49 protein-coding genes (1 of these 49 only partly in view) are annotated in these 56,859 nt (G+C 60.7%); 27 read left to right on the forward strand and 22 right to left on the reverse strand.

Translation table 11 applies throughout. The features are described 5' to 3' along the window. Positions 1 to 273, forward strand: the 3' portion of a protein-coding gene (locus P2T68_RS09175) for an aspartyl/asparaginyl beta-hydroxylase domain-containing protein (protein WP_168233442.1). Its footprint begins 666 nt before the window's first position; 273 of the gene's 939 nt are visible here — the last part of the coding sequence; its start codon lies beyond the left edge, outside the window; the stop codon is at positions 271 to 273. A gap of 112 nt (positions 274 to 385) precedes the next feature. On the opposite strand, the gene acnA is transcribed toward P2T68_RS09175, so the two are convergent. Then, complete coding sequence (acnA, locus tag P2T68_RS09180) at positions 386 to 3,127, reverse strand: aconitate hydratase AcnA (RefSeq protein WP_024074068.1); 2,742 nt, start codon at positions 3,125 to 3,127, stop codon at positions 386 to 388. Between the two features lie 195 nt (positions 3,128 to 3,322). Between acnA and rlmM the strand changes: the two genes are divergently transcribed. Next, positions 3,323 to 4,399, forward strand: a complete 1,077-nt coding sequence (gene rlmM, locus P2T68_RS09185; RefSeq protein ID WP_024074069.1) for a 23S rRNA (cytidine(2498)-2'-O)-methyltransferase RlmM — start codon at positions 3,323 to 3,325, stop codon at positions 4,397 to 4,399. A gap of 27 nt (positions 4,400 to 4,426) precedes the next feature. After that, on the forward strand, positions 4,427 to 4,678 hold the full coding sequence (gene tusA, locus P2T68_RS09190) for a sulfurtransferase TusA (RefSeq protein WP_024074070.1): 252 nt from the start codon (positions 4,427 to 4,429) through the stop codon (positions 4,676 to 4,678). Here tusA and P2T68_RS09195 read toward each other — a convergent pair. Continuing rightward, on the reverse strand, positions 4,675 to 6,072 hold the full coding sequence (locus tag P2T68_RS09195; RefSeq protein ID WP_277379266.1) for an MATE family efflux transporter: 1,398 nt from the start codon (positions 6,070 to 6,072) through the stop codon (positions 4,675 to 4,677). The genes tusA and P2T68_RS09195 overlap by 4 nt on opposite strands. Positions 6,073 to 6,250: 178 nt before the next feature. Here P2T68_RS09195 and pdxB point away from each other — a divergent pair, with 178 nt between their 5' ends. Further along, positions 6,251 to 7,393, forward strand: a complete 1,143-nt coding sequence (pdxB, locus tag P2T68_RS09200; RefSeq protein ID WP_024074072.1) for a 4-phosphoerythronate dehydrogenase PdxB — start codon at positions 6,251 to 6,253, stop codon at positions 7,391 to 7,393. Positions 7,394 to 7,542: 149 nt separating this feature from the next. Here pdxB and P2T68_RS09205 read toward each other — a convergent pair whose 3' ends face one another. After that, the gene (locus P2T68_RS09205) at positions 7,543 to 7,716 is read right to left on the reverse strand and encodes a PA1571 family protein (protein WP_041160865.1); all 174 of its coding nucleotides are present in this window, start codon (positions 7,714 to 7,716) and stop codon (positions 7,543 to 7,545) included. A 250-nt stretch (positions 7,717 to 7,966) separates the two neighbouring features. Here P2T68_RS09205 and P2T68_RS09210 point away from each other — a divergent pair, with 250 nt between their 5' ends. Continuing rightward, positions 7,967 to 9,754, forward strand: coding sequence for an ABC transporter transmembrane domain-containing protein (locus P2T68_RS09210; protein ID WP_168233444.1), 1,788 nt, complete (start codon positions 7,967 to 7,969; stop codon positions 9,752 to 9,754). Positions 9,755 to 9,987: 233 nt separating this feature from the next. Here the strand turns inward: P2T68_RS09210 and P2T68_RS09215 are convergent, their stop codons facing one another. Then, the gene (locus P2T68_RS09215) at positions 9,988 to 11,916 is read right to left on the reverse strand and encodes a transglycosylase SLT domain-containing protein (RefSeq protein WP_069075501.1); all 1,929 of its coding nucleotides are present in this window, start codon (positions 11,914 to 11,916) and stop codon (positions 9,988 to 9,990) included. A gap of 213 nt (positions 11,917 to 12,129) precedes the next feature. Here P2T68_RS09215 and P2T68_RS09220 point away from each other — a divergent pair, with 213 nt between their 5' ends. After that, positions 12,130 to 14,046 (forward strand): ATP-binding cassette domain-containing protein, encoded by a 1,917-nt coding sequence (locus tag P2T68_RS09220; protein WP_024074076.1) that lies wholly within the window; start codon positions 12,130 to 12,132, stop codon positions 14,044 to 14,046. Between the two features lie 90 nt (positions 14,047 to 14,136). Here P2T68_RS09220 and P2T68_RS09225 read toward each other — a convergent pair whose 3' ends face one another. Beyond that, a complete protein-coding gene (locus tag P2T68_RS09225) occupies positions 14,137 to 14,577 on the reverse strand; it encodes a universal stress protein (protein ID WP_024074077.1) in 441 nt (146 codons plus the stop codon). Positions 14,578 to 14,683: 106 nt separating this feature from the next. Here P2T68_RS09225 and P2T68_RS09230 point away from each other — a divergent pair, with 106 nt between their 5' ends. From P2T68_RS09230 to P2T68_RS09260, 7 genes are all read left to right on the forward strand, one after another. Continuing rightward, positions 14,684 to 15,121, forward strand: a complete 438-nt coding sequence (locus tag P2T68_RS09230) for a hypothetical protein (protein ID WP_024074078.1) — start codon at positions 14,684 to 14,686, stop codon at positions 15,119 to 15,121. Between the two features lie 494 nt (positions 15,122 to 15,615). Beyond that, positions 15,616 to 17,763 (forward strand): fatty acid oxidation complex subunit alpha FadB, encoded by a 2,148-nt coding sequence (gene fadB / locus P2T68_RS09235; RefSeq protein ID WP_069075500.1) that lies wholly within the window; start codon positions 15,616 to 15,618, stop codon positions 17,761 to 17,763. A gap of 29 nt (positions 17,764 to 17,792) precedes the next feature. Next, the gene (gene fadA / locus P2T68_RS09240) at positions 17,793 to 18,968 is read left to right on the forward strand and encodes an acetyl-CoA C-acyltransferase FadA (RefSeq protein ID WP_024074080.1); all 1,176 of its coding nucleotides are present in this window, start codon (positions 17,793 to 17,795) and stop codon (positions 18,966 to 18,968) included. A gap of 97 nt (positions 18,969 to 19,065) precedes the next feature. Then, positions 19,066 to 19,302 (forward strand): DUF1653 domain-containing protein, encoded by a 237-nt coding sequence (locus P2T68_RS09245; protein WP_010212074.1) that lies wholly within the window; start codon positions 19,066 to 19,068, stop codon positions 19,300 to 19,302. Between the two features lie 114 nt (positions 19,303 to 19,416). Then, a complete protein-coding gene (gene topA, locus P2T68_RS09250) occupies positions 19,417 to 22,038 on the forward strand; it encodes a type I DNA topoisomerase (RefSeq protein ID WP_277379268.1) in 2,622 nt (873 codons plus the stop codon). A gap of 205 nt (positions 22,039 to 22,243) precedes the next feature. Then, positions 22,244 to 22,765, forward strand: a complete 522-nt coding sequence (locus P2T68_RS09255) for a DUF6586 family protein (RefSeq protein WP_024074082.1) — start codon at positions 22,244 to 22,246, stop codon at positions 22,763 to 22,765. Between the two features lie 118 nt (positions 22,766 to 22,883). Beyond that, on the forward strand, positions 22,884 to 23,117 hold the full coding sequence (locus P2T68_RS09260) for a hypothetical protein (protein ID WP_010212068.1): 234 nt from the start codon (positions 22,884 to 22,886) through the stop codon (positions 23,115 to 23,117). A gap of 308 nt (positions 23,118 to 23,425) precedes the next feature. Here the strand turns inward: P2T68_RS09260 and sulA are convergent, their stop codons facing one another. Continuing rightward, a complete protein-coding gene (sulA, locus tag P2T68_RS09265; protein ID WP_024074083.1) occupies positions 23,426 to 23,899 on the reverse strand; it encodes an SOS-induced cell division inhibitor SulA in 474 nt (157 codons plus the stop codon). A 10-nt stretch (positions 23,900 to 23,909) separates the two neighbouring features. After that, complete coding sequence (gene lexA, locus P2T68_RS09270; RefSeq protein WP_003172575.1) at positions 23,910 to 24,518, reverse strand: transcriptional repressor LexA; 609 nt, start codon at positions 24,516 to 24,518, stop codon at positions 23,910 to 23,912. A gap of 263 nt (positions 24,519 to 24,781) precedes the next feature. Between lexA and P2T68_RS09275 the strand changes: the two genes are divergently transcribed. Both P2T68_RS09275 and nagZ read left to right on the forward strand, forming a co-directional pair. Continuing rightward, complete coding sequence (locus P2T68_RS09275; protein WP_024074084.1) at positions 24,782 to 25,489, forward strand: TetR/AcrR family transcriptional regulator; 708 nt, start codon at positions 24,782 to 24,784, stop codon at positions 25,487 to 25,489. A gap of 145 nt (positions 25,490 to 25,634) precedes the next feature. Next, the gene (gene nagZ, locus P2T68_RS09280; RefSeq protein WP_069075499.1) at positions 25,635 to 26,645 is read left to right on the forward strand and encodes a beta-N-acetylhexosaminidase; all 1,011 of its coding nucleotides are present in this window, start codon (positions 25,635 to 25,637) and stop codon (positions 26,643 to 26,645) included. A 44-nt stretch (positions 26,646 to 26,689) separates the two neighbouring features. Here the strand turns inward: nagZ and P2T68_RS09285 are convergent, their stop codons facing one another. The 3 genes from P2T68_RS09285 to mfd are packed head-to-tail and all read right to left on the reverse strand — an operon-like array spanning position 26,690 to position 33,420. Continuing rightward, positions 26,690 to 29,383 (reverse strand): DEAD/DEAH box helicase, encoded by a 2,694-nt coding sequence (locus P2T68_RS09285; RefSeq protein ID WP_024074086.1) that lies wholly within the window; start codon positions 29,381 to 29,383, stop codon positions 26,690 to 26,692. A 9-nt stretch (positions 29,384 to 29,392) separates the two neighbouring features. Beyond that, entirely contained in the window at positions 29,393 to 29,959 is a 567-nt protein-coding gene (locus P2T68_RS09290) for a CsiV family protein (protein ID WP_024074087.1), read from the reverse strand. Between the two features lie 11 nt (positions 29,960 to 29,970). After that, a complete protein-coding gene (mfd, locus tag P2T68_RS09295; protein WP_069075498.1) occupies positions 29,971 to 33,420 on the reverse strand; it encodes a transcription-repair coupling factor in 3,450 nt (1,149 codons plus the stop codon). Between the two features lie 340 nt (positions 33,421 to 33,760). Between mfd and P2T68_RS09300 the strand changes: the two genes are divergently transcribed. Next, positions 33,761 to 35,224, forward strand: a complete 1,464-nt coding sequence (locus P2T68_RS09300) for a glyceraldehyde-3-phosphate dehydrogenase (protein ID WP_024074089.1) — start codon at positions 33,761 to 33,763, stop codon at positions 35,222 to 35,224. An 85-nt stretch (positions 35,225 to 35,309) separates the two neighbouring features. Here the strand turns inward: P2T68_RS09300 and P2T68_RS09305 are convergent, their stop codons facing one another. Beyond that, positions 35,310 to 36,608: an MFS transporter gene (locus P2T68_RS09305; protein ID WP_041161119.1), complete on the reverse strand. Its 1,299-nt coding sequence runs from the start codon at positions 36,606 to 36,608 to the stop codon at positions 35,310 to 35,312. Positions 36,609 to 36,780: 172 nt separating this feature from the next. Further along, positions 36,781 to 37,323, reverse strand: coding sequence for a chalcone isomerase family protein (locus P2T68_RS09310; protein WP_024074091.1), 543 nt, complete (start codon positions 37,321 to 37,323; stop codon positions 36,781 to 36,783). Positions 37,324 to 37,387: 64 nt separating this feature from the next. On the opposite strand from P2T68_RS09310, the gene P2T68_RS09315 reads away from it, so the two are divergent. Both P2T68_RS09315 and sthA read left to right on the forward strand, forming a co-directional pair. Beyond that, positions 37,388 to 38,398 carry an FAD:protein FMN transferase gene (locus tag P2T68_RS09315; protein ID WP_277379269.1) on the forward strand — a complete coding sequence of 337 codons (1,011 nt, stop codon included), beginning with the start codon at positions 37,388 to 37,390 and terminating at the stop codon, positions 38,396 to 38,398. Positions 38,399 to 38,586: 188 nt separating this feature from the next. Then, positions 38,587 to 39,981, forward strand: a complete 1,395-nt coding sequence (sthA, locus tag P2T68_RS09320; protein WP_024074093.1) for a Si-specific NAD(P)(+) transhydrogenase — start codon at positions 38,587 to 38,589, stop codon at positions 39,979 to 39,981. Between the two features lie 42 nt (positions 39,982 to 40,023). On the opposite strand, the gene P2T68_RS09325 is transcribed toward sthA, so the two are convergent. Then, positions 40,024 to 40,746 (reverse strand): glycerophosphodiester phosphodiesterase family protein, encoded by a 723-nt coding sequence (locus tag P2T68_RS09325; protein WP_024074094.1) that lies wholly within the window; start codon positions 40,744 to 40,746, stop codon positions 40,024 to 40,026. 43 nt (positions 40,747 to 40,789) lie between these two features. Then, positions 40,790 to 41,374, reverse strand: coding sequence for a PilZ domain-containing protein (locus P2T68_RS09330; RefSeq protein ID WP_024074095.1), 585 nt, complete (start codon positions 41,372 to 41,374; stop codon positions 40,790 to 40,792). A 94-nt stretch (positions 41,375 to 41,468) separates the two neighbouring features. Between P2T68_RS09330 and P2T68_RS09335 the strand changes: the two genes are divergently transcribed. Genes P2T68_RS09335 through P2T68_RS09345 form a run of 3 tightly spaced genes read left to right on the forward strand, consistent with a single transcriptional unit; the run spans position 41,469 to position 44,715 of the window. Further along, entirely contained in the window at positions 41,469 to 42,719 is a 1,251-nt protein-coding gene (locus P2T68_RS09335; RefSeq protein ID WP_024074096.1) for a lipoprotein-releasing ABC transporter permease subunit, read from the forward strand. A gap of 7 nt (positions 42,720 to 42,726) precedes the next feature. Continuing rightward, complete coding sequence (gene lolD, locus P2T68_RS09340) at positions 42,727 to 43,410, forward strand: lipoprotein-releasing ABC transporter ATP-binding protein LolD (protein ID WP_024074097.1); 684 nt, start codon at positions 42,727 to 42,729, stop codon at positions 43,408 to 43,410. A gap of 60 nt (positions 43,411 to 43,470) precedes the next feature. Continuing rightward, entirely contained in the window at positions 43,471 to 44,715 is a 1,245-nt protein-coding gene (locus tag P2T68_RS09345; protein ID WP_024074098.1) for a lipoprotein-releasing ABC transporter permease subunit, read from the forward strand. Between the two features lie 106 nt (positions 44,716 to 44,821). Here P2T68_RS09345 and P2T68_RS09350 read toward each other — a convergent pair whose 3' ends face one another. Both P2T68_RS09350 and P2T68_RS09355 read right to left on the reverse strand, forming a co-directional pair. Beyond that, positions 44,822 to 46,177, reverse strand: coding sequence for a heavy metal sensor histidine kinase (locus P2T68_RS09350; RefSeq protein WP_041161121.1), 1,356 nt, complete (start codon positions 46,175 to 46,177; stop codon positions 44,822 to 44,824). Continuing rightward, on the reverse strand, positions 46,174 to 46,854 hold the full coding sequence (locus P2T68_RS09355) for a heavy metal response regulator transcription factor (protein ID WP_024074100.1): 681 nt from the start codon (positions 46,852 to 46,854) through the stop codon (positions 46,174 to 46,176). The genes P2T68_RS09350 and P2T68_RS09355 overlap by 4 nt, the downstream gene beginning before the upstream one ends. Positions 46,855 to 47,010: 156 nt before the next feature. Here P2T68_RS09355 and P2T68_RS09360 point away from each other — a divergent pair, with 156 nt between their 5' ends. Continuing rightward, positions 47,011 to 47,550 carry a cupredoxin family protein gene (locus P2T68_RS09360; protein ID WP_277379270.1) on the forward strand — a complete coding sequence of 180 codons (540 nt, stop codon included), beginning with the start codon at positions 47,011 to 47,013 and terminating at the stop codon, positions 47,548 to 47,550. Between the two features lie 65 nt (positions 47,551 to 47,615). Continuing rightward, complete coding sequence (queF, locus tag P2T68_RS09365) at positions 47,616 to 48,446, forward strand: NADPH-dependent 7-cyano-7-deazaguanine reductase QueF (protein WP_277379271.1); 831 nt, start codon at positions 47,616 to 47,618, stop codon at positions 48,444 to 48,446. A 62-nt stretch (positions 48,447 to 48,508) separates the two neighbouring features. On the opposite strand, the gene P2T68_RS09370 is transcribed toward queF, so the two are convergent. Both P2T68_RS09370 and P2T68_RS09375 read right to left on the reverse strand, forming a co-directional pair. Then, positions 48,509 to 48,775, reverse strand: a complete 267-nt coding sequence (locus P2T68_RS09370) for a DUF4404 family protein (protein WP_024074103.1) — start codon at positions 48,773 to 48,775, stop codon at positions 48,509 to 48,511. Positions 48,776 to 48,885: 110 nt separating this feature from the next. Continuing rightward, positions 48,886 to 49,494 carry an HAD family phosphatase gene (locus P2T68_RS09375; RefSeq protein ID WP_277379272.1) on the reverse strand — a complete coding sequence of 203 codons (609 nt, stop codon included), beginning with the start codon at positions 49,492 to 49,494 and terminating at the stop codon, positions 48,886 to 48,888. A 196-nt stretch (positions 49,495 to 49,690) separates the two neighbouring features. Here P2T68_RS09375 and P2T68_RS09380 point away from each other — a divergent pair, with 196 nt between their 5' ends. Further along, positions 49,691 to 50,380, forward strand: coding sequence for a VacJ family lipoprotein (locus P2T68_RS09380; protein ID WP_024074105.1), 690 nt, complete (start codon positions 49,691 to 49,693; stop codon positions 50,378 to 50,380). Positions 50,381 to 50,441: 61 nt separating this feature from the next. Here P2T68_RS09380 and P2T68_RS09385 read toward each other — a convergent pair whose 3' ends face one another. Further along, on the reverse strand, positions 50,442 to 50,738 hold the full coding sequence (locus P2T68_RS09385) for a PilZ domain-containing protein (RefSeq protein ID WP_024074106.1): 297 nt from the start codon (positions 50,736 to 50,738) through the stop codon (positions 50,442 to 50,444). A 277-nt stretch (positions 50,739 to 51,015) separates the two neighbouring features. Between P2T68_RS09385 and rssB the strand changes: the two genes are divergently transcribed. Beyond that, entirely contained in the window at positions 51,016 to 52,197 is a 1,182-nt protein-coding gene (gene rssB / locus P2T68_RS09390) for a two-component system response regulator RssB (protein WP_024074107.1), read from the forward strand. Further along, the gene (rssC, locus tag P2T68_RS09395; RefSeq protein ID WP_024074108.1) at positions 52,197 to 52,679 is read left to right on the forward strand and encodes an anti-sigma factor antagonist RssC; all 483 of its coding nucleotides are present in this window, start codon (positions 52,197 to 52,199) and stop codon (positions 52,677 to 52,679) included. The genes rssB and rssC overlap by 1 nt, the downstream gene beginning before the upstream one ends. Before the next feature lie 195 nt (positions 52,680 to 52,874). On the opposite strand, the gene tal is transcribed toward rssC, so the two are convergent. Beyond that, positions 52,875 to 53,801: a transaldolase gene (gene tal / locus P2T68_RS09400; RefSeq protein ID WP_024074109.1), complete on the reverse strand. Its 927-nt coding sequence runs from the start codon at positions 53,799 to 53,801 to the stop codon at positions 52,875 to 52,877. A 311-nt stretch (positions 53,802 to 54,112) separates the two neighbouring features. Further along, on the reverse strand, positions 54,113 to 55,099 hold the full coding sequence (gene dusA, locus P2T68_RS09405) for a tRNA dihydrouridine(20/20a) synthase DusA (RefSeq protein ID WP_277379273.1): 987 nt from the start codon (positions 55,097 to 55,099) through the stop codon (positions 54,113 to 54,115). Between the two features lie 318 nt (positions 55,100 to 55,417). Between dusA and P2T68_RS09410 the strand changes: the two genes are divergently transcribed. Next, positions 55,418 to 55,639 (forward strand): hypothetical protein, encoded by a 222-nt coding sequence (locus P2T68_RS09410; RefSeq protein WP_277379274.1) that lies wholly within the window; start codon positions 55,418 to 55,420, stop codon positions 55,637 to 55,639. 88 nt (positions 55,640 to 55,727) lie between these two features. Here the strand turns inward: P2T68_RS09410 and P2T68_RS09415 are convergent, their stop codons facing one another. Further along, the gene (locus P2T68_RS09415; protein ID WP_277379275.1) at positions 55,728 to 56,378 is read right to left on the reverse strand and encodes a hypothetical protein; all 651 of its coding nucleotides are present in this window, start codon (positions 56,376 to 56,378) and stop codon (positions 55,728 to 55,730) included. Between the last annotated feature and the right edge of the window lie 481 nt (positions 56,379 to 56,859).

Below are 56,859 nucleotides of genomic sequence, written 5' to 3' on the forward strand. Positions count from 1 at the left end.
TGCGATATCGAGCGGCCGTTGAGCAACCGCCTGATGACCCGCATCAACCGTTGGGTCAGCCAGCAACTGGGGCGCGCCACGGCACCCCAGAACCTGGATGATGAACGCGTCGGCGGCATCAACCAGGCCTACGCCTGGAGCAAGACCTTCAGCGACAAGTTCAGCGGTGTGGTCAAGCAGTGGAAGCGCAAGCACCCGAAGGCTTACCGCATTGCGCGGCCGGTGCTGGCGGTGGTCGTCCTGGTACTGCTGTGGAAATGGCTGTTCGGCTGATCTGATGTGGGAGGGGGCTTGCCCCCGATGGCGGTGTGTCAGGCTAAATATTTTTGCCTGATCCACCGCTATCGGGGGCAAGCCCCCTCCCACATTTGACCTCCAGCGATCTTTAGCTGGCGATCAACTGGCGCAGCACATAGTGCAGGATGCCCCCGGCCTTGAAGTATTCCACTTCATTGAGGGTATCGATCCGGCACAACACCTCGACCTTCTCGCTGCTGCCATCCTCCCGGGTAATCACCAGCGTCAGGTTCATCCGCGGCACGATCTCCACGTTTGTGAGCCCCAGGATGTCGATCTTCTCCTTGCCGGTCAGCTTCAGCGCCTTGCGGTTCTGATCCAGCTTGAACTGCAGCGGCAGCACGCCCATGCCCACCAGGTTGGAACGGTGAATCCGTTCGAAACTCTCGGCGATCACCGCCTTGACGCCCAGCAGGTTGGTGCCCTTGGCGGCCCAGTCGCGGCTTGACCCGGTGCCGTATTCCTGGCCGGCGATCACCACCAGTGGCGTGCCGCTGGCCTGGTACTGCATGGCGGCGTCGTAGATCGACATTTTCTCGCCCGTGGGGATATACAGCGTGTTGCCGCCTTCTTCGCCACCGAGCATTTCATTGCGGATACGGATATTGGCGAACGTGCCGCGCATCATCACTTCGTGGTTGCCCCGGCGTGAGCCGTAGGAGTTGAAGTCGCGCGGTTCCACACCCTGTTCACGCAGGTAGCGGCCGGCAGGGCTGTCGGCCTTGATATTGCCGGCCGGGGAGATGTGGTCTGTGGTCACCGAGTCGCCCAGCAGCGCCAGCACGTTGGCGCCCTTGATGTCTTTGATCACCGGCAGTGGCCCGCCAATGTCATCGAAGAACGGTGGGTGCTGGATGTAGGTGGAGTCCTTCTGCCACACGTAGGTCGCGGCTTGCGGCACTTCGATTGCTTGCCACTGCTCATCACCGGCAAACACTTCGGCGTATTCCTTGTGGAACATGACGGTGCTGACCTGGGCCACGGCATCCGCGATTTCCTGGCTGCTCGGCCAGATGTCCTTGAGGTACACCGGATTGCCATCCTGGTCGTTACCCAAAGGCTCGCTGCTGATATCGATGCGTACCGTGCCGGCCAGGGCATAGGCCACCACCAGGGGCGGGGAGGCCAGCCAGTTGGTTTTCACCAGCGGGTGCACGCGGCCTTCGAAGTTACGGTTGCCGGACAGCACCGAAGCGACGGCGAGGTCGGCTTTCTGGATGGCTTTTTCAATCGGCTCGGGCAACGGCCCGGAGTTGCCGATACAGGTGGTGCAACCGTAGCCCACCAGGTCGAAGCCGAGCTTGTCGAGGTATTGGGTAAGACCGGCGGCCTTGTAGTAGTCGGTGACCACCTTGGAACCCGGCGCCAACGAGGTTTTTACCCAGGGCTTGCGGGTGAGACCTTTCTCCACGGCCTTTTTTGCCACCAGCCCGGCAGCCATCATCACGCTGGGGTTGGAGGTGTTGGTGCAAGAGGTGATGGCGGCGATCACCACGGCGCCGTTTTTCAGGCGATAGGTGTGGCCGTCGTCTTCATAGTCGGTTTCGCCGACCAGATCGGCATTGCCCACGGCGACACCACCGCCGCCTTCACTTTCCAGGCGGCCTTCTTCCTTGTTGGTGGGTTTGAATTGCAGGTCGAGGAAGTCACTGAAGGCTTGGCCGACATTGGGCAGCGATACCCGGTCCTGCGGGCGTTTTGGCCCCGCCAGGCTGGCCTCGACGCTGCCCATGTCCAAGGCCAGGCTGTCGGTGAACACTGGCTCCTGGCCGGCGTTGCGCCACAGCCCCTGGGCCTTGGTGTAAGCCTCGACCAATTTGACGGTTTCAGCCGGGCGACCGGATAGACGCAGGTAGTCCAACGTCACGTCGTCCACCGGGAAAAAGCCGCAGGTGGCGCCATATTCCGGGGCCATATTGGCGATGGTCGCGCGGTCCGCCAGGGGCAGGTCGGCCAGGCCGTCGCCGTAGAATTCGACGAATTTGCCCACCACGCCTTTTTTACGCAGCATCTGGGTAACGGTCAGCACCAGGTCGGTGGCGGTAATGCCTTCTTTCAGCTTGCCAGTGAGCTTGAAGCCGATCACTTCCGGGATCAGCATCGATACCGGCTGCCCGAGCATCGCGGCTTCCGCTTCGATACCGCCCACGCCCCAGCCCAATACGCCAAGGCCGTTGATCATGGTGGTGTGGGAGTCAGTCCCGACCAGGGTGTCGGGGAACGCATAGGTACGGCCGTCTTCGTCCTTGGTCCACACAGTGCGGCCAAGGTATTCGAGGTTGACCTGATGGCAGATGCCGGTGCCCGGCGGCACCACGCTGAAGTTGTCGAAGGCGCTCTGGCCCCAGCGCAGGAAGGCATAGCGTTCGCCGTTGCGCTGCATTTCGATGTCGACGTTCTGTTCGAAGGCACGGGTAGTGCCAAACTTGTCGACCATCACCGAGTGGTCGATGACCAGGTCCACGGGGGAGAGCGGGTTGATACGTTGCGGGTCGCCACCGGCCTTGGCCACGGCAGCGCGCATGGCGGCGAGGTCGACCACGGCGGGAACGCCGGTAAAGTCTTGCATCAATACCCGGGCCGGGCGGTACTGGATCTCTCGGTCGGACTGGCGCTCTTTGAGCCAGGCAGCGATGGCCTTGAGGTCGGTGCCGGTGACGGTCTTGTCGTCTTCCCAGCGCAGCAGGTTTTCCAGCAGCACTTTGAGGGACATCGGCAGCTTATCCAGGTCGCCCAGGCTCTTGGCGGCTTCGGGCAGGCTGAAATAGTGATAAGTCTTATCGTCGATTTGCAGGGTTTTAAGGGTTCTCAGGCTATCAAGGGATGACATTACATGACTCCTTATGGTCCGCACGGCTACGGACCTGACGGGACTAACAGAGCTATCAAACTAGCCCTGTTTTCAGTAGCTGGCTAATTACTGGACTCTATGGACAGAACCAAGGTTCCGAACTCGGCTATCATGCGCGCGTTTTCATGACAGGCATTGCGATAGCGCAAGTCAGTTGATTCACCAGGAGAGTCGATGAACACCCTTTTTATGCACTGCCGTCCGGGGTTTGAGGGCGAAGTCTGTTCCGAGATCGCGGAGCACGCCGCACGCCTGAATGTTTCGGGCTACGCCAAGGCCAAGACCGGCAGCGCCTGCGCCGAATTTGTCTGCACCGAAGAAGACGGCGCCCAGCGCCTGATGCACGGCCAGCGTTTTGCCGAGCTGATCTTCCCCAGGCAGTGGGCGCGCGGGGTATTTATCGATTTGCCGGAAACCGATCGCATCAGCGTGATCCTCACGCACCTGCGCGATTTCCCGGTGTGCGGCAGTGTGTGGCTAGAGATGGTCGATACCAACGATGGCAAGGAACTCTCGAACTTCTGCAAGAAATTCGAAGTGCACCTGCGCAAAGCCCTGTTGGGGGCCGGCAAGCTGGTGGACGACCCGAGCAAGCCGCGCCTGCTGCTGACCTTCAAGAGCGGCCGCGAAGTGTTCATGGGCCTGGCCGAGTCGAACAACTCGGCAATGTGGCCGATGGGCATCCCGCGCCTGAAATTCCCGCGTGACGCGCCCAGCCGCTCGACCCTGAAGCTGGAAGAGGCCTGGCACCACTTTATCCCCCGCGACCAGTGGGATGAGCGCCTGCATGGCGACATGACCGGTGTCGACCTCGGTGCCGCCCCCGGTGGCTGGACCTGGCAACTGGTGAACCGTGGCATGCTGGTGACCGCCATCGACAACGGCCCCATGGCCGAAAGCCTGATGGACACCGGCCTGGTGCAACACCTGATGGCTGACGGCTTCACTTTCGTGCCCAAGCAGCCCGTGGATTGGATGGTGTGCGACATCGTCGAGAAGCCGGCGCGCAACGCCGCGCTGCTGGAAACCTGGATCGGCGAAGGCTATTGCCGTGAGGCCGTGGTGAACCTGAAGTTGCCGATGAAGCAGCGTTACGCCGAGGTGAAGCGCCTGCTCGAACGCATCGAAGAGGGCTTCAAGGCGCGTGGTATTCGGGTGGAGATCGGCTGCAAGCAGCTGTACCACGACCGTGAAGAAGTGACCTGCCACCTGCGTCGGTTGGTGGATGTGAAGAAAACCAAGGCCCGCTAAACTGAGCGCCGGTTTCAGGAGTAGACAATGAGCGATATTTTCGACACCGCCGTTGATGGCACCCTCGACGCAACGGGCCTCAACTGCCCGGAGCCGGTGATGATGCTGCACCAGCACATCCGCGACCTGCCGCCTGGCGGCTTGCTCAAGGTGATCGCCACCGACCCGTCGACCCGCCGCGATATTCCCAAGTTCTGCGTATTTCTCGACCATGAACTGGTGGAGCAGCAGGAACGGGCCGGGACCTACCTGTACTGGATTCGCAAAAAGGTTGATTAAGCCCGTGCCTTGTCCAGGCGAATGCGCCGCCGCGCGCTGCGGGCCAGGCGCACCACCAGCATCCCCGCCGCGCAGCTGAGGCCGACGATCAGCCCCTGCCACAAGCCGCTGGGGCCGTTGGGCGCGCCCAGCCATTCGGTCAGCCCGAGGGCATAGCCGACCGGCAGGCCCACGCCCCAATAGGCAAACAACGTCAGCACCATGGTCACCCGCGTGTCCTGATACCCACGCAGGGCACCGGCGGCGGTGACCTGGATCGCATCGGAAAACTGGAACAGCGCGGCAAACACGATCAGCATCGATGCCACCTGTACCACCCGTGGGTCCGCTGTATAGATCGTGGCGATCTGCTCGCGAAACAGCAGCATCAGGCTGCACGACAGGCAGGCATAGGCCAGCGCAGTGCCCATGCCGACCCCGGCCGCGAAGCGTGCCTCTCGCGGTTCCCCGCGCCCCAGGGCCTGGCCGACGCGCACGGTGACCGCCATGCTCAGGGAGTAGGGGATCATGAACACCAGCGAACTGAAGTTCAGCGCGATCTGGTGCCCGGCCACCACGGTGGCGCCGAGGCTACCGATCAACAGGGCGATCACCGCGAAGATGCTCGATTCGGCAAAGATCGCAATACCGATCGGCAGGCCGATGGCCAGTACGCGCTTGATCACCGCCCACTGCGGCCAGTCGAAACGCTTGAACAACTCGCTGCTCTGATAGGCCGGCGCCCAACGGGTCCAGGCCGCCATGCCGAGCATCATTACCCACATCACGATTGCCGTGGCCCAGCCACAGCCGACGCCACCCATGGCCGGCACGCCGAAATGGCCGTAGATGAACACGTAGTTCAGCGGAATATTCAGCGCCAGCCCGCTCAGGCCCATGACCATGCTCGGGCGCGTTCGGCCCAGGCCATCGCTGAAGCAGCGCAGCACGTAGTACAGCGCGACCGCTGGCATGCCCGAGGCGATGCCATGCAGGTACCCCATGCACGGCTTGATCAGCGCGGGGTCGACGTTCATCGCGTGCAGGATCGGTTCGGCGCTGATCAGCATCAGCAACGCGGTCAAGCCGACGATCAGCCCCAGCCACAGTGATTGGCGCACCAGCGGGCCGATTTCCCGGAACGTGCCCGCGCCGAAGCGCTGGGCGACTTTGGGCGTGGTGGCCAGCAGGGTGCCGGTCATCAGCAGGAACACCGGAATCCAGATCGAGTTACCCAGGGCCACGGCCGCCAGGTCCATTGGGCTGACACGCCCGGCCATTACCGCATCGACAAAGCCCATGGCAGTGGTTGCCAGTTGGCCGATCATGATCGGCAAGGCCAGGGTCAGCAGGCTGCGCACCTCGCGGTTGATGCGGGCGGGGCGGGTGAGGGGGGCGGTGATGGCAGCGTTCACGTACGGGGTGTCCAGGAAAGAGCACAGGACGGCGGATTCTACGCCTTGACGCGATAGTCAGGAAAAAACCTGTGTTAGGGATTTGTAAACGATCCTCCAGGCACTCTTCACTCCTGGGATCCACGGTGTGACACCGAGCGCATCCCTGTACACTGCTGATCCGCGAAAGGAGCCTGCCATGCTGATTGTTGCCGACGAAAATATCCCGCTGCTCGATGCCTTCTTCGAAGGGTTTGGCGAAATTCGCCGGGTACCCGGGCGCTCCATTGACCGTGCCACGGTCGAGCAGGCCGATGTGCTGCTGGTACGTTCGGTCACCAACGTCAACCGCGCCCTGCTCGAAGGTTCGGCGGTGCGTTTTGTCGGCACCTGCACCATCGGCACCGACCACCTGGACCTCGATTACTTCAAACAGGCCGCGATCCAGTGGTCCAGCGCCCCCGGCTGCAATGCTCGCGGCGTGGTGGACTACGTCCTTGGCAGCCTGCAAACCCTGGCCGAGATCGAAGGTGCCGACCTCAACCAACGCACCTACGGTGTGGTGGGTGCCGGTGAAGTCGGCGGTCGCCTGGTCAAGGTGCTCAAAGGCCTGGGCTGGAACGTGCTGGTGTGCGATCCGCCGCGGCAGATCGCCGAGGACGGTGACTACGTCAGCCTGGAACAGATCATCGAACAGTGCGACGTGATCAGCTTGCACACGCCACTGACCAAGTCCGGCAACGGTTCCACCTGGCACCTGCTGGACCGCCAGCGGCTCAACCGCCTCAAGCCTGGCACCTGGCTGATCAATGCCAGCCGTGGCCCGGTGGTCGACAACGCAGCCCTGCGCGACGTGCTGCTTGAACGCGAGGACCTGCAAGCGGTGCTGGATGTATGGGAGGGCGAGCCGGAAGTGGACGTCGACCTGGCTGACCTGTGCGTGCTGGCTACGCCGCATATCGCCGGCTACAGCCTGGATGGCAAGCAGCGTGGCACGGCGCAGATCTACCAGGCGTTCTGTGCGCATCTGGGCCAGGAAGCGAGCATTCAACTCAGCGATTTGCTGCCGCCGCCCTGGCTGGCCGAGGTGCACTTGAATGCATCGACCGATCCCGCCTGGGCTTTGGCGACGTTATGCCGCAGCGTGTATGACCCGCGTCGGGACGACGCAGATTTCCGGCGTAGCCTCGTAGGAACCGTCGAGGAGCAGCGCAAGGCATTCGACCTGTTGCGCAAGCACTACCCTGAGCGTCGCGAGATTGACGGCTTGAAGGTGCGCATCAACGGGGAGTCGGCGGTGTTGGCGAATATCGTCCAGGCATTGGGCGCAAGCGCCCTGTAGGAACGCTATTACTGTGGCGAGGGCGCTTGCTCCCGTTGAACTGCGCAGCCGTCCCATTGTTTGGGGCCACTTCGCGGCTCAATGGGAGCCAGCAGCCTGGCCACAAAAAAACCGGCCACCAGGACCGGTTTTGAAAGAGTTCAGGCGCTTCAGCCTTGCTGCGCAGGCTTGACCAGGCGTTGTTCCAACTCGCGGCATGCTTGCTGGATCATCTCTTCGGTAATCTGCACTTCGTGGCCCTTGGCGTCGATGTACGAGCAAGGCAACTGCTGCGGTTGGCGGATCACTTCAATCTTGGCATCGCTGCTATTTTGCAAGGTCATAGCCTGTCTCCTCATCAGGTTGTGTACCTACTGTAAAACCCCCGCGTGACCGCGCTGTTACAACTCCTTGCACAATCATCGGTTCGAGCCCCCAGTCCAGCAGAAACCTCCGCGGATTTCCAGCGGGACGTTAGACCGATAGCCTCTAGGCATCAGTATCGGTGGGCATAATTAATCTGACTCATTGCTGTTACGAAAGTTGTTATTTGCCCAAGTTCCCCCCATGTGGTGTACACGTTCCTCAACGGTGATGCCCTCCATGTTCTCAGTCCGACAGCGCCGCGCGATTCGCCTGGCCAGCCGCTTTATCGCGCCCTACCGCTGGCAGGCCCTCGGAGCCCTGTTGGCGCTGATCGTTACCGCCGGCATCACTTTGTCCATGGGGCAGGGCATTCGCCTGCTGGTGGATCAGGGCTTCATGACCCAGTCGCCACACCTGCTCAACCAGTCCATCGGGCTGTTCATGATTCTGGTGCTGGGCCTGGCGGTGGGTACGTTTGCACGCTTCTACCTGGTGTCGTGGATCGGCGAGCGGGTGGTGGCCGATATTCGTCGCCAGGTGTTCAATCACTTGATCTACCTGCACCCCGGCTTCTATGAAAACAACCGCAGTTCGGAAATACAGTCGCGACTCACCACCGACACCACCTTACTGCAATCGGTGATCGGCTCGTCGCTGTCACTGTTCCTGCGCAATGGGTTGATGGTCATCGGCGGCATCGTGTTGTTGTTCATCACCAACCCCAAGCTCACCAGCATCGTTGTGGTCGCACTGCCGTTGGTGCTGGCGCCGATCCTGATCTTTGGCCGCCGCGTACGCAGCCTCTCGCGCCTGAGCCAGGACCGCATCGCCGATGTAGGCAGTTATGTGTCCGAGACCCTCGGCCAGATCAAGACCGTACAGGCCTATAACCACCAGGTGCAGGACGAACGACGCTTTGCCGTGACCGTCGAGGAAGCGTTCAACACCGCACGCAAACGCATCGCCCAACGCGCCTGGTTGATCACCCTGGTGATCATGCTGGTGCTGGGGGCCGTGGGCGTGATGTTGTGGGTCGGCGGCATGGACGTGATCAGTGGGCGCATTTCCGGCGGCGAGCTGGCGGCGTTCGTGTTCTACAGCCTGATTGTGGGCAGCGCCGTCGGCACCCTCAGCGAAGTGCTCGGCGAACTGCAGCGCGCTGCCGGTGCGGCGGAGCGAATCGGCGAGTTGTTGCAGTCGAGCAACGATATCCAGGCTCCCGCCACCGGCACGGTGCACTTGCCGGCGCGGGTCAGCGGCCGTATGGAACTGCAAGACCTGCGCTTTTCCTACCCCTCGCGGCCGGACAGCTACGCCATCGACGGGTTGAGCCTGACCATCAACCCCGGTGAAACCCTGGCGCTGGTGGGGCCGTCCGGTGCCGGCAAGTCGACGATTTTCGATCTGTTGCTGCGCTTTTACGACCCCCAACAAGGCCGCATCCTGCTCGAAGGCCGCCCCTTGACCGAGCTGGACCCGCTGGACCTGCGCCGCCACTTCGCCCTGGTGTCGCAAAGCCCGGCGCTGTTCTTCGGCAGCGTCGAGGAGAACATCCGCTACGGCAACCCGGCGGCGACCCGTGAACAGGTCGAAGCCGCGGCCCGTATTGCCCACGCCCATGATTTCATCCTGCAAATGCCCGACGGCTACCAGACCCACCTCGGCGACGGCGGCATGGGCCTTTCCGGCGGCCAACGACAACGCCTGGCCATCGCCCGCGCATTGCTGGTGGACGCGCCGATCCTGCTGCTGGACGAAGCCACCAGCGCCCTCGATGCACAGAGTGAACACCTGATCCAGCAGGCGTTGCCGCAATTGATGCAGGGCCGCACCACGCTGGTGATCGCGCATCGCCTGGCCACGGTGAAGAACGCCGATCGGATTGCGGTGATGGACCAGGGCAAGCTGGTGGCGGTGGGTACGCATCAGCAGTTGATTGCGAACAATCCGCTGTATGCGCGGTTGGCGGCGTTGCAGTTCAGTGACGCCGTAGAGGTCGCAAAAAACGAGGCCTAGCGTGATCTACGCAGGGGAGGCTGTTGTGGCGAGCGGGCTTGCCCCGCGTTGGGCTGCGAAGCAGCCCCAAAACCTGGCGATTTAAAATGCCTGGATAAACGCGGTGGCCTTATTGGGGCCGCTTCGCAGCCCAACGCGGGGCAAGCCCGCTCGCCACAACAAGCCTGCTTGCCACAACCCGCCGTGCTAGCCACTACAAAGCCCGCTCGCCACAGGCTTTTCGTCAGCCATTGTCACTGATCATCAAAATACCGCTCATGCCAATCCACCAACGGCTGTGGTGAGTTGAGCTTCTGTCCGTAGATCACCGAATAAGACAGCACGTTCTGTACATATTGACGGGTTTCATCGAACGGAATGCTTTCCACCCACACGTCGAAACTCAGGTGGTCGGCGCCGCGCAGCCATTGACGCACGCGGCCGGGGCCGGCGTTGTAGGCGGCGGAGGCGAGCACGCGGTTGCCGTTGAACTGGCTGTGTACCTGGCTAAGGTAGGCCGCGCCGAGCTGGATGTTTTTATCCGGGTCCAGTACCTGGGCGGGTGAGGCCAGGGGGATACTGAACTTGCGCGCGGTGTCCTTGGCGGTGCCGGGCATCAGTTGCATCAGGCCGCTGGCACCGACGCCGGAGCGGGCGTCGTCCATGAAGGCGCTTTCCTGGCGGGTGATAGCGAACACCCAGCTCGAATGCAGGCCGCGAACCTTGGCTTCGCGCACCAGGGTGTCGCGGTGGGCCATCGGGAATCGGATGTCCAGGTCGTCCCAGTACTGAGCCTGGCTGATGGTGCGAATCGCCGGGAAGTACCACTTCATGTCATAGGCCAGCTTGGCCTGGGCGACCATTTCGTCACGGTCAAAGTGACGGCTGACGTGGTACCACTCGCGGCGACCGTCCACCACCTGGCCACGGGCATAGAACTCGAGGGCACGGCGCACGCCGGGGGTGTTGCGCACCTTGTTGATCAGCGCCTGGCTCATCAACAGCGGCTTGTTGATCAACTGGTACGGCGCCTTGGAGCGGTCAGCGGCGAGGAAACCGTAGAAATCCCGCTCCCTCGCCAGGTTCTTGTACAGCACCAGGGCTTGCGGGTTTTTCGGCTCGGCCAGTTCCAGGCTGCGGGCCTGCCAGTAGCGCCAGCGATTGGTGGTGGCCAGGTCTTGTGGGAGTTTTCGCGTCAACTGATAGGCATCTTCCCAGCGGGCCAGGCGCAGCAGCAGGCGCAGGCGCCATTCGGACACGGTGTTGTCGCGCAGTTCGGGGTCGTACTTGGTCATCACCTCAAGGGCGCGTGGATCGAAGCGCTTGGCCAGGGTCAGGCCGATTTCACGAGCGATCGCCACTTTTTCGTCACGGGAGAAGTGCATGCTGCTGGCATAGCCGTCGAGCAGGGCCATGGCCTTGTCCGGATCCTGGCGAGCCAGGCGGCGCAGGCCCAGGCCCACGGCGTCAGACATGGCTTCGGTGGCCGGCAGGAAGCGCGAAGGATCACTGAGCATGTCGGGCTTTTGCGCCACGTCGACCATCAGGCGGCCTTGGGCGCCGAGGGTCGGCAGGGTTTTCACCAGGCTGTTGGCCAGCGCGTAGTTGCGCGCTTCGGCAGCGAGCTTGGCGCGGTCCCAGATTTTTTGCTCGGTGAGCTGGCCGTCGGCGGCCCATTGACTAAAGGTGGCATCGCACGCGGCGGGCTGGGATTTGCCGGTCATCCACAGTTTTTCGGTGGTCTTGTAGCCTTCGGCTTTCAAATTGTGGGTGAGCTGGAACTGGCCATGCAGGCAGTCCAATTCAACGAAATTGAGCTTGGCATCGTAGTACTTTTCAAAGGTCTGCCAATCACCACGATCGGCCAGCCAGCGCAACCAGCGCAGTTTCATCCAGTTGGCCTGGGGCAGGTCGCCGTTTTTCGCAAGGAACTGTTCGATTTCCTCGTTGCTGGCGGTCTTCAGGCGGGCGGTCAGCTCGTCGTACGCCAGGTAGGGCGTCAGCGGGTAGTCGGCCAGGGCCTGGCTGTATTGCATGTAGGGGCCGGTATCGCCCTTGGCCAGTGCACGCTTGGCTTCATCGTAATATTGACGTTGAGTGGTGAGGTCCACGGCCTGCGCGGATTGAACGGCAGTGGCGGAAAGAAGCAGACAAGATAAAAAGTTGAAAAGGCGACTGCGCATGAGACGTCCGTGCAGAGAAATCACGACTAGCGCCGGCACCGCCGACACTGATTGCCCCTAGCTTAGCCTTTTGCCAGCGGCCGGTGAAAGCTTTGCCGGCCGGTTGGTTGAAGATCGCCGGAAATGTCCTACAGAACGTATCAGCAGAGAAAATGGCGACCGCATCCAGCCCTCAAGTCAGGTAGAATGCGCGCCCAGTTTTTGGAGAAGCGTATGACCCTGCTCAAATTCAGCGATGTGTCCCTTGCTTTCGGCGCTATGCCGTTGTTGGACAAGGTGTCCTGGCAGATCGCCCGTGGTGAGCGGGTGTGCATCATCGGCCGCAACGGCACCGGCAAGTCCAGCATGATGAAGCTGGTAAAAGGCGACCAGAAGCCCGACGACGGCTCTGTGTGGCGTGCCCCGGGCCTCAAGATCGGCGAATTGCCGCAAGAATTGCCGGTGGCCGACGGACGGACCGTGTTCGACGTGGTTGCCGAAGGCCTGGACGGCGTTGGTGAGTTGCTTGCGCAGTACCACCATCTGGCGCAGAACTGCGTCACCGAAGAAGACCTGGACAAGCTGATGCACGTCCAGCAAGACCTCGAAGCCCGCGACGGCTGGCGCCTGCAGCAACTGGTGGACAGTACCCTGAGCCGCCTGCAACTGCCGGCCGACAAGACCCTCGCCGAATTGTCCGGCGGCTGGCGTCGCCGGGTGTTGCTGGCCCAGGCGCTGGTGTCCGAGCCGGACCTGCTGCTGCTCGACGAACCGACCAACCACCTGGACATCGGCGCCATCGCCTGGCTGGAAGAAGCCCTCAAGGATTTCCAGGGTGCCGTGCTGTTCATCACGCACGACCGTTCCTTCCTGCAAAACCTCGCCACGCGCATCCTCGAACTGGACCGTGGTGGCCTGATCGACTGGAACGGCGACTACGCCAGCTTCCTGGTGCACAAGGAAGCCGCACTGTCCGCCGAAGAAACCGCCAACGCCCTGTTCGACAAGAAACTGGCCCAGGAAGAAGTCTGGATCCGCCAGGGCATCAAGGCGCGCCGTACCCGTAACGAAGGCCGCGTACGTGCCCTGAAAGCCCTGCGCGTCGAGCGCAGCGAACGTCGCGAGCGCACCGGCAAGGCCAATATCCAGCTGGATACTGCCGACAAGTCGGGCAAGCAAGTGATGGTGCTGGAAAACGTCAGCTTCCATCACCCGGACGGTCCGTTCCTGATCAAGGACTTCTCCATGGTCCTGCAACGCGGCGACCGTATCGGCTTGCTGGGCGCCAACGGTACCGGCAAGACCACCTTGCTCAAGCTGATGCTCAACGGCCTGCAACCGACCAGCGGCACCGTGGAAGAGGGCACCCGCATCGATGTGGCCTACTTCGATCAGTTGCGTCACCAGCTGGACCTGGAAAAGACCGTGATCGACAACGTTGCCGAAGGCCGCGACTTTATCGATATCGACGGCCAGAGTCGCCACGTGCTGAGCTACCTGGGTGACTTCCTGTTCAGCCCGCAGCGTGCCCGCACACCGGTCAAGGCCTTGTCCGGTGGTGAGCGCGCGCGCCTGCTGCTGGCCAAGCTGTTCAGCAAGCCGGCCAACCTGCTGGTACTCGACGAACCGACCAACGACCTCGATGTGGAAACCCTCGAACTGCTGGAAGAGGTCTTGCTGACCTTCAACGGCACTGTGCTGATGGTCAGCCACGACCGGGCATTCCTCGACAACGTGGTCACCAGTACCCTGGTCTTCGAAGGGGAAGGCAAGGTGCGTGAGTACGTCGGTGGTTACCAGGACTGGCTGCGTCAGGGCGGTTCACCGCGCCTGCTGGGCGTGACCGAGAGCAAGTCCGGCAAGGCCGACCTGACCTCCGCCGTTGTCGCCCCGGTGGCCGCTGCCCCGGCCCAGGAAGCTGCCCCGGCGGCCAAGAAGAAGCTCAGCTACAAGCTTCAGCGTGAGCTGGAAGCCTTGCCGGGTGATATCGAGGCCAAGGAGCAACAGATCGCGGCTGTGGAAGCGCAAATGGCCGACGCGGGTTTCTACCTGCGCCCGGCGGCGGAAACCGCCAAGGTCATCGCTTCCCTGGAGACGTTGAACCAGGAGCTGGAAGCGCTGGTTGAGCGTTGGGCTGAGTTGGATGCCTGATTGATCCAGATGCATTAAAAAACCCGGTGTTCATTTGGATGAACACCGGGTTTTTCATATGAAATGCGATTCAAAATGTGGGAGGGGGGCTTACGAGCTTTTGACCAGCCTTACCGCCAGGACGTCGCACGGCGCGCCATGCAGCACGTCATTGGCCGTGGAGCCCAGCAACAGCGCCAAACCATGACGGCCATGGCTACCGACCACGATCAGGTCACAACCCTTTTCTTTGGCCAGGTGGTGGATTTCCTGGCGAGGTTGGCCGTAGGTCAGGTGGCAGTCTTCCTTTTTCAGGTGCGGGTACTTGAGAATCAAACGGTCCAGACGCTCCTTGGCCTGGTCGAATTGTTGTTGCTGCAATTGGGAAAGGTCCATCGGCACGTCACCGCCAAAGGCCATGGCCATGGGCTCGACGATATGCACCAGCGACAGTACGGCACCATTGGCCAATGCGGATTCCTGCGCGCGCTTGATCACTGGATCGCACTCTTCGGTCAGATCGACAGCGACCAGAATATGTTGGTAGGGCATGAGGCGTTCCTCTAGGGGGACTGCAATAGATTCAGTATGGCTGCTTTCAAGCGGATGGGGTTGCGTGAGATCAAATCCGCTCATCTAGAAATTCGGGAGTACACATATGACGGTCTGGATAGTGGTGTCAATCCTTGTGGTGGTTCTGAGCCCCCTGGCATGGCTGCGCCCGTCGCGCCACCAGAGCGGGCGCATGGCCCTGCGCATGGAGGCGCGACGCATCGGCCTGGCCATGCAACTGGCACCTCAGGAGTGGCCGCACTGGCTCAAGCAGGAGCCGCCGAGCCCTTGCGCGCAGTACCACCGGCCGCGACGTGGCCGTACGCCAGACACCTGGAGTTACTGGCAGCTGGAGCCGGGTGTGTGGGTCAATCAGTGGCAGGAGGTGTGCGTCGATGAGAAGCTGTTGCCGCATTTCGCAACGCTGCCGGCCAACGTCTATAAAGTCGAGGCGGATCGTCAGATGGTCACTTTGTACTGGGGTGAGAAGGGCGAGGCGAGTGACTTGCAGGCCATTGATAAAGTGCTCAAGGCCCTGGCATGAGGCCTTCGGGTAAACCATAGGCAATAAAAAGCCCGACATCATCATCGGGCTGGAGTTGGCCAGGCAGGCCGGTAAATCTGTGTTTCATGCGTCGGATGTTCATCCAGGCGCGTTACGGTTGTCGCTAGCCTAGCGGCATATCCCGATCTGTACAGCGTTTTCCCGCACTTTTTTGATTATTGATTTCGTGAATATTGAAATATTGACGAGGCGCAGGCCTGGGGCGGGGGTTCTGAAATGACTGGAAAGTCGCGTTTTTCCTAGCCTTTCGAGCGATTGACAATTGCCTGGAATTGGATGAAGGTGACGTACCCAAATCAAACGGGCGTATGAATTGAGCGTTTGTCTGTCAGACGTCTCATACAGAATCCCGACTATCGCATTGGCGGGTGTGCCTGGCGCATTGGGGTGAGCATTGACGAAATGATCAATGTCTAACCAGAGGCCAGCGTCCGGTGTGTACTGTTCAGCTTCCATATCGTGGAGATCAGTTGATGATTTACGAAGGTAAAGCCATCACGGTTAAGGCTCTTGAAAGTGGCATCGTCGAATTGAAATTCGACCTCAAGGGTGAGTCCGTCAACAAGTTCAACCGTCTAACCCTGAACGAACTGCGTCAGGCCGTAGACACCATCAAAGCAGATGCTTCGGTCAAGGGCGTGATCGTCTCCAGCGGCAAGGACGTGTTTATCGTCGGCGCTGACATCACCGAATTCGTCGACAACTTCAAGCTGCCCGATGCCGAGCTGGTGGCTGGCAACCTCGAAGCCAACAAGATTTTCAGCGATTTCGAAGACCTCAACGTGCCGACCGTTGCCGCCATCAATGGCATCGCCTTGGGCGGCGGCTTGGAAATGTGCCTGGCCGCAGACTTCCGCGTCATGTCGGCCACTGCCAAGATCGGCCTGCCTGAAGTCAAGCTGGGCATCTACCCAGGCTTCGGCGGTACCGTGCGTCTGCCGCGCCTGATCGGTGCCGACAACGCCATCGAGTGGATCGCCGCGGGTAAGGAAAATAAAGCTGAAGACGCGCTGAAAGTCGGTGCCGTCGACGCTGTGGTTGCCCCGGACAAACTGGCCGAAGCTGCACTGAACCTGATCAAAGGCGCCATCAGCGGCGAATTTGACTACAAGGCCAAGCGTCAGCCGAAGCTGGAAAAACTCAAACTCAACGCCATCGAACAAATGATGTCGTTCGAAACCGCCAAGGGTTTCGTGGCCGGCCAGGCCGGTCCGAACTACCCGGCGCCGGTTGAAGCGATCAAGACCATCCAGAAGGCCGCGAACTTCGGTCGCGACAAAGCCCTGGAAGTGGAAGCGGCGGGTTTTGTCAAACTGGCCAAGACCTCTGCTGCCCAGAGCCTGATCGGCCTGTTCCTGAACGATCAGGAACTGAAGAAAAAGGCCAAGGCCTACGACGAAGTCGCCAAGGACGTGAAACAGGCCGCCGTACTCGGCGCCGGCATCATGGGTGGCGGTATCGCCTATCAGTCGGCGTCCAAAGGCACGCCGATCCTGATGAAAGACATCAACGAACACGGTATCGAGCAGGGCCTGGCGGAAGCCGCCAAGCTGCTGGTGGGCCGCGTTGATAAAGGTCGCATGACCGCTGCGAAAATGGCTGAAGTGCTTAACGGCATTCGTCCTACGCTGTCCTACGGCGATTTCGGCCATGTCGACCTGGTGGTCGAAGCGGTTGTCGAGAACCCGAAGGTCAAGCAAGCCGTACTGGCTGAAGTGGAAGCGCAGGTCAAAGACGACACTATCCTGGCGTCCAACACCTCGACGATCTCCATCTCGCTGCTGGCCAAGGCGCTCAAGCGTCCGGAAAACTTCGTCGGCATGCACTTCTTTAACCCGGTGCACATGATGCCGCTGGTGGAAGTGATCCGTGGCGAGAAGTCCAGCGAGTTGGCCATCGCCACCACCGTTGCCTACGCCAAGAAAATGGGCAAGAACCCGATCGTGGTCAATGATTGCCCGGGCTTCCTGGTCAACCGCGTGCTGTTCCCGTACTTCGGCGGTTTCGCCAAGCTGGTCAGCGCCGGTGTGGACTTCGTGCGCATCGACAAGGTCATGGAAAAATTCGGCTGGCCCATGGGCCCGGCGTACCTGATGGACGTTGTCGGCATCGACACCGGTCACCACGGCCGCGACGTGATGGCTGAAGGCTTCCCGGACCGTATGAAAGACGACCGGCGCTCGGCGATCGACGCGCTCTACGAGGCCAAGCGCCTGGGTCAGAAAAACGGCAAGGGCTTCTACGCCTACGAGACCGACAAGAAGGGCAAGCAGAAGAAGGTCGCTGACCCGTCGGTCCACGAGGTGCTTGCGCCGGTCATCTATGAACAGCGTGAGGTGTCCGACGAGGACATCGTCAACTGGATGATGATCGCCCTGTGCCTGGAGACCGTGCGTTGCCTGGAAGACGGCATCGTCGAGACCGCTGCCGAAGCCGATATGGGCCTGGTATACGGTATTGGTTTCCCTCCATTCCGTGGTGGTGCGCTGCGTTACATCGACTCGATCGGTGTAGCCGAATTCGTTGCCCTGGCTGATCAATACGCTGATTTGGGCCCGCTGTACCACCCGACCGCGAAGCTGCGTGAGATGGCCAGGAATGGCCAGAGCTTCTTCGGTTAAGTGCCCAGACGACTAGAGCGAGAATATTTATGAGCTTGAATCCAAGAGACGTCGTGATTGTCGACTTCGGTCGCACACCGATGGGCCGCTCCAAGGGCGGCATGCACCGCAACACCCGCGCTGAAGATATGTCGGCGCACCTGATCAGCAAATTGCTGGAGCGCAACGTCAAGGTCGACCCGAACGAAGTCGAAGACGTGATCTGGGGCTGCGTCAACCAGACCCTGGAGCAGGGCTGGAACATCGCGCGCATGGCGTCGCTGATGACCCAGATCCCGCACACGGCCGCCGGCCAGACCGTCAGCCGTTTGTGTGGCTCCTCGATGAGCGCCCTGCACACGGCCGCCCAGGCGATCATGACGGGTAACGGGGATGTGTTCGTGGTCGGTGGCGTGGAGCACATGGGCCACGTCAGCATGATGCACGGCGTCGATCCCAACCCACACATGTCGCTGTACGCGGCAAAAGCCTCGGGCATGATGGGCCTGACCGCGGAAATGCTCGGCAAGATGCACGGCATTACCCGTGAAGCCCAGGACGCGTTCGGCCTGCGCTCCCACCAGTTGGCCCACAAGGCAACGGTGGAAGGCAAGTTCAAGGATGAAATCATCCCGATGAACGGCTACGACGAGAACGGTTTCCTGAAACTGTTCGACTACGACGAAACCATTCGTCCGGACACCACCCTGGAAAGCCTGGCGGCCCTCAAGCCTGCCTTCAATCCGAAGGGCGGCACCGTGACGGCGGGTACTTCGTCGCAAATCACCGATGGTGCCTCGTGCATGATCGTGATGTCGGCGCAGCGTGCCCAGGACCTGGGTATCCAGCCGCTGGCGGTGATTCGTTCGATGGCCGTGGCGGGTGTGGACCCCGCAATCATGGGCTATGGTCCAGTACCGGCGACACAAAAAGCCTTGAAGCGTGCGGGCCTGACCATCTCCGATATCGACTTCTTCGAACTCAACGAAGCTTTCGCTGCACAGGCCCTGCCGGTGCTGAAAGATTTGAAAGTGCTCGACAAGATGAACGAGAAGGTTAACCTGCACGGCGGTGCGATTGCCCTGGGCCACCCATTCGGTTGCTCCGGTGCGCGTATTTCCGGCACTTTGCTTAACGTGATGAAGCAAAATGGCGGTAACCTCGGGGTTGCAACCATGTGCATTGGTCTTGGCCAAGGCATTTCCACCGTCTTCGAACGCGTCTAAGCGTTGAGTTGACGGAAGCCGGGGCCCAGTGCCCCGGTTTTTGTTTTTTGGAATTTTTAATATTTTTTTTCAACAAATTTTGTAAGGGGGCCAGAGCATGAAAGTCGAACCAGGGCTCTACCAACATTATAAAGGTCCGCAGTACCGCGTTTTCAGCGTGGCACGGCATTCCGAGACCGAAGAAGAAGTGGTGTTCTACCAAGCACTGTATGGCGATTACGGCTTTTGGGTGCGCCCCTTGAGCATGTTCCTCGAGACCGTCGAAGTTGACGGCGAGCAGGTCCCGCGCTTTGCTTTGGTCCAGGCCGAACCCAGTCTTTTTTCAGGGCAATAACGGCAGGCCGCGCAGAATGCTGCGCTTGACCTCACCTTGTTGCCACTATATATAGCGTTGCCGCGTCAGGCGCCAACTGCCTTTCACTTCTCGAATTCAGGAATTTTCCGATCCATGGGCAAATCGCTGGTCATTGTGGAATCCCCGGCTAAGGCCAAGACCATCAACAAGTACTTGGGCAACGAGTACGTGGTGAAGTCGAGTATCGGCCATATCCGAGACCTGCCCACCAGCGGTTCGGCTAGCGCCAGCAAGGAGCCTGCCGCCAAGCGCGGCAAGGCGGCCGCGGGCGAAGGTCCGGTGCTCAGCCCTAAAGAGAAAGCGCGCAAGCAGCTGGTCTCGCGCATGGGGGTGGATCCGGAACATGGCTGGAAGGCCAAGTACGAAATCCTTCCGGGCAAGGAAAAGGTCATCGAAGAGCTGCGTCGGCTCGCCAAGGATGCAGACACCATCTATCTCGCAACGGACTTGGACCGCGAAGGGGAAGCCATTGCCTGGCACCTGCGGGAAGCCATCGGCGGCGATGACAGCCGCTACAAGCGTGTGGTGTTCAACGAAATCACCAAGAAAGCCATCCAGGAAGCCTTTTCCAAGCCGGGCGAGCTGGACATTGACCGCGTCAACGCCCAGCAGGCCCGTCGTTTCCTCGACCGCGTCGTGGGCTACATGGTCTCGCCACTGCTGTGGGCCAAGATCGCCCGCGGCCTGTCCGCCGGCCGTGTGCAATCGGTAGCGGTCAAGCTGGTGGTGGAGCGTGAGCGTGAGATCCGTGCGTTCAACCCCGAAGAATACTGGGAAGTCCACGCCAACCTGGGCACTGCCAAGGGCGCCAACGTGCGCTTCGAAGTGGCCCGTGAGAAAGGCGAGGCGTTCAAGCCGCTGAACGAAGCCCAGGCCATGGCCGCGCTGGAAAAGCTCAAGGCTTCCAGCTACAGCATCGTCAAGCGCGAAGACAAACCGACCAGCAGCAAGCCGTCGGCACCGTTCATTACCTCTACCTTGCAACAGGCCGCGAGCAACCGCCTGGGCTTCGGGGTGAAGAAGACCATGATGATGGCCCAGCGTCTGTACGAAGCTGGCTACATCACCTATATGCGTACCGACTCCACCAACCTGTCGCAAGACGCGGTGGCCATGGCGCGCACTTATATTGAAAGTGAGTTCGGCAAGAAGTACCTGCCGGAGAAGCCGAACGTCTACAGCAGCAAAGAGGGCGCCCAGGAGGCTCACGAAGCGATTCGTCCTTCCGACGCCAACACCGAGCCAAGCAAGCTGAGCGGCATGGAACGCGACGCTGAGCGCCTCTACGAGCTGATCTGGCGCCAGTTCCTGGCCTGCCAGATGCTGCCGGCGCAATACCTGTCCACCACCGTCAGTGTGGGCGCTGGCGACTTCGAGCTGCGCGCCAAGGGCCGTATCCTCAAGTTCGACGGCTATACCCGCGTGATGCCGCAGATCGCCAAGCCGGGCGACGACGATGTACTGCCGGACATGGCCCAGGGCGATACGCTCAAGCTGATCAAGCTCGACCCGTCCCAGCACTTCACCAAGCCGCCGGCGCGTTATTCGGAAGCCAGCCTGGTGAAAGAGATGGAAAAACGCGGTATCGGTCGTCCTTCGACCTACGCCGCGATCATCTCGACGATCCAGGACCGTGGCTACGTTGCCCTGCACAACCGTCGTTTCTATTCGGAAAAGATGGGCGATATCGTCACCGAGCGTCTGTCCGAGAGCTTCTCCAACCTGATGGACTACGGCTTCACCGCCGGCATGGAAGAGAACCTCGATGACGTGGCCCAGGGCGAGCGCGACTGGAAAAACGTGCTGGACGAGTTCTACGGCGACTTCAAGAAGAAACTCGAAGTGGCCGAAAGCCCCGAGAGCGGGATGCGCGCGAACCAGCCGGTGATGACCGACATCCCGTGCCTGACCTGCGGCCGTCCGATGCAGATCCGTACCGCTTCCACCGGCGTTTTCCTCGGTTGCTCGGGTTACAGCCTGCCACCGAAAGAGCGTTGCAAGGCCACCGTCAACCTGGTGCCGGGAGATGAAATCGCCGCCGACGACGAGGGGGAGTCCGAATCGCTGGTACTGCGTGGCAAGCACCGCTGCCCGATCTGCAACACGGCGATGGATGCCTATCTGCTCGATGAGAAGCACAAGCTGCATATCTGCGGTAACAACCCGGATTGTGACGGCTATGAGATCGAAGAGGGCAGCTACCGCATCAAGGGCTACGAAGGCCCGAGCCTGGAATGCGACAAGTGCGGCAGTGAGATGCAGCTCAAGACCGGCCGCTTCGGCAAGTTCTTCGGTTGCACCAACCCGACGTGCAAGAACACCCGCAAACTGCTGAAAAGCGGTGATGCGGCGCCGCCGAAGATGGACCCGGTGAAGATGCCCGAACTCAAGTGCGAGAAGGTCAACGACACCTACATCCTGCGTGATGGTGCTTCGGGCCTGTTCCTGGCCGCCAGCCAGTTCCCGAAAAACCGCGAGACCCGTGCACCATTGGTGCTGGAAATCGTGCCGCACAAGGACGAGATCGATCCTAAGTACCACTTCCTGTGTGAGGCGCCGAAGAAGGACCCGGATGGTCGCCCAGCCGTGATCCGCTACAGCCGCAAGACCAAGGAGCAGTACGTGCAGTCCGAAGTGGACGGCAAGCCGACCGGTTGGAAGGCGTTCTACGACGGCGGTAAGTGGAAGGTTGAGGACAAGCGCCAGGGCGCTTGATCCTATACTCTGCTAACGCTAAAAGCCGTCTGTATAGACGGCTTTTGCTTGCTGCGGGATCGAGGAGGGTGCTTGGTCCTTACTCGCGAAGGTTGTTGATGATTACGCGAAAAACCTGATGCCGAACGGCGCTCTGAAGTTTTTCGCGAGCAAGCTCGCTCCTACATAGCCAGCATCACGCTTATTCGTTGTGGAGATTGCCGTTATGGCCAACGAACTCTATACCCGTACCAACCAGAAAATTTACTTTGCGGGTTTGTCCCTGGAAGCCCTTGGCCGTGCCGAGCAAGGCAAGGAGATGAACGCGATTGCGCTGGTTCAGGCTGGGCGTGAAGCCGCGTTGTTCCACCTGTATGGTGCGTTACTGGGCTTGTGTCATGAGATCGCGGGGTTCTACCGCTTGCCCCAGGCCGGTTCGCCCCGTGCGGAAATGATCATGAATCGTGAAGTGCTGGAAAGCATGGCGATCCCTGAACTGGCCGAGTTGGTGGAAATGGCCCAGAGCCCCGACAGCTGGGTCGCGCGTCTGCTCAAGGCCCATGCGGATATGTTTCAACCGCCCCGTGTTCCCCATGTGCCCAAGGGCGATGTGACCCAGCCCTTGATCGTGGCGGTTGCGTTGGAAGAGGAAGAGCCCAAGCCTCTGAGTCGCGAAGAGTTGGAAGGCTGGCGTCAGGAGCTGAAAAAGATGGCGTTGCGCTTTCGTGAAGGTTTGAACGAGTGCTGAGCGTTGGTCGGATTCATATGGCACCGTTCATCAAGCCGTAAAGAAACCTCTTCAGAACCTCAACGAAGCCGGGCGGATGACTGATATAATCCCGGCCTTTCGTGGAGAACAGACTTTTATGCCAACGTCCTTTCTGGAAATTGTTGAATTGCCTGACGGCCGAATCGAGCTGCGCCGGGCGGAGGACGAGGGTTCTCTGGTTATTCTGGATTTTTCCGAGGATGCCAAGGTGTTCCTGCAAGGCCAGCACGTGGAAGTGGCAAAAGCCATGTTGAGCGTCGGTGTTCAGATGGCAGGCCGCTTGGCAGAAGGCGAACCTGAGAAGGAAGACGGCCCACGGGTTCTTCACTGAGTCCTGTGAGGATCGGGCTTGCTAGGGCAGGTGGGTTTGTCGTGGTGAGCGGACTTGCTGTGGCAGGTGGGCTTGCTGTGGCGAGCGGGCTTGCCCCGCGTTGGGCTGCGAAGCAGTCCTAAATAGATCAATGCGGTATATCAGGTATTCCACGGTGTCTGGTTTTGGGGCCGCTTCGCAGCCCAACGCGGGGCAAGCCCGCTCGCCACAGCAAGCCCGCTCGCCACAGCAAACCCACCTGCCACAGCAAGCCCGCCTGCCACAACGAGTCCACCTGCCACAACGAGCTCCTCCGCAGGCTCATCGCATTATCCCAATCGAATATTCAAGCTCTGAGCATCACCTGTGCGCGCAGCACTGATCAGCTGCTGCTTGGCGCTGGCATTCAATGGGTTCAGCCAGCTCACCACTGTATGGCTACGACCCAGGCGCAAGGCTTCGCAGGTCAACTGCTGGGCGCTTTGCGCGCCGCGCGGTTGCAGCAGCAGGATGCGCTCACGGTTCAGGCCGGCGTCCCGTAGCCAGGCCTGGGTCAGGCTGGCGGGCGGGGCGATCAGTGTCAGCCAGCGTGCGTCCTGTTCCTCGCTCAGTTCGCGCAGGATTGGCGCCAGCAGGCTCAGGCAGCTCCCGGCAGCACCGCGCAACGACAATTCACTGAACGCCTCAGGCTCGGCGCTCCAGGGCGCCTCGACCGTTTCCTTGAGGAGGGGCGCAAGGGGTTGGGCCATGAAGGCCTCGAACAGCGACAGTTGTGTGTGTTGTGGGGTGTGCACGAGCTGCATGATGCCTCCTTTAGCGGCGAATGACGCCGACGCTCAGGCCTTCGATCACCAGGTCCTGGTCTTTCAGGTTCACTTCAATCGGGGCGAACTCAGGGTTCTCGGCTAACAGCCAGACCTTGCTGCCTTCGCGCTTGAAGCGTTTGACGGTGACTTCATCGCCGATGCGGGCCACCACGATCTGGCCGTTACGCGCTTCGCGGGTGGTATGGACGGCCAGCAGGTCACCGTCGAAAATGCCCACGTCCTTCATGCTCATGCCATGGACCCGCAACAGGTAGTCGGCGCGAGGATGGAAGAAGGTCGGGTTGATGTTGCAGGATTCCTCGACGTGCTGCTGCGCCAGGATCGGCGCACCGGCGGCGACGCGACCGATGATCGGCAGTGTCGATTCGTCGGCCTTGGCTTCGAAGCCAGGGATGCGAATGCCGCGCGAAGCGCCTGGGGTCATCTCGATCGCGCCCTTGCGAGCAAGGGCCTTGAGATGCTCTTCGGCGGCGTTGGGGGATTTGAATCCCAGTTCCAGCGCAATCTCCGCTCGCGTCGGCGGGTAGCCGTTGTCATCGAGGCAGCGCTTGATAAAAGCCAGAATCTCAGCTTGGCGTGGCGTCAGTTTTAGCATGTTGATCGCTCTGTCTTTTTATACAGTGACTGGGATTATATACAGTGAACTGCGCTTGGCAATCATCCTTTTCTGCCATGGCGCCGGACGGTCATTCGTCAGCCGTCCTACAAGGCATAGGTAGCGCTGCCTACAGACCTGGAAGGATGTGATTAAATAGCGCTGAAACAGATGACTGCCCGGCCGGAAAGCGAACCTGCAGGCTTGACAAGACACAACTTGAAACGTATGTTTCAAACAAGTGTTTGTCAGGCGGAGTAGCCATGGCCCAGTCGGAAACCGTTGAACGCATTCTCGATGCTGCCGAGCAGTTGTTCGCGGAAAAAGGATTTGCTGAAACTTCATTGCGGCTGATCACCAGCAAGGCCGGGGTCAACCTCGCCGCAGTGAACTACCATTTCGGCTCGAAAAAGGCCCTGATCCAGGCGGTGTTCTCGCGTTTCCTCGGGCCGTTCTGCGCCAGCCTGGACCGTGAGCTCGAACGACGCCAGGCCAAGGCCGATCCTAAGCCAAGCCTGGAAGACCTGCTGGAAATCCTCGTCGAACAAGCCTTGGTGGTTCAACCACGCAGTGGCAACGACTTGTCGATCTTCATGCGCCTGTTGGGCCTGGCGTTCAGTCAGAGCCAGGGTCACCTGCGCCGCTACCTCGAAGACATGTACGGCAAGGTGTTTCGTCGCTATATGTTGCTGGTCAACGAGGCCGCACCGCGCATCCCGCCGATCGAGCTGTTCTGGCGCGTACATTTCATGCTCGGTGCGGCGGCGTTCAGCATGTCCGGGATCAAGGCGTTGCGTGCGATTGCCGAGACCGACTTTGGCGTGAACACCTCGATCGAGCAGGTGATGCGCCTGATGGTGCCTTTTCTCGCCGCGGGCATGCGCGCCGAAAGCGGTGTCACCGATCCTGCCATGGTCGCCGCTCAATTGCGCCCGCGCAGCAAATCCATTCCCATCCCCGCCAAGGTTTGACCGCCCTGGGTGTGCGTGGCCGCTAGCATCCGCTAAGCTAGCCGCCCATGCCGAATTCAGCTATTTACACACAACCCGTTGCTCCCGCCGCGTTGATCGCGCCGCGTGAGGGTAGCGGGTTGTGTGCGTTATTTAAGGAAGGTTTATGACTGCTGCCCTGCAAGGTTCTTTGATGGTCGACGTAGCCGGCACCTGGCTGACGGCCGAGGATCGCCACCTGCTGCGCCAGCCGGAGGTGGGCGGGTTGATCATTTTCGCGCGCAATATCGAGCATCCACGCCAGGTGCGAGAGCTGAGCGCGGCGATCCGTGCCGTGCGCCCGGACCTGCTGCTGGCGGTCGACCAGGAAGGGGGGCGCGTGCAGCGCCTGCGCCAAGGCTTCGTGCGCCTGCCGGCCATGCGTGCCCTGGCGGATAACCCCAACGCCGAGTACCTGGCCGAACAATGTGGCTGGATCATGGCCACTGAAGTGCTGGCTGTCGGTCTTGATCTCAGCTTCGCCCCTGTGCTGGACCTGGACTACCAACGCAGTGCCGTGGTCGGCACGCGCGCCTTCGAGGGTGACCCAGCGCGTGCCGCGGTGCTTGCCGGTGCCTTTATCCGCGGTATGAACAGCGCCGGCATGGCCGCCACCGGCAAGCACTTCCCCGGTCACGGCTGGGCTGAAGCCGATTCCCATGTCGCCATTCCTACTGACGAGCGCAGCCTGGAGCAGATTCGCAGCCATGACCTGGTGCCCTTCGCGCGCCTGAGCCAGCAATTGGCGGCCGTGATGCCCGCCCATGTTATCTACCCGCAGGTTGACGCTCAGCCCGCCGGCTTCTCGCGTCGCTGGTTGCAGGACATCCTGCGCGGTGAGTTGCAGTTTGACGGGGTGATTTTCAGCGATGACTTGTCTATGGCCGGCGCCCATGTGGTGGGAGACGCTGCCAGCCGTATCGAGGCCGCGCTGACGGCGGGCTGCGATATGGGCCTGGTGTGTAATGATCGTGCGGCGGCTGAACTGGCGCTGAGTGCGGCCCAGCGGATGAAAGTCACGCCATCGCCGCGGATTGCACGGATGCGCGGGCAGGCGATGGCTTCGACGGAGTATAAGCAGGACCCGCGTTGGCTGGTGGCGCTCGGTGCGCTGCGGGATGCGCAGTTGATCGATTAAGTGTCGCGTCCATCGCGGGCGTGCTCGCGATGGCGCTCTTGCCGTCAGCGCTTCTCTTGCTTATTAGGCAGCGGTGCAAAGAGCGCCTCGATATCGTCATTGCCCAACTGCCAATCCCCGGTCGTCCGACCGTCCAGCACGCCCGCCGCCAGGTCGGACTTTTCCTTCTGCAGATGCTGAATTTTCTCTTCCACCGTGCCGCGGGCAATCATCTTGTACACAAACACCGGCTTTTCCTGACCGATGCGATACGCCCGGTCGGTGGCCTGGTTTTCCGTGGCGGGGTTCCACCACGGGTCGTAGTGAATCACCGTGTCCGCTTCTGTCAGGTTCAGGCCCACACCACCGGCTTTCAGGCTGATCAGGAAAATCTGCAGCTTGCCGCTCTGGAAGTCCTTCACCGGAGTGCGCCGATCACGGGTCTGGCCGGTGAGCAGCGCATAGGCGACACCGCGCTTTTTCAGTTCGGCTTCGATCAGGCCCAGCATCGAGGTGAACTGGGAAAACAGCAGGATCCGGCGCCCCTCGGCAAACAACTCTTCGAGCATCTCCATCAAGCTATCGAGCTTTCCCGAACTGCTGCCACGGGCGGGCAGGCTGGCGTCGTTGATCAGTCGCAGGTCGCAGCACACTTGGCGTAACTTGAGCAGGGCTTCGAGAATGATGATCTGGCTGCGTGCCACACCCTTGCGGGTAATTTCGTCGCGGACCTTTTTATCCATGGCCAGGCGCATGGTTTCGTACACGTCGCGCTGGGCTTCGTTGAGGTCGACCCAGTGGATGATCTCGGTCTTGGGCGGCAACTCCGTCGCCACCTGCTCCTTGGTGCGGCGCAACAGGAAGGGTTTGATCCGGCCGTTGAGGTGTTGCAGTCGCACATCGCTGCCGCGCTTTTCGATGGGCGCGCGGTAATCGCGGTTGAAGCTTTTAACGTCACCCAGCCAGCCCGGCAGCAGGAAGTGGAACAGCGACCACAACTCACCCAGGTGGTTTTCCAGCGGCGTGCCGCTCAGGCACAGGCGCTGCCGTGCATTGAGCTGACGTGCTGCCTGGGCCGCCTTGCTCGAAGGGTTCTTGATGTACTGGGCTTCATCGAGGATCAGCACATGCAGGGGCTGGGTGGCGAGGTGCTCGATGTCCTTGGGCAACAGCGCATAGGTGGTCAGCAGCAGGTCATAGTCCTGCAATGTGGCGAAGTGCTTTTTGCGCGCGGCACCGTACAGCGCCAGCACCTTGAGTTGCGGGGTGAAGTGCGCGGCTTCATCGAGCCAATTGGGTATGAGGCTGGTGGGCATCACCACCATGCAAGGCCGGTCCAGGCGCCCGGCGATTTTCTCGCTGAGAATATGCGCCAGGGTTTGCAGGGTTTTGCCCAGGCCCATGTCATCGGCAAGAATCCCGCCGACGTCCAGTTGGCGCAGTGACTGCATCCAGCTCAAGCCTTCCAGCTGATAGGGGCGCAACGTCGCGTTCAAGCCTTCGGGCGCGACACAGGTGAAGTCCTTGATATCCCGCAGACGCTGGGCGAAGTTGCGGATTTTTTCGCCGCCTTCCCATTGCAGGGGCAGGTCTTCCAGCGGGTTCAGGCGAATCGCATCGGCCTTGGCCAGGCGCAGGGTGGTGGTGCCGGGGTCCTGCAGGTAGAACTCGCCCAAGGTGGCCAGCACGGGTTTCAAGCGGCCATAGGGCAATGCCACTTGCAGCGGGCCATGGCCGCCATTGGGCAGGCCGGGGATATTCACCAGGATCAACTCTTCGTCGCGGCGCCGTGCGAGTTTCTCCGGGTTGAGAAGCTCGGTGTGCGAGCGCATCAGGTTGAGCAGGATCGGCAGCAGGCTCAGCCGCTCGCCATTGACGATGATCCCCAGTTCCAGGTCGAACCAGTCGCGTTCCGGCGCTTCATCGACGGTGGCGTACCAGTCGTCCACCGGGCTGAGGTCGAAGCCGAAGTCCTCGTCGATCTGCAACTCCCAGCCTTCGGCGCGCAGCGTCGGCGACGAGTTGAGCGTGAAGTTCAGCCAGGCGCTGTCATTGACCATCTCGAACAGTTCGCCGGCGCTTTCCGGCAGGGCCTTGCTCTGGCGCGTGGCGATCTTGAAACCGAGCAGGCGCAGTTGTTCGCGATAGGGCTGTTCCAGCTCGGGATGACGCTTGATACGCAGGCTTTGGGTTTCCTGGCGCACGATGATGTCGGCGTTCTTTTGCCCGCTGACATAGTTGCCCAGATAGTTGAACGACAGTGCCGCACGGTGCTGGATATAGCGCTGCATCTTGCCGTTGCGCGGCTCGAACGCGCTGAATTCGACGCTGGCCAGCCACAGCCGTGGTACTGGCAGCACGTCCTCCATCACCACCTGCGGCAGTACCACGCGGTTATCCAGCACCGCCTGGAGTTTTCCCAGCAGTTCGGCATCCTGGGCGGCGGCGGGGTAGGCCAGGGTTTCCTGGACCTTGAGCAACACCGCCGCGATATGTTTGCAGTTGGTATGGACCGGGCAGGTGCAGCGGCTGTCCACCAGGATCAGCATGCCCTTGGCGGACTCGCGCAGTGAAATGGTCTGCCGATAGACGTTGCTGCCCGAGCCTTCGCAACTGGCGATGATCGTGCTGTCACCGGACTCGACGATACGTACGCGGTTCTCCAGGGCGTAGCGCCGCCCACGCTCCAGGCTTTGCTCTTTGAAGCGATTGGCCCACGAAGGGGCCAGGGGTTTGGTCAGCGACGACGTCAGGGGCATGGCGCTGGATCAGTCCTGAATATCGGGCGGTGGTGCGCTGGGTTGTTTGACGGTCAACGAGGTGATCTTGATCAGCAGCGCCAGGCGGCCGCCGTCCAGGTAGTTGAGCTGGTTGTTCTTGGTGCGCACGTCCTTCTGGCTCAGGTGTTCGCTGGCGATCACGCTGCCGTTGCTGTCGAACTGGTTGACCCAGAAGTCGGCATCGATATCGGTAAAGCGCCCCAGTTGCAGGCTCAATACCCCTTCGATGGGGAATTGGCCAAACTGTTCCGCCCCCTCGGCGATCGCGATTTTTACCGGCTGCTCACCCAGGTTCTGTTCCCAGGCTTTATGGGCGAGCACGGTGTAGTTGGCGTCGGCGCGCAGTTTGTCGGCGATGTTGGCCAGGCGCGGCGGGCTCATTCTGTCGCCCAGGCGCACCGCGCCGGCATCCCAATCTTCCGGTGCGGCGCGGTTGCTCATCTCTGGCTCCGCGTTCTGGCGTATCAGGATCATTTCAACCTGGTACAGGCTGTCGGCAAATGCCGAGGGTGCAAGTACCACTAACAACAGGCTCAGAATGCGGAACACGCGCATTGGGGCGTCCTTCAAGCAGATTTCGGGATGAGGCGCTCGAACAGCGCCTCCAGGGTATTGAAGCGTTCTTCGGCGCGCTCCATCGGCACCATGAACTTGAACAGCGTAGCCCCTTCGAACTTGTAGCGGTTGGGCTGGCCCTGGATCAACTTGATCAGTACCAACGGGTCCACCGGCGTCTGCGCTTCGAACTCGATGCGCCCGCCTTGCGGCCCCGCGTCGACCTTCTTGATCCCCAGTTGCTCGGCCTGCAATTTGAGCAAGGTCAGGCGCACCAGGTTCTTGGTCGGCTCGGGCAACAGGCCGAAGCGGTCGATCATTTCCACCTGCAGGTCCTTGAGGCCTTCTTCGTCGGTGGCCGAGGCGATGCGCTTGTACAGGATCAACCGCGCATGCACGTCCGGCAGGTAGTCCTCGGGAATCAACGCCGGCAGGCGCAGGTTGATCTCCGGGCCACCGCCCAGGGGTTGGTCGAGGTTCGGCTGCTCGCCCTTGCGGATGGCTTTCACCGCGCGTTCGAGCATCTCCATATACAGGGTGAAACCCACGGCCTGGATCTGCCCGCTCTGGCCGTCGCCGAGCAGTTCGCCGGCGCCGCGGATTTCCAGGTCGTTGGTGGCCAGCACAAAACCGGCACCGAGGTCCTGGGTGTTGGCGATGGCTTCCAGGCGCTTTTCGGCGTCGCCGGTAATTTGTTGGCGCGGTGGTGTCAGCAGGTAGGCATACGCCTGGTGGTGACTGCGCCCGACCCGGCCGCGCAACTGATGAAGTTGTGCCAGGCCGAACTTGTCCGCGCGTTCGATGATGATGGTGTTGGCGCTCGGCACGTCGATGCCGGTCTCGATGATGGTCGAGGCGATCAGCACGTTGAAGCGCTTGTGATAAAAGTCGCTCATCACCTGTTCGAGATCGCGTTCGCGCATCTGCCCGTGGCCGATGGCAATGCGTGCTTCCGGCACCAGTTCGGCGAGTTCGGCCGCGCATTTCTCGATGGTCTTCACGTCGTTGTGCAGGTAGTACACCTGGCCGCCGCGCAGCAATTCGCGCAGGAGGGCTTCCTTGACCGTGCTTTTGTTCTGCTCCATCACGAAGGTGCGCACCGACAGTCGGCGTGCCGGCGGCGTGGCGATGATCGACAGGTCGCGCATGCCCGACACCGCCATGTTCAGCGTGCGCGGAATCGGTGTGGCGGTGAGGGTGAGAATGTCCACCTCGCTGCGCAGGGCCTTGAGCTGTTCTTTCTGGCGCACCCCGAAGCGGTGTTCTTCGTCGATGATCACCAGGCCCAGGTTCTTGATCTTCACATCGTCCGACAACAGCTTGTGCGTACCGATCACGATGTCGATCTTGCCTTCCGCCAGGTCGGCGACGGCGGCATTCACTTCCTTGGTCGACTTGAAGCGGCTCATCACTTCCACGGTCACCGGCCAGTCGGCAAAGCGGTCGCGGAAGCTGTTGTAGTGCTGCTGGGCGAGCAGGGTGGTGGGCACCAGGATCGCCACTTGTTTGCCGCCGTGCACCGCGATGAAGGCTGCGCGCATGGCCACTTCGGTCTTGCCAAAGCCCACGTCGCCGCACACCAGGCGGTCCATCGGCTTGGGCGCGAGCATGTCGGCGCGCACAGCTTCGATGGTGGTTTGCTGGTCTGGGGTTTCTTCAAAAGCGAAGCCGGCGCTGAAGGTGGCGTAGTCGGCTTTCGGGTCGGCGAACGCGTAGCCTTCGCGCGCCGCACGCCGCGCATAGATGTCGAGCAACTCGGCGGCGACGTCGCGCACCTGTTCGGCGGCCTTGCGCTTGGCTTTCTGCCAGGTTTCGGAGCCCAGGCGGTGCAATGGCGCCAGGGCGTCGTCGCTGCCGGTGTAGCGCGCGATCAGGTGCAGGTTGGCCACCGGTACATAGAGCTTGGCGCCTTCGGCGTACTCCATGGTGAGGAATTCGGCGGCCTGGTTGTCGATTTCCAGGGTCTGCAGGCCCAGGTAGCGACCGACACCGTGGTCGATATGCACCACCGGCGCGCCTTCGCGCAGCTCGGTGAGGTTCTTGATTACCGCGTCGTTGTTGGCGTCGGCGCGTTTTTCGCGACGGCGACGTTGCATCACGCGCTGGCCGAACAGGGGGCTTTCGGCGATCAGCGCCAGGGCCGGATCGTCCAGCAGCAAACCTTCATCCAGTGGCGCGATAGTGATCGCCAGGCGGTCCTTGCTGGCGACGAAGTCCGGCCAGCTGTCGACGGTTTTCGGACGCAGCTTCAGGCGTTCGAGCAGTTCAAGCAGGACTTCGCGACGGCCGGCGGATTCGGCGGTAAACAGCACGCGGCCAGAGAAGTCGCCAAGGAAGTTGGACAGTGCTTCCAGGGGCTGGTTGGCCTTGGCCTGGATCGCCAGGTCCGGCAGCACGTGCGCGGGGAAGCGCTCGCGGCCGACGCCGGGCTCCACGTCCTGTTGGCTGGCGACCACGCGCGGCCAGTTTTTCAGGCGGGCGAAGCAGTCTTCCACCGGCAGGAACAGCTCGGCGGGCGGTAATAAAGGACGGGATGGATCGACGCGGCGTTCTTCATAGCGGTTGCGCACATCGTTCCAGAAGTTTTCCGCCGCTTGCTCGATGCCTGGCAGCGAGAACACCTGAGTGTCCTGAGGCAGGTAATCGAAGAGGGTGGAGGTTTCGTCGAAGAACAGCGGCAGGTAGTACTCGATACCGGCCGGGGTAATCCCGCTGCTCAGGTCCTGGAAGATCGGGCAGCGACGGAAGTCGACGTCGAAGCGCTCACGAAAGCGCGCCTTGAAGCGGGTCACCGCGTCCTTTTGCAGCGGGAATTCCCGTGCCGGCAGCAGCTTGATCGACTCGACTTTATCAATGGAGCGCTGGTTCTCCGGGTCGAAGGTGCGCAGGGTCTCGATTTCGTCATCGAACAGGTCGATGCGGTACGGCAACTTGCTGCCCATCGGGAACAGGTCGATCAGCGCACCGCGTACCGCGAACTCACCGTGTTCGTACACCGTGTCGACGCAGCGGTAGCCGCTGGCTTCCAGGCGCGTGCGCATCTGTTCCACATCGAGCTTCTGGCCGATATCCAGCACCAGGCTGCTGCCCAGCAGGAACTTGGTCGGCGCCAGGCGGTGCAGGGCGGTGGTGATCGGCACCACCAGCACGCCGTGGGCCAGTTCCGGCAGGCGGTACAGGCTGGCGATGCGCTGGGAGATGATGTCCTGGTGCGGCGAGAACAGATCGTAGGGCAGGGTTTCCCAGTCAGGAAAATGCAGCACCGGCAAATCGGGGGCGAAGAAGCTCAGCTCCTGCTCCAACCGTTCGGCGCTTTGGCTGTCGGCGGTGAGCAGCAGGGTAAAGCGCTTGGCTGCGCTGGCAGCCTCGGCAATGGCCAGGCTCAGGGCGGCACCGGGCAGGTTGCCCCAGTGCTGTTTACCTGCCGCGGCAGGGAGTAGCGGTAGACGCAGAACGGGCACGGAAGGTTGAGCTCCAAGCGTTGCGACAAAGTCGGTAATTGTAACGGCCCAAGGTGCCGCCTGTCAGTTGCTGACTGTGCCTATTACGGTTTGTAGGAAATGTGGTGGCTAAGACAAACAATGCCGGGTTTTGACTCAATATGTAGTGCCAAAATGTACGTGGTTTTCGGAGGGTTACGGACAAGTCGCCTGACTCGCTCCACTAGTGGCCTTCTGAAACCCGCGTATTTACTGGGCTGCAGCGGGGTGGCTTTTTCAGGGTGGGGCTTTTTGTTGTAGGAGGCGCATTGCTCCGGGGGCGGTCGGGCGGCATAATGTAGCCCCTTTTTTCAGCCCCTACATGTGGAAGGTTCCCGTGACTCAGAAGCCCGACCAGTGTCTTGGTGAATGGATCGACCGTGAAGCACTCGCAGAAGCGATGATCCCGCTTATCGGTCAGCTGTACCGCAATAACAATGTGGTGAGCTCGATCTATGGCCGCAGCCTGATCAACCAGTCAGTCATCGCGATTCTCAAGGCGCATCGCTTTGCTCGCCATCGTTCTGCCGACGACAGCGAACTCTCCGTCCACGAAACATTCCCCCTGCTCAAGGCCATGAGCGAGCTCAAGCTCGGCGCGGCTTCGGTGGACCTGGGCAAGCTGGCCTATAAATTCCGCAACGAAGGCAATGGCCGTACCGCCGAGCAGTTCGTCCGCGAAGAATTGGCCGACGTGGTTGGCCAGCAAAACGCCTCGGCCCGCAAAGGCACCGACGTGGTGCTGTACGGCTTCGGTCGTATCGGCCGCCTGCTGGCGCGCATCCTGATCGAAAAAACCGGTGGCGGCGACGGCCTGCGCCTGCGGGCCATCGTGGTGCGCAAAGGCGCCGAGAACGACCTGACCAAGCGCGCCAGCCTGCTGCGTCGCGATTCGGTACACGGCCCGTTCAACGGCACCATCGTCATCGACGAAGAAAACAACACCATCACCGCCAACGGTAACCTGATCCAGGTGATCTACGCGAAGAACCCGACTGAGGTGGACTACACCCAGTACGGCATCAAGGACGCCCTGCTGGTGGACAACACCGGTGTTTGGCGTGATGCCGAGGGCCTGGGCCAGCACCTGACCTGCCCGGGTATCGCCCGTGTCGTGTTGACCGCGCCTGGCAAAGGCAAGCTCAAGAACATCGTTCACGGCATCAACCACACTGAAATCACCGCTGACGACAAGATCGTGTCCGCCGCTTCCTGCACCACCAACGCCATCGTGCCGGTGCTGAAGGCAGTGAATGACAAGTTCGGCATCGTTAACGGCCACGTCGAAACCGTTCACTCGTACACCAACGACCAGAACCTGATCGACAACTTCCACAAGGGCGATCGCCGTGGCCGTAGCGCCGCGTTGAACATGGTGATCACCGAGACCGGTGCTGCCACCGCCGCTGCCAAGGCCCTGCCTGAGCTGGCTGGCAAGCTGACCGGTAACGCGATCCGTGTGCCGACGCCGAACGTGTCGATGGCCATTCTCAACCTGAACCTTGAGAAGGCCGCTACCCGTGAAGAAATGAACGAGTACCTGCGCTACATGGCGCTGCACTCCGATCTGCATAAGCAAATCGACTTTGTTAATTCGCAGGAAGTGGTATCGACCGACTTCGTTGGCTCGCGTCACGCGGGTGTAGTCGACGCCGAAGCGACCATCAGCCAGGACAACCGCGTTGTGCTGTACGTGTGGTACGACAACGAGTTCGGCTACAGCTGCCAGGTGGTTCGCGTGATGGAAGACATGGCTGGGGTCAACCCGCCGGCATTCCCGCGCTAAGCATCAGCAGAATATGAAAAAGCCCCGACTGGTTCGGGGCTTTTTCATGTCTGCAGGTTCTGTGGTAGCCGGTTGGGCCTCTTGCTCAGGCGCCGCCAGCCACCGAAGCCTGCGCCGTGCGCAGTTCATGCCGATTGCCCTTGAACAGCACCAGGGTCGCAATCAACCCCAGCACTGCCGCGCCACTCAGCCAGATCCCCGGCGCCGCCTTGTTATCCAGCACGTGGATCAAGTAAGTGCAGGCTGCCGGCGTAAACCCACCAAAGGTGGCCGTTGCCAGGCTGTAGGCCAGGGAGAATCCGGTGGTGCGCACCTCGATCGGCATGATCTCGGTCAGCGCCACCACCATGGCGCCGTTGTACGAGCCATACAGGAACGACAACCACAGCAGCACAATCAGCAGATGGCTGAAGCTCGGGTTGGCCACCAGCCACGACAGCGCTGGATAAGCCGTGAGGATGGCCAGGATGGTCGCCGCCAGCAGCAGCGGTTTGCGCCCGATCTTGTCGGACACCGCGCCCATCACCGGCAGCCAGATAAAGTTGGAGATGCCCACGCACACCGTCACCAGCAATGCATCGAAGTCTGACAGGTGCAGTTCGGCCTTGCCGAAGGTCGGGGTGTAGGCGGTGATCAGGTAAAACGACACGGTGGTCATCACCACCAGCGCCATGCCGGCGATGACGATGCCGAAGTTCTGACCAATCGAGCGCACAATTTCCTGCAGGGTCGGGCGGTGTTTACGCGCCTGGAATTCCGGGGTTTCTTCCAGCGAGCGGCGGATCACAAAGATCACCGGCACAATCAGGCAGCCGATCAGGAACGGTACGCGCCAGCCCCAGTCACCCATTTGTTCCGGGCTGAGCCAGTGGTTCAGGCCGACGCCCAACAGGCCGGCGAAGACCACCGCCGCTTGTTGGCTCGCGGACTGCCAACTGACGAAAAAGCCCTTGCGGCCGGGCGTGGCGATTTCCGCCAGGTACACCGACACACCGCCGAGCTCGACACCCGCCGAGAAACCTTGCAGCAGTCGGCCCAGCAACACCACCAAGGGTGCGGCGACGCCCAGGGTGGCATACCCGGGGACGCAGGCAATCAGGATGGTACCGGCGGCCATCAGCGCCAGGGTGATCACCAGGCCTTTCTTGCGGCCGTGGCGGTCGATGTAGGCGCCGAGGAAGATGGCGCCCAACGGGCGCATCAGGAAGCCGGCGCCGAAGGTGGCCAGGGACAGCATCAGCGAGGCGAAGGCGCTGTCGGTGGGGAAGAAGGTCTTGGCGATGGCCGTGGCGTAGAAGCCGTAGACCATGAAGTCGAACATTTCAAGGAAGTTACCGCTGACAACGCGAAAGATCGCTTTGCCTTTGCCCGTGGTCGTGGCCATGGTCATTCACTCATCTGGCTTTCTTATGGGTAGTCCTGGGTCGCTACTCGTCCTGGCTGTAATATTGAGCAGTTTTGTAACAATATGTGTATCGGCCCCTACAGGCAACAGAAACCGTTGGCAAGCGGGCTAATTGCCGCAGGCGTCGCGCTGGAAAGAGATCAGTGTGGGTTCAATTGAGAAGGGTGTTGCGCACACTGTCGGACAGGCCGTTTGGTGCGAGCCATATGCCCAGGTAAGCCTTGGCCAACTCGTCATTGCGACTGCTGAACACCACCTGGCCGTTGATCTCCAGGCTCAAGCCACGCCCTCGATGCAGCTCCAGCGCGTAACGGTCACCGTTGCGGATATCGCGGAAGGTGCCGTGCAGCTTGTCCACCTCAGGCTTCAGGCGGGCGAGGGCGTCTGGGGGCTGCTGGCGCGTCAGGGTGGTCGTGGCGGCCTTGATTACATCGTTGCGGTCGATATCGCGGAAGTAGTACAGCGCCAGGCGCAGGTCCTGTTGCTGGTCCCAGGCCTGCTTGGCGCTTGCATTGGCCGGGGCATACAGCGCGGCCGCGTAGACATCCGCCCAGAGATACGTCAGCACCGTCTGGTTTTTCAGCACCAGCGTCGGGGAGTGCGCGGGGAAGTTTGCCAGGGTGAGACGATCTGCCTCATTGGCCTGGGCCGGGACCGTGAGCATCAACAATAAACAGATCAACACATGCCGCATAATGGCCCGTCCTGAAGGGGTGACTGCCTGCAGGTTAATTCAATTTTGGACGGCGAAGCGCTTTATGGACAACCTGAGGCAACTGGCGATTTTTTGGGGATGTGTGCTGCTGGCAGGGTGTGGCGGCGACACGCTGGAGCACTTTGGCGGCCCGACCATGGGCAGTACGTATTCAATCCAGTACGTCAGGACATCCGCTACCCCGGGGCCGGAGGCGGTCCAGCGCGAGGTGGAAAGCATCCTGCAAACCGTCGACCGGCAGATGTCGACCTACCGCAGTGACTCCGATATCGAGCGTTTCAATCAATTGCCGGCCCACAGTTGCCAGCCCATGCCCGCATCGATCCTGCAACTGGTGCGCACCGGCGAGCAATTGTCCCAGGCCAGTGACGGTGCCTTTGACCTGACCGTCGAGCCGCTGATCAACCTGTGGGGCTTCGGCCCCCAGGCTCGCCAGGTCAAAGTCCCCGACGCCGCGACCCTGGCCAAGGCCCGCGAGCAGGTCGGCTACCAACACCTGCGTATCGATGGCCAGCAGTTGTGCAAGGACGCCGCCGTCGAAATTGACTTCAACAGTATCGCCGCCGGCTACGCAGTGGACCGCATTGCCGAGCGCCTGGCTGCCCTGGGCATCCGCAGCTACCTGGCCGAGGCCACCGGCGAACTCAAGGCGGCCGGGCGAAAACCTGATGGTTCGGCGTGGCGTATTGCGCTTGAAGAGCCACGGGATGACCTACAGGTCGCGGAAAAAATCATCAACGTTGACGGCTTCGGTGTGTCCACATCGGGTGACTATCGTAATTATTTCCAGCAGGATGGTCGGCGTTATTCCCACACCCTCGATGCGCGCACCGGCGCACCGATCACTCATCAACTGGCGTCGGTGACCGTGTTGCACCCATCGGCGCTGATGGCCGACGGGCTGTCCACCCTGCTGCTGATCCTCGGGCCGCAGCAAGGCTGGGACTACGCCGAGCAGCACCAGGTGGCGGCATTTTTTGTGATGCGCGAGGGGGATGGTTTCGTCACACGCAGTAACAACGCATTCGAGCAGTTGACGGCGGTGAAACCGTAACGAGTGCTGTGTAGTAAAGGCAAAACTGGCCTACGACGCGACCAAGGGTTAATGTGCGCGGCGTTGAGCCTTATATAGACTGTGCCCCGGTTCACACACTTGAGCCAAATTGTCCTTCATGACCGCTGGCCGCGGCATGATTTAGCCAGGCGTCCAACCGTACGCCAGGCCTGTTCTGAGGAGTACGCATGGCTGTCTACAACTACGACGTGGTGGTACTGGGTTCCGGCCCGGCTGGAGAAGGTGCGGCGATGAACGCCGCGAAGGCAGGGCGCAAGGTGGCGATGGTCGATAGCCGTCGCCAGGTCGGCGGTAACTGCACCCACCTGGGTACCATCCCGTCCAAGGCATTGCGTCACTCCGTTCGCCAGATCATGCAGTTCAACACCAACCCGATGTTCCGGGCCATTGGCGAGCCGCGCTGGTTCTCGTTCCCGGATGTGTTGAAAAGCGCTGAAAAAGTCATCTCCAAGCAAGTCGCCTCGCGTACCGGCTACTACGCCCGTAACCGCGTCGACCTGTTCTTCGGTACCGGCAGCTTCGCCGACGAGCAAACCGTCGAAGTGGTCTGCGCCAATGGAGTGGTCGAGAAACTGGTGGCCAAGCACATCATCATTGCCACCGGCTCGCGCCCGTATCGCCCGGCGGATATCGATTTCCACCACCCACGTATCTACGATAGCGACACCATCCTCAGCCTGGGCCACACCCCACGCAAACTGATCATCTATGGCGCCGGCGTCATTGGCTGTGAATACGCCTCGATCTTCAGCGGCCTGGGTGTGCTGGTCGAGCTGGTCGACAACCGTGACCAGTTGCTGAGCTTCCTCGACTCGGAAATCTCCCAGGCGTTGAGCTACCACTTCAGCAACAACAACATCACTGTGCGCCATAACGAAGAGTACGATCGGGTCGAAGGCCTGGACAACGGGGTGATCCTGCACCTCAAGTCCGGCAAGAAGATCAAGGCCGACGCCTTGCTGTGGTGCAACGGTCGTACCGGCAACACCGACAAGCTGGGCATGGAAAACATCGGGGTCAAGGTCAACAGCCGTGGCCAGATCGAGGTGGACGAAAACTACCGCACCTGTGTGACCAACATCTATGGCGCCGGTGACGTGATCGGCTGGCCGAGCCTGGCCAGTGCCGCCCATGACCAGGGTCGTTCGGCCGCTGGCAGCATCGTCGACAACGGCAGCTGGCGCTATGTGAACGACGTACCGACCGGGATCTACACGATTCCGGAGATCAGCTCGATCGGCAAGAACGAACACGAACTGACCAAGGCCAAGGTGCCTTACGAAGTGGGCAAGGCGTTCTTCAAGAGCATGGCGCGTGCGCAGATCGCCGGTGAGCCGCAAGGCATGCTGAAGATCCTGTTTCACCGCGAGACCCTGGAAGTCCTCGGCGTGCATTGCTTCGGCTACCAGGCTTCGGAGATCGTGCACATCGGCCAGGCCATCATGAACCAGCCGGGCGAGCAAAATACCCTCAAGTATTTCGTCAACACCACCTTCAACTACCCGACCATGGCTGAAGCCTATCGGGTAGCGGCCTACGATGGCCTCAACCGGCTTTTTTGAGCGGCTCCGGCCGGTGGCCTGAGCCGGCCGGGGAGACCGATTTCAGTAATTCTCGAGGGTGGCAGTGGCCAAACCGGGAAAGTCTGTAATCAGGCTATCTACGCCGAAGTCGGCGAGCCTGCGCATCAGCGCAGGTTCGTTGACTGTCCACACGGACACGTGCAAACCCTGGCGCTGGGCTTTTTCCAGGCGTTCGGGGGTGCACAACGTCCAGTTCAATGCCAGAAACTCACAGCCGTAGTTTTGCGCGACCTTCAAAGGATCGAGCCAGGCGTACTCCGCCACCAGCCCGCGTGACAGGTCTGGGGTGAGTTCAACCGCCGCTTTTAATACTTCCCGCGAGCTTGAGGTCACGGTGACCTTGTCCATGATGCCGAAACGCACGGCCATTTCTCGAATCGCCAGCACGGTGGTCGCGGCGCGGGTGCGCGAGGCACTTTTGACTTCCAGTTGCCAGTGATCGAAGTCGCACTTTTCAAATAGCTCCTCCAGGCGCGGGATCGGGCACGGGTTGACCCAGCCGGGGCCGCCTTTGCGCGCGTCCATCTTCGTAAGGTCCGCCGCCGAATACTCGACGACTTTGCCACGCCGGTCGGTGGTGCGCTTGAGGGTTGGGTCGTGGATGACCATCAGCTCACCGTCCATGGACAGGTGCAAATCCAGTTCGCAGCGGCGTACACCGTGCTTGAGGCACTGCTGGAAGCTGGTCAGGGTATTTTCCGGTGCTTCGCCTTTGGCTCCGCGGTGGCCGTAGATCAGGGTCACAGTTGCTCCTTTACGCCAGGTTTTCTGGCAGGGTCATACGAATTCAGGTGTCTTTGGCGTCGCTTTGTTCCCGCGCCAGGCGGCGTTCCTGTGCCTGTTTCTGCAGGATATAGCGCGCCAGCAATTGGCGTTGGGCATCGGTCATGGACTCGAATTCCGTGCCCACGTCAAAACCGTCGCCCTTGGGGTCGCAATGGGTAACGCGCGCGCGCAGCAGCAGGCCGAGTGCCTGGGGCATCAGCACCAGCTTGACTGCCAGGTGAGCGCCGATGGCGAGGGGCGTGGGGTGCTGGAAGTCGATCCCGCCTTCGGAAATGATCACCGGCTGTGGGGCGCCGACTTCATCGCGCAAGCTTTGCGCCATGATTTGGCTAAGCAGGTCCAGGCGTTTGTTCTGGACTTTGAGGAAGGCCGCGAGGGTACGATCTTTATCACTGAGCTGACGTAACAGGTGCTGGGCTTCGAATTCGCTCAGGTGCAGTTCACTGAGCAGATTGAATAGTGGGGAAGCATCCAGCAACACTTCCTTGCTCGCCGCTTCCGGGGCAGACAGGCTTTTGATTTGAAGTGCGATCATGTCGTCGATACGGTAGTATTCGCGGCGCTCTTCTTCATCTAATGTCGACATGGCGAACCCCAGGTAACGGTAATGGTCTGAGTGTAAAGCTGCTTACCAGACCCCGCCACCGGGACGTCTTCTTTTCCTCCGAACAAGCCCCGACATGTTCAGACCTCTCTTCGTATTTATCGGCACGCGTTATACCCGTGCAAAGCGTCGCAATCATTTTGTGTCGTTTATTTCCTTGACCTCGATGATCGGTCTCGCCCTCGGCGTGGTCGTGATGATCGTGGTGCTGTCGGTGATGAACGGCTTCGATCATGAGATGCGCACCCGCGTGCTGGGCATGGTGCCCCACGCCACCATCGAGTCGGGTGAACCGATCAGCGACTGGCAAAGCCTGGCCGACAAGGTCAAGCAGAACCCCGAGGTGCTGGCGGTTGCGCCGTTCACCCAGATGCAGGGGCTGCTGACCAACGACGGCAAGGTGCAGAAGATCCTGCTCAATGGCATCGATCCGGTCCAGGAACGCAAGGTCTCAATCATCGACAAGTTCATGTTGCAGGGCAAACTGGACGACTTGTCGCCCGGCAGCTTTGGCATCGTGATCGGTGACAAGGCCGCGGCCAAGCTGGGCGTGGGCATTGGCGACAAGCTGACCTTCGTCGCCCCGGAAGTCACCGTGACTCCCGCCGGCATGTTCCCGCGCATGAAGCGCTTTACCGTGGTGGGTACCTTCCACGTCGGCGCCGGCGAGATTGACGGTTATCTCGGCCTGACCAACCTCACCGACCTGGCTCGCCTGCAACGTTGGCAGCCAGACCAGGTGCAGGGCCTGCGCCTGAAGTTCAACGACCTGTTCGACGCACCGCGCGGCGCCTGGGAAATCGCCCAGCACCTGGGCGAAAGCCAGTACTACGCCCGCGACTGGACCCGTACCCACGGCAACCTGTACCAGGCCATCCGCATGGAAAAAGCCATGATCGGCCTGCTGCTGCTGCTGATCGTCGCCGTTGCGGCCTTCAACATCATCTCCACCCTGGTGATGGTGGTGAACGACAAGAAGGGCGATATCGCTATCTTGCGGACGCTGGGCGCCACGCCGGGGCAGATCATGGCGATCTTCATGGTGCAGGGCACGGTGATCGGCGTGGTCGGCACCTTGATCGGTACCGTCGTCGGGATCTTGGCCGCGCTGAATGTCAGCGCCGCCATCGCCGGCCTGGAAACCCTGATCGGCCACAAGTTTCTCAACGCTGACGTCTACTTCATCGACTACTTGCCGTCCCAGGTTCAGGCCCCGGACGTGCTGATGGTCGGCGGCGCCGCGTTGGTCCTGAGTTTCCTTGCCACCCTGTATCCAGCCTGGCGCGCGGCACGTACCCAGCCAGCACAGGCCTTACGTTATGAGTGAATCGGGCATGAGTGAAAAAGCAATCCTGAGCTGCCGCAACCTGGGCAAATCCTACGAGGAAGGCCCGGAATCGGTTGTGGTGCTGTCCAACCTGCAACTTGAACTGCACCCCGGCGAGCGCGTGGCAATCGTCGGCAGTTCCGGTTCCGGCAAAAGCACCTTGCTTAACCTGTTGGGCGGCCTCGATACGCCGTCCCAGGGCAGCGTATGGCTGGCCGGCGAAGAGTTGTCTGCCTTGAATGAAAAGGCCCGTGGCCAACTGCGCAATCGCTCCCTGGGCTTTGTGTACCAGTTCCACCACCTGCTGCCGGAATTCACCGCCCTGGAAAACGTGTGCATGCCGTTGTTGATCGGCAAGACCGCGATCCCGGAAGCACGCCAGCGGGCCAAGGCCCTGTTGGAGCGTGTCGGCCTCGGCCACCGCCTGGAGCACAAACCGGCCGAATTGTCCGGTGGCGAGCGTCAGCGTGTGGCGATTGCCCGTGCCCTGGTGAACAACCCAGGCCTGGTGATGCTCGACGAGCCCACCGGCAACCTCGACTCCCACACCGCCCAGGGCATCAAGGACTTGATGCTGGAGCTGAGCACCCAGATGCGCACCGCGTTCCTGGTGGTGACCCATGACATGAGCATGGCCCGGCAGATGGACCGCGTATTGCACCTGCAGGAAGGTCATCTGGTCGCCATCTGACCTGTTTCAAGCCTGGCGCCGGGCGCCGGGCTTTTTCATTTTTTCAGGCGGTGCAAGCGAATGTTCAGACCGTTATCGATTTTCATCGGCACGCGCTATACCCGCGCCAAGCGCCGCAACCGTTTTGTTTCGTTTATCTCGATGACCTCGATGATCGGCCTCGCCTTGGGCGTGCTGGCGATGATCGTGGTGTTGTCGGTGATGAATGGCTTCCAGCGTGAAATGAGCTCGCGCATCCTCGGCATGGTGCCCCACGCGACTATCGTCGGCGTGAACCCGATCGACGATTGGCAGCCGGTGGCCGCCGCCGCGATGAAGAATCCCGAAGTGACTGCCGCCGTACCGTTCACACAGATGGATGGTATGTTTTCCTACAAGGGGGCGATGCAGCCGATCGAGATCAGTGGCGTCGACCCGGCCCAGGAAGGCAAGGTGTCGATCGTGGCCCAGCATATCGTCAAGGGCAAACTGGAAGACCTGAAGCCCGGCGAGTTTGGCGTGGTGGTGGGGGAGATCACCGCGCGGCGTTTTCGCCTGAACGTGGGTGACAAGCTGACCCTGATCGTTCCGGAAATCAGCAGCGCGCCGGGTGGCATCACGCCGCGCATGCAGCGTCTGAATGTGGTCGGCATCTTCAAGGTCGGCGCCGAGCTGGATGGCTCCATGGCCTTGATCCATATGGCCGACGCCGCGGAAATCCAGCATTGGCAGCCGAACCAGGTGCAGAGCGTGCGCCTGGCGGTGAAGGACTTGTACGCAGCGCCCAAGGTGTCGGCGGACATTGCCAGCAGCCTGGGCGCGGCCTACAAGGCTGACGACTGGACCCACACCCAGGGCAGCCTGTTCAGTGCGATGAAAATGGAAAAGACCATGATCGGCCTGCTGTTGCTGATGATCGTCGCCGTGGCCGCGTTCAATATCATCGCCACGCTGATCATGGTGGTGAACGATAAGGGCGCGGACATCGCGATCCTGCGCACCATCGGCGCCACGCCAGGGCAGATCATGGCGATCTTCATGGTGCAGGGTACCGTGATCGGGATCGTGGGTACCTTGATCGGCGGCGTGCTGGGGGTGATTGCGGCACTGAACGTCAGTGAGCTGGTGGGCTGGCTGGAGCGGGTAACCGGGCAGCATATCTTCAGTTCAGACGTGTATTTCGTCAGTAACCTGCCTTCGGAACTGCAAGGTGGGGATGTGTTGTTGATTTGCTCGGCAGGGTTTGTGTTGAGCTTTTTGGCGACGATTTACCCGGCGTATCGGGCGGCTAAGATTGAGCCGGCGCATGCCCTGAGGTATTCGTAATATTCAAGACCGTTATCGGGGGCAAGCCCCCTCCCACAGGTTGAATGTATTCACAAATCAAAATGTGGGAGGGGGCTTGCCCCCGATAGCGCCGGTACAGCGTGCATCAATCTCCGGCAGGCAACTCAATCACAAACCTTGTCCACCCCGCCTCAGACTCACAATAAATCCTCCCCCCATGCGCCCGCACAATCGACTGGGTAAGCGCCAGCCCCAGCCCCGCATGTTCGCTGCTGCCTTCATGCCGCGCCGGGTCCGCTCGGTAGAACCGGTCGAACAACCGCGGTAATACGTCCGCCGGTATGCCTTCGCCGCTGTTCTCCACTGTCAGCGTCACGCCTTGTGCACCTTCCTCCAGATGCACCCGCACCTCGCCGCCCGCTGGCGTAAAGCGCAGCGCGTTATCCAACAGATTCGACAATGCCCGGCGCAGCATGCCGCGATCGCCGGTGGTGTGGGCCGTTCCCTCGCGCACCAGGCTGACCTGCGCGTCTTCCGCCAGCAAGACGAAGAACTCCAGCAGCGCATCCACTTCGTCCGCCAACCTCAACGGCTCGCGCTTGGGCGTCAGCAACCCATGATCAGCCTTGGCCAGGTACAGCATGTCATTCACCAGCTGCGCCATCCATTGCAGCTCTTCCAGATTACTGTGCAGCGCTTCGCGGTAATCCTCCAGCGGGCGCGGCTGGGTCAGGATGACTTGGGTCTGGGTCAACAGGTTCGACAGGGGCGTGCGCAGTTCATGGGCAATGTCGGCGGAGAAGGCCGAGAGGCGTTGGAATGCATCGTCCAGGCGGCCGAGCATGGCGTTGAAGGCTTGGGCCAGTTCCGCCAGTTCCACCGGCATCTGCTGCTGGGGCAGGCGTTGGGTCAGGGAGTGGGCCGACACGCCGGCGGCCACTTCACTCATGCGCCGCAAGGGGCGCAAGCCACTGCGCGCGGCCCAGGCGCCGAGCAGTGCGGTGGCCAGGGCCGAGAGGCTGACGGTGAGCCAGATCAAATGTTGCATGCGTTGCAGGAAGTGCTGGTGGTGGGTGATGTCGAGCATCAGGCTCAGTTGCGGTGAGTCGGGTTGGCCCGGGCTCAGTGGCGCGTTGTACACACGGTAGTCGGTTCCGGCGTTTTGCAGGCTGTACAGGCCAGGCTTCTCGGGCAGGGGGATGTTCGGCGCGCCGTCAAACCAGCGCTGGCCAGCGGCACTGATACGCAAGGCGAGGTCGGGTTGGCGGTTGAGTTCGGCGCGCAGTTGCGCTTCGCGTTGTACGAATGACTGCACGGAGTCGACGCCCTGCAAGGTGCTGCGCAGCGCGACCAACTTGCTGTCGAGCAGTTGCTGGTCCAGCTCGACGAAGTGCGCTTCGCTGGCCTGGTTGAACAGCACCCCGGCAATCAACGACACCACGGCGGTGCAGGCGGCAAACAGCAGGGCCAGCCGACTGGCCAGGGACAGGCGCTTGATCAACTGCATCGTTCTTCCAGTACATAACCCATGCCGCGCACGGTGTGGATCAGCTTGGTGGGGAAGTTGTCGTCGATTTTCAGGCGCAGGCGGCGGATCGCGACTTCGATGATGTTGGTGTCGCTGTCGAAGTTCATGTCCCACACCTGGGAAGCGATCAGCGACTTGGGCAGCACTTCGCCCTGACGGCGCAGCAGCAGTTCGAGCAGGGCGAATTCCTTGGCGGTGAGGTCGATGCGCTGGCCGCTTCGCTCAACCCGGCGGCGGATCAGGTCCAGGCGCAGGTCGGCCAGTTGCAGTGCGGTGTCCTGGGGGGCGCTGCTGCCACGGCGTAACAGGCTGCGCACCCGCGCCAGCAGTTCGGAGAAGGCGAACGGCTTGACCAGGTAGTCGTCAGCGCCCAGTTCCAGGCCGTGTACCCGGTCTTCCACCGTGTCGCGGGCGGTGAGGAACAGCACCGGGATATCCAGGCCGGCGCTGCGTACCGCCTGCAGGATCTGCCAGCCATCGCGACCGGGCAGCATCACATCGAGGATCAACAGGTCGTAGTCGCCCGTCAGTGCCAGGTGCTGGCCGCTGGTGCCGTCGGCCACCAACTCGGTGGTAAAACCGGCCTCGGCCAGGCCTTGGCGCAGGTATTGGCCGGTCTTGGGTTGGTCTTCGACGATCAGCAGTTTCATGGGCAGCTCTTGGCAGCGGGTCACGACGGGCTTTATACCGCGCTCGGCAGGGCAGGGGCGCAACCTGACAAAGTTGTAATCTAGCAGTCAGCTGGCTGGCAGCGAGGTCATCTTAGAGTGCTATCCAGGCTGATCCCACACCTTTGGAGAATTGAGATGGTATTGCGTAACCCCCTGTTGTTAGCGGGCTGCCTGTTGGCCTTGAGTTTCGGGGCGGCGGCTGAAACGGCTCACACCTATGCATTTGGCCAGCCAGCGGCTGCCGACAAGGCCACGCGCACCGTGGAAGTTACATTGCAGGATATTTCCTTTTCGCCCAAGTCGTTGGACGTAAAGGCCGGTGAGACCGTGCGCTTTGTGCTGGTCAACAAGGGCCAGTTGCTCCACGAATTCAACCTGGGTGATGCCGCGATGCATGCCGAGCACCAGAAGGAAATGCTACAGATGCAGGCCAGCGGCATGCTGAATACCACCGGTATGGGCAAGATGGATCACAGCGCCATGGGGCACGGTGATATGGGCGGCATGGGTGGTATGGGGGGCATGAAGCACGATGACCCTAACAGCGTGCTGGTCGAGCCCGGCAAAACCGCCGAGCTGATCTGGACGTTCACCAAGGCCACTGGCCTGGAGTTCGCCTGCAACATACCCGGGCATTACCAGGCGGGCATGGTCGGCAAGCTCAACGTCGAATGAGCGCTTGTTAAGGGCGGGGGCAAAGGCTGGTAGACTGGCGCGGTTTATTTAGCCAGGTTTCCGCCATGCATCCCGCTGCCGAACATTCGCCGCTGGGCAAGTCCAGTGAATACATCTCCACCTACACCCCTTCGTTGCTGTTCCCGATTCCGCGCGCCGCCAAGTGGGCCGAACTGGGCCTCAGCGCCGAGACCCTGCCGTACAAAGGCGTGGACTTCTGGAACTGCTTCGAATTGTCCTGGCTGCTGCCCTCGGGCAAGCCGGTGGTGGCCATCGGTGAATTCAGTATTCCGGCTGACTCGCCGAATATCATCGAGTCCAAGTCCTTCAAGCTGTACCTCAACTCGCTGAACCAGACCGCGTTTGCCGACACGCAGAGCCTGGAAGCCACGTTGCGCACCGATCTCAGCGCCGCAGCCGGCAGACCGGTGGGCGTGCGCATCCGCAGCCTGGGCGAGGTGGAAGCCGAAGGCGTGGTGGCCCTGCCGGGCACTTGCATCGATGATCTGGATATCAGCGTCAGCAACTACGAGCACCCGCGCCCGGAACTGCTGCGTTGCGACGATTCGCGTGTGGTGGAGGAAAGTGTGCACAGCCACTTGCTCAAATCCAACTGCCCGGTCACCAGCCAGCCCGATTGGGGCAGCGTGGCGGTGGAATATCGAGGGGCGGCGCTGGATCACGCCAGCCTGTTGGAATACCTGGTGAGCTTTCGCCAACACTCAGATTTCCATGAGCAGTGCGTGGAGCGGATCTTTCTCGACCTGCAGCGTTTGCTCAAGCCAGAGAAGCTGACGGTGTATGCGCGCTATGTGCGGCGGGGTGGGTTGGATATCAATCCGTACCGCAGTACTGAGGATGTGGCGTTCCAGAACGTGCGCCTGGCCCGTCAGTAAACACGTGTGGGAGGGGGCTTGCCCCTCCCACATTTTGGTTCTGTGTCTGGCTTGGGGTCGGGTCAGATGCCCATATTGCCCAAGGTGATCATAATATTTCGCAATGTCCCGGAAATCACCGGGTGCTCAGCGTCGAACTCTATGGCAGCTTGACTCACATCGTCGGAAATACTAGGTGGCTGGGTGGCCGGTTCCAGCTCCAGTTGTACTTCGAACTTGGCGAGCAAGGCTTCCAGCGCTTCACGTTTTTCGGCTGGCAGCGGCGGTTCCTGTTCCAGTTGCTCGCGCAGGATATTGACCTGTTCTTGCAATTTTTCGCGGGCAGGCATGGCGTTCTTCCTTTTATCGATAGGCACTGGCATAGACCACGGCACGCCGAGAAAGGTCTACGGACTGACCGGTAGATTAATCCACCGGGGCCGAATGTGCATGATCTCGATCAGGGCTTCTCGCCTTTGAGCTGGCGCAGGCTGATGTCCGCCAGGCAGGTGCCGAGCTCGCCGAGATGATCGATCACCGAATGCACCCCCAACCCATACAGTGCCACGGTAGCCTTGCCGCGCTTGTATTCGCGCTGCTGCTCGGTCAGCGCCTGCCATTGCTCGGGCGCCAGGCCGCACAGTGAACCGCAGGACGCCAGGCCGATGGTCCACAACCCGGCATTCAGGCCCGATTGCAGCAAGCGCGGCTCGCCGCTGACCAGCACGCAGCCTTCCAGGCGTGGGATATTCAATTCCATCAGCGCTTGCCAGCACGCATGGGGCGCCGGCCAGCGGATGGAGGAGGGGGATGCGGCCTTGACCCAATCGGGCAGGGCCGCAGCCAGCGGGGTGGTCACCGAGGGTGGCAATTCATCCAGCCAGGCGCAGGGCACGCCTTGCTCTTTCAGGCTACGCAGAATCTTCAGCGCGCCGGGCGTAACTTCGGAATGCGGGGAGAACGAATCGGTGCGCGCCTGGGAACCGAAATCCACCAGGCAGCCACTCAGGCCAAATAACACGGCAGTCAAGGCGGGAGCGGTGGCGACGGCAATTTCGGCGTGAGGCATTTCTACATCCCTGAAATAGCTCCAACGCTATCGGGGTGGGATGACAAGTCGATGACACTGGCGTTAATTGTAGGAAAATTGTCCATTTCAGAGCCTGTCGTTTCTTGGCAGCTGCCTAAATCCACACTTCCGTCATATACTGACGGCCTTATTCAGGGCATAGCGCCCATGACAGACCATTCAAGGAGCAAAAGCTATGCGCTGGAGCCACTACTTCGCTCAGTTGTCGGTGTGTGCCACTGTCCTGCTGGTGCCATTCGCCGCACAGGCAGCGTCGGAAGATGACCCATGGGAAAGCGTCAACCGCCCGATCTTCACTTTCAACGACACCGTTGATACCTACGCCCTCAAGCCATTGGCCCAGGGCTATCAGTTTGTGACCCCGCAATTCATGCAAGACGGCGTGCACAATTTCTTCCGCAACATCGGCGATGTCGGCAACCTGGCCAACAACGTGTTGCAGCTCAAGCCGCACGCCGCTGGCGTGGACACCGCTCGCTTGCTGATGAACACCACCTTCGGCGTGCTGGGCTTTATCGATGTCGGCACCAAAATGGGGCTCAAGCGCAGCGATGAAGACTTCGGCCAGACCCTGGGTTACTGGGGCGTGGGCAGTGGCCCATACGTGATGCTGCCGTTGCTGGGTCCAAGCACCCTGCGCGATGCGCCGTCCAAGTATGTGGACACCTACACCCAGCCATATCGCTATATGAACGATATCGGCTGGCGCAACAGCACCATGGGCCTGAATATCGTCGATACCCGCGCCAGCCTGCTCGAGAGCGAGAAGCTGATCACCGGCGACAAGTACACCTTTATTCGTAACGCCTACCTGCAGAACCGCGAGTTCAAGGTCAAGGACGGCAAGGTCGTCGACGACTTTTAAGCTGTGATATTTTGAAATGAAAAAAAGGCGACCCTGGCGGTCGCCTTTTTTATGTGCGGTTTCAGCGCATTTTCAAGATCTTAAGCCCCAGTTGTTGCTCTTCGCCTGCCGTTTTGGTCCATACCACTTCGGTGTCAGCCTCCAGGCCTTTGAGAGCCGCGTGCTCTGAATCAATGCGCACGGTGAGCAGGTCTCCCACGTTGAACTGACGCGGTGCCTGCACCTGCATCCCGGAGCTGGAAAGGTCCACGCAAACCCCGGCAATCTCTTGGCCCGCGTGGATCAACGCCACGTCGGCATCCACTCGCATGCGGATGAAGTCGCGTTTTTCAGCGTAGTCGCGCTCGTATTCGCTCACAGCTTCCATCCTTACATTGTGTTGTGGTTTTAAGGGTTCTTATAACTCCCGGTGATTTGCGATGTAAAGACGCCCGGCGACCATCGGCATGAGCTTGAAACACCAGGCGGATGGGAGTACCGTCTGCGCCTTAGAAGGGCACCTCTGCTTTACAGTTGTGCGTGGGCAAAAAGCCTATGCTTTGTAGGACAGAGAGGCTAGAAAGCGAATCCAGTAGAGTGAGCCCGGCCTTTGCCGAGTCGCCTACGCCAACCTAATTCTGGCGCCGTTTGCCCACATGCAAAAAACCAGTGCCACGCTGCTGATAATCGATGACGACGAAGTAGTGCGCGCAAGCCTTGCGGCCTATTTGGAAGACAGTGGGTTCAGCGTCCTGCAGGCCAGCAATGGCCAACAGGGTCTCCAGGTATTCGAGAGCGACCAGCCCGACCTCGTGATCTGCGACCTGCGCATGCCCCAGATGGGCGGCCTCGAGCTGATCCGCCAGGTGACCGAGCGCGCCCCGCAGACGCCGGTGATTGTCGTGTCCGGCGCCGGGGTCATGAACGATGCTGTCGAGGCCTTGCGCCTGGGCGCCGCCGATTACCTGATCAAGCCCCTGGAAGACCTGGCGGTGCTGGAGCACTCGGTGCGTCGTGCCCTGGATCGTGCACGCCTGCTGCTGGAAAACCAGCGTTACCGCGAAAAGCTCGAAACCGCCAACCGTGAACTCGAAGCCAGCCTGAACCTGCTCCAGGAGGACCAGAACGCCGGTCGCCAGGTGCAGATGAACATGCTCCCGGTCAGCCCCTGGACCATCGACGAGTTCAAGTTTGCGCACCAGATCATTCCGTCGTTGTACCTGTCGGGTGATTTTGTCGACTATTTCCGTGTCGACGAGCGCCGCGTGGCGTTCTACCTGGCCGATGTCTCTGGCCACGGTGCTTCCTCCGCTTTTGTGACCGTGTTGTTGAAATTCATGACCACACGGCTGTTGTTTGAATCCAAGCGCAATGGCACCTTGCCGGAGTTCACTCCCTCCGAGGTGCTGGGCCACATCAACCGAGGCTTGATCAGCTGCAAGCTGGGCAAGCACGTGACGATGGTGGGCGGCGTGATCGATGAAGAAACCGGTCTTTTGACCTACAGCATTGGTGGTCACCTGCCGATGCCGGTTTTGTACACACCTGACAGTGTGCGCTACCTGGAAGGACGGGGTCTGCCCGTTGGCTTGTTCAATGAAGCCACCTATGAAGACCACATCCTGGAGCTGCCACCGACCTTCAGCCTGACGCTGATGTCCGATGGCATCCTGGACCTTCTTCCAGAGCCTACACTCAAAGAGAAAGAAGCCGCCTTGCCCCAACGGGTCAAGTCGGCGGGCGGCAGCCTGGATGGCCTGCGGCAGGTTTTTGGATTGGCCACGCTAGGGGAGATGCCGGATGATATCGCCCTATTGGTGTTGAGCAGGAATCTTTGATGAGTACCGGAAGAATCCAATTTGCCGAGCAAGACGGGACCTTTGTCCTGAAGTTTGTCGGTGAAGTGCGCCTGACCTTGTGTTCGGCGCTGGATGCGACGATTGAGCGGATTTTCACAGCGCTGAACTTCTCGGCGATCGTGATCGATCTGACCGAAACCCGCAGCATCGATAGCACCACCCTTGGGCTGTTGGCCAAGTTGTCCATTCTGTCTCGGCAGAAGGTCGGCCTGTTGCCCACCGTCGTCACCACCCACGAAGACATCACCCGGCTGCTGCAGTCCATGGGCTTCGACCAGGTGTTCAACATCGTTGACCGCCCGATCCCTTGCCCGGAATGCCTCACCGACCTGCCGGTCCAGGACCAGTCCGAGGAGGTTGTGCGGGTCAAGGTACTGGAAGCGCACAAAATCCTGATGGGCCTCAACGAGTCCAACCGCGAAGCCTTCCACGACCTCGTCAACGCCCTCGAGCGTCACTGATCCCTCTGTAGAACACATTCCAAATGTGGGAGGGGGCTTGCCCCCGATAGCGCAATGTCAGGCCATGTATTCCTCGCTGACCCACCGCCATCGGGAGCAACCCCCCTCCCACAGTTGAACTGAGATCGGCTTGCGATCGATACAAAAAAGGGCGGTACCCTCACAGGTACCGCCCTTTTTGCCGTCTCTGTCCGTTTACAGCTTGGCGGACAACAGCGCCTCAAGCTTCTCCTGGTCCCGAGCAAACTGACGAATACCCTCTGCCAGCTTCTCAGTCGCCATTGCATCCTCGTTGGACTCCCAACGGAACTGCGCTTCAGTCAAATGTACCCGCGCCTCTCCGGCATGGCCAGGCGACAACTTGCGCTCCAGCTTGCCTTCATCCGCCGCCAGCTTCTCCAACAGGTCCGGGCTGATCGTCAGGCGATCACACCCAGCCAACTCTTCGATCTGACTCAGGTTACGGAAGCTCGCACCCATCACCACGGTCTTGTAGCCGTTGGCCTTGTAGTAGTTGTAGATGCGCGTCACCGACTGCACGCCAGGATCATCCGAGCCGGTGTAGTCGTTGCCATTGGCTTTTTTGTACCAATCGTAGATCCGGCCTACGAATGGCGAAATCAGGAACACACCCGCTTCCGCGCAAGCCACAGCCTGGGCAAACGAGAACAGCAGGGTCAGGTTGGTCTGGATGCCTTCTTTTTCCAGCTTCTCCGCCGCGCGGATGCCTTCCCAGGTGGAGGCGATCTTGATCAATACGCGGTCGCGGCCGACGCCGGCCTTGTCATACAGGTCGATCAGACGGTGCGCGCGCTTGAGTACGGCGTCAGTGTCGAACGACAGGCGGGCATCCACTTCGGTGGAAATACGGCCTGGTACCACTTTGAGAATCTCTTGACCCACCGCTACCGCAAACCGGTCGCTGGCCAGGCCGACATCACCGTTGCAGTCCTGCACACACTCATCCAGCAGCTTGGCATAGCCCGGAATGGAGGCGGCCTTGAGCAGCAGGGAAGGGTTGGTGGTGGCGTCTTGCGGCTTGAGCTTGGCGAGGGTGGAAAAATCGCCGGTATCGGCTACGACGGTGGTGAACTGCTTGAGTTGTTCCAGCTTGGAAGTCATGGGCGTGCTCTGTCCTATGGGTCTGATGACATTACCCGAGCGCCGACAGGCGCTCAAGGGCGCAAATGCGTTCGATCGTTTGCGAGGGCAACAACCTGAAAACAGCCGTTTGAATGACGGGCCTTGCTGCTGAATAGGAGGCCAGAACGGCCCACAGGTTCAACCCAATTGCCCGATAACACTTGGATAGCGCCTTCATGCCAACTGACGCCTTCCCTGGTATGCACCGCACCCAATGTGGGAGGAGGCTTGCCCCCGATATAGGTGTGTCAGTTCATCAATAACCAACCAACGCCCTGCAAGCTATCCAATCAACGCCCTTCCAACAACGCCCCTGCCTGATCCAACAATGCCAACGGATCCGCAGCCCTATGAATATCCACCGACAACAACTGCCTGAATCTGCGCGCCCCAGGGAAACCGGTGCCCAACCCCAACACATGCCGCGTCACATGATGCATCGCCCCACCCGCCGCCAAATGCTCAGCGATATAAGGCCGCAACTGCGCCAACGCCTCCGCCCGGCTGATCACCGGCGCTTCACTGCCAAACAACTGCTGATCCACCTCCGCCAGCAGATACGGATTGTGATAAGCCTCCCGGCCCAGCATCACCCCATCAAACGTCTGCAAATGTTCATGACACTGCTCCAGCGTCTTGATGCCGCCGTTGAGAATAATCTCCAACTCAGCGAAGTCCTGCTTCAACTGCGCCGCCACGTCATAGCGCAAGGGTGGAATGTCGCGGTTCTCCTTTGGCGACAACCCTTCCAGAATCGCAATCCGAGCATGCACCGTAAAACTGCTGCAGCCCGCGTCCTTCACCGTCCCGACAAAGTCACACAACTCGGCATAACTGTCCCGCCCATTGATCCCGATGCGGTGCTTGACCGTCACCGGAATCGACACCGCATCGCGCATCGCCTTCACACAATCGGCCACCAAGGCCGGGTGAGCCATCAGGATCGCGCCGATCATATTGTTCTGCACCCGATCGCTCGGGCAGCCGACGTTCAGATTCACTTCGTCGTAGCCAGCGGCCTCGGCCATACGCGCACAAGCGGCCAGGTCAGCGGGGACACTGCCGCCAAGCTGGAGCGCCAGAGGGTGCTCGGCTTCGTTATGGCGCAGGAAGCGGTCATGGTCGCCATGGAGGATTGCGCCGGTGGTGACCATCTCGGTGTAGAGCAGGGCGTGCTTGGAGAGCAGGCGCAGGAAGAACCGGCAGTGGCGGTCGGTCCAGTCCATCATCGGGGCGACGGAGAAGCGGCGGGAGAGTGGGGCGGTTTGTAGGGGCATGGGGGATCTGAGTTAGCGAGGCGAATGTGGCGCAGTTTATCAGGGATGCATCGTGGGTGTCGGGGAGGCGTGTTCCGCGCCATTCACTACTCAACAGCTAATAGACCTGAGCGCGCTGCTTGTCGACCGAGCCCAGGAGCAAGTCGCGCTCAGGTCGGCACAGTCGCAGCCTGACACCCAACCCCGCCGCCTTGCCTCAAGGCGGCAACCTGAACCCACCCTGTCACCCCGCAAAGTTTCATGGTTCCCTGCGCTTTTGAGGTCTACGCTCCTCCTGAGCGAGGCTCCTCGCGCCTCCAGGCCACAGGGAACTGAAAAATGATCTCTAACCTTGTCAAAGTGATGATGATTGCTGGCACGCTGCTGTTGGGTGCTTGTTCGTCGGGTTCGTCGGGCGTGAGCCGCGACCCTTGTTTTTCAGGGGGATGCCAAGCATTTGGTGACCACAGCCCCAACAAGGCCGCCAAAATGAGTTTCGGTGGCAGTGGGCTCGGTAGCAGTTATGGTGAGTATGGCTCAGGGTTGCTGCATGATGACTGATGGGGTAGCTGAGCGGTCAGAGATGCGCTGACTGGCCAGGAGCAGGTCATTTGAGTGCCTTATCCCCTGAGCCTGTCGCAGGGGAGGCTCATGGGGTGACGGTGAAGTAGCGTCCGTGGCCATCGTTGCCGCAGTAACTGGTTGAGACGGGGCGGGTTTCTTGTTGGAGACCTGCACCGCTGAGTTCGACCAGGGCGATGGAGCATTTGGAAGACATAAAGTTCTGCTTGATAAATTCGAGACTGGCCTCGTAATCCTTCCCGGCCTTTGGGACGAACTGGATGGTGGGCGGATAACAGTAGCCGTTATCGGTTTTGTAGCTGATGTCGACCAACACCGGCTGGTTTGCGGGGAGTACGAATTCGTCGTAGCCGAGCCGGTCGGATTTAGTGGCGTTTGTATGTGCGGTGGCGGGCATGCCAATCACGCGGTTCTGGTAGTCCTCAGCCTTCATGCCTAGCACATCGGAGCCGCGCCATAGGATATAGCGCTGTTTTGGATCATGGTAACGCGTAGCGATACTCCCCTGCAGGCGGCCGTTCTCCGGGTGATTGTAATAGGCTTCGCAGGTTTTTCCGGGGATGTAGGAGGCCGGTTTTTCTGGTGCGGAGAAGATGCGAATACGAGCACTGGCGGCGGGATCGTACTTAGCCGCTTCGGTATCGTTGCGCAGGTTGGTCTTTTCGTAGCTGCAGCCGTTAAGAAGCAGAGCGCCAGCTGTGAGTAAGTACCACTTCATGATTTCACACCCTTCCTTGTCGTTGTGATTGCCAGTTCTGTCTGATGTAAAGAGGCCTAATCTTACATACGTAGTTGTCGTGGTAAAACAGTGCTGTTGGGCAGGATAGAGCCGAGAAGAACGCTTGATTCGTTTTCATAAAAGCGTGCCAGCACATCCGTCAGCCAGTAATCGCTCGCCCTCGATATCCACCTTGTTCGTAAAGGTTCAGCGCAGCAGTGGCTACCCTTGGAACCGGGTGGAGCAGGGGGGAGTGAGGCGCTTTCTTTGGTAACGTAGACCAACCTGTACCCCTCGACATTTCCATGGCGCCAGCACGGCCGTTCCTATGATCTTTCGCAAGGAGCGTCCTATGCCAATAGCCCCTCTTTCACCTGCGGAAAACCATCGAGTCCCCCGATAAAAATTATCGTGAAAAAAACGAAGCGTAGTGCAATAATGGCTGTAGGCCATTATTTTACGTTGCTGAAGTATTTTTGAT

The organism is Pseudomonas sp. G11, from assembly GCF_029457515.1.
Lineage (GTDB): Bacteria > Pseudomonadota > Gammaproteobacteria > Pseudomonadales > Pseudomonadaceae > Aquipseudomonas > Aquipseudomonas gorinensis.

What these genes read in the sequence shown, in the direction of transcription:
- acnA (WP_024074068.1), bottom strand. Translation starts at nt 3,127, where the DNA reads ATGTCATCCCTTGATAGCCTGAGAACCCTTAAAACCCTGCAAATCGAC.
- rlmM (WP_024074069.1), top strand. Translation starts at nt 3,323, where the DNA reads ATGAACACCCTTTTTATGCACTGCCGTCCGGGGTTTGAGGGCGAAGTC.
- tusA (WP_024074070.1), top strand. Translation starts at nt 4,427, where the DNA reads ATGAGCGATATTTTCGACACCGCCGTTGATGGCACCCTCGACGCAACG.
- pdxB (WP_024074072.1), top strand. Translation starts at nt 6,251, where the DNA reads ATGCTGATTGTTGCCGACGAAAATATCCCGCTGCTCGATGCCTTCTTC.
- P2T68_RS09205 (WP_041160865.1), bottom strand. Translation starts at nt 7,716, where the DNA reads ATGACCTTGCAAAATAGCAGCGATGCCAAGATTGAAGTGATCCGCCAA.
- P2T68_RS09210 (WP_168233444.1), top strand. Translation starts at nt 7,967, where the DNA reads ATGCCCTCCATGTTCTCAGTCCGACAGCGCCGCGCGATTCGCCTGGCC.
- P2T68_RS09215 (WP_069075501.1), bottom strand. Translation starts at nt 11,916, where the DNA reads ATGCGCAGTCGCCTTTTCAACTTTTTATCTTGTCTGCTTCTTTCCGCC.
- P2T68_RS09220 (WP_024074076.1), top strand. Translation starts at nt 12,130, where the DNA reads ATGACCCTGCTCAAATTCAGCGATGTGTCCCTTGCTTTCGGCGCTATG.
- P2T68_RS09225 (WP_024074077.1), bottom strand. Translation starts at nt 14,577, where the DNA reads ATGCCCTACCAACATATTCTGGTCGCTGTCGATCTGACCGAAGAGTGC.
- P2T68_RS09230 (WP_024074078.1), top strand. Translation starts at nt 14,684, where the DNA reads ATGACGGTCTGGATAGTGGTGTCAATCCTTGTGGTGGTTCTGAGCCCC.
- fadB (WP_069075500.1), top strand. Translation starts at nt 15,616, where the DNA reads ATGATTTACGAAGGTAAAGCCATCACGGTTAAGGCTCTTGAAAGTGGC.
- fadA (WP_024074080.1), top strand. Translation starts at nt 17,793, where the DNA reads ATGAGCTTGAATCCAAGAGACGTCGTGATTGTCGACTTCGGTCGCACA.
- P2T68_RS09245 (WP_010212074.1), top strand. Translation starts at nt 19,066, where the DNA reads ATGAAAGTCGAACCAGGGCTCTACCAACATTATAAAGGTCCGCAGTAC.
- topA (WP_277379268.1), top strand. Translation starts at nt 19,417, where the DNA reads ATGGGCAAATCGCTGGTCATTGTGGAATCCCCGGCTAAGGCCAAGACC.
- P2T68_RS09255 (WP_024074082.1), top strand. Translation starts at nt 22,244, where the DNA reads ATGGCCAACGAACTCTATACCCGTACCAACCAGAAAATTTACTTTGCG.
- P2T68_RS09260 (WP_010212068.1), top strand. Translation starts at nt 22,884, where the DNA reads ATGCCAACGTCCTTTCTGGAAATTGTTGAATTGCCTGACGGCCGAATC.
- sulA (WP_024074083.1), bottom strand. Translation starts at nt 23,899, where the DNA reads ATGCAGCTCGTGCACACCCCACAACACACACAACTGTCGCTGTTCGAG.
- lexA (WP_003172575.1), bottom strand. Translation starts at nt 24,518, where the DNA reads ATGCTAAAACTGACGCCACGCCAAGCTGAGATTCTGGCTTTTATCAAG.
- P2T68_RS09275 (WP_024074084.1), top strand. Translation starts at nt 24,782, where the DNA reads ATGGCCCAGTCGGAAACCGTTGAACGCATTCTCGATGCTGCCGAGCAG.
- nagZ (WP_069075499.1), top strand. Translation starts at nt 25,635, where the DNA reads ATGACTGCTGCCCTGCAAGGTTCTTTGATGGTCGACGTAGCCGGCACC.
- P2T68_RS09285 (WP_024074086.1), bottom strand. Translation starts at nt 29,383, where the DNA reads ATGCCCCTGACGTCGTCGCTGACCAAACCCCTGGCCCCTTCGTGGGCC.
- P2T68_RS09290 (WP_024074087.1), bottom strand. Translation starts at nt 29,959, where the DNA reads ATGCGCGTGTTCCGCATTCTGAGCCTGTTGTTAGTGGTACTTGCACCC.
- P2T68_RS09300 (WP_024074089.1), top strand. Translation starts at nt 33,761, where the DNA reads ATGTGGAAGGTTCCCGTGACTCAGAAGCCCGACCAGTGTCTTGGTGAA.
- P2T68_RS09305 (WP_041161119.1), bottom strand. Translation starts at nt 36,608, where the DNA reads ATGGCCACGACCACGGGCAAAGGCAAAGCGATCTTTCGCGTTGTCAGC.
- P2T68_RS09310 (WP_024074091.1), bottom strand. Translation starts at nt 37,323, where the DNA reads ATGCGGCATGTGTTGATCTGTTTATTGTTGATGCTCACGGTCCCGGCC.
- P2T68_RS09315 (WP_277379269.1), top strand. Translation starts at nt 37,388, where the DNA reads ATGGACAACCTGAGGCAACTGGCGATTTTTTGGGGATGTGTGCTGCTG.
- sthA (WP_024074093.1), top strand. Translation starts at nt 38,587, where the DNA reads ATGGCTGTCTACAACTACGACGTGGTGGTACTGGGTTCCGGCCCGGCT.
- P2T68_RS09330 (WP_024074095.1), bottom strand. Translation starts at nt 41,374, where the DNA reads ATGTCGACATTAGATGAAGAAGAGCGCCGCGAATACTACCGTATCGAC.
- P2T68_RS09335 (WP_024074096.1), top strand. Translation starts at nt 41,469, where the DNA reads ATGTTCAGACCTCTCTTCGTATTTATCGGCACGCGTTATACCCGTGCA.
- lolD (WP_024074097.1), top strand. Translation starts at nt 42,727, where the DNA reads ATGAGTGAAAAAGCAATCCTGAGCTGCCGCAACCTGGGCAAATCCTAC.
- P2T68_RS09345 (WP_024074098.1), top strand. Translation starts at nt 43,471, where the DNA reads ATGTTCAGACCGTTATCGATTTTCATCGGCACGCGCTATACCCGCGCC.
- P2T68_RS09355 (WP_024074100.1), bottom strand. Translation starts at nt 46,854, where the DNA reads ATGAAACTGCTGATCGTCGAAGACCAACCCAAGACCGGCCAATACCTG.
- P2T68_RS09360 (WP_277379270.1), top strand. Translation starts at nt 47,011, where the DNA reads ATGGTATTGCGTAACCCCCTGTTGTTAGCGGGCTGCCTGTTGGCCTTG.
- queF (WP_277379271.1), top strand. Translation starts at nt 47,616, where the DNA reads ATGCATCCCGCTGCCGAACATTCGCCGCTGGGCAAGTCCAGTGAATAC.
- P2T68_RS09370 (WP_024074103.1), bottom strand. Translation starts at nt 48,775, where the DNA reads ATGCCTGCCCGCGAAAAATTGCAAGAACAGGTCAATATCCTGCGCGAG.
- P2T68_RS09375 (WP_277379272.1), bottom strand. Translation starts at nt 49,494, where the DNA reads ATGCCTCACGCCGAAATTGCCGTCGCCACCGCTCCCGCCTTGACTGCC.
- P2T68_RS09380 (WP_024074105.1), top strand. Translation starts at nt 49,691, where the DNA reads ATGCGCTGGAGCCACTACTTCGCTCAGTTGTCGGTGTGTGCCACTGTC.
- rssB (WP_024074107.1), top strand. Translation starts at nt 51,016, where the DNA reads ATGCAAAAAACCAGTGCCACGCTGCTGATAATCGATGACGACGAAGTA.
- rssC (WP_024074108.1), top strand. Translation starts at nt 52,197, where the DNA reads ATGAGTACCGGAAGAATCCAATTTGCCGAGCAAGACGGGACCTTTGTC.
- tal (WP_024074109.1), bottom strand. Translation starts at nt 53,801, where the DNA reads ATGACTTCCAAGCTGGAACAACTCAAGCAGTTCACCACCGTCGTAGCC.
- dusA (WP_277379273.1), bottom strand. Translation starts at nt 55,099, where the DNA reads ATGCCCCTACAAACCGCCCCACTCTCCCGCCGCTTCTCCGTCGCCCCG.
- P2T68_RS09410 (WP_277379274.1), top strand. Translation starts at nt 55,418, where the DNA reads ATGATCTCTAACCTTGTCAAAGTGATGATGATTGCTGGCACGCTGCTG.
- P2T68_RS09415 (WP_277379275.1), bottom strand. Translation starts at nt 56,378, where the DNA reads ATGAAGTGGTACTTACTCACAGCTGGCGCTCTGCTTCTTAACGGCTGC.